This window comes from Streptomyces sp. NPDC020742 (genome assembly GCF_040641675.1).
In the GTDB taxonomy this organism is placed as follows: domain Bacteria; phylum Actinomycetota; class Actinomycetes; order Streptomycetales; family Streptomycetaceae; genus Streptomyces.
Genome location: NZ_JBFAEA010000022.1, coordinates 56,835 through 112,322, shown reverse-complemented (window position 1 = coordinate 112,322; position 55,488 = coordinate 56,835). Strand labels below are relative to the sequence as shown.

The 55,488-nt window shown below is 72.6% G+C and carries 41 protein-coding genes and 2 pseudogenes (1 of these 43 cut by a window edge); 23 read left to right on the top strand and 20 right to left on the bottom strand.

What is annotated here, in order from left to right; genetic code table 11:
• Positions 1 to 146 precede the first annotated feature (146 nt).
• The 3 genes from AB0G84_RS28830 (at position 147) to AB0G84_RS28820 (ending at position 2,432) form a co-directional block, all read left to right on the top strand.
• Complete coding sequence (locus AB0G84_RS28830; RefSeq protein ID WP_361326917.1) at positions 147 to 527, top strand: MmcQ/YjbR family DNA-binding protein; 381 nt, start codon at positions 147 to 149, stop codon at positions 525 to 527.
• Between the two features lie 62 nt (positions 528 to 589).
• The gene (locus AB0G84_RS28825) at positions 590 to 1,105 is read left to right on the top strand and encodes an NUDIX domain-containing protein (protein ID WP_361326914.1); all 516 of its coding nucleotides are present in this window, start codon (positions 590 to 592) and stop codon (positions 1,103 to 1,105) included.
• Positions 1,106 to 1,229: 124 nt separating this feature from the next.
• On the top strand, positions 1,230 to 2,432 hold the full coding sequence (locus tag AB0G84_RS28820; RefSeq protein WP_361326911.1) for a hypothetical protein: 1,203 nt from the start codon (positions 1,230 to 1,232) through the stop codon (positions 2,430 to 2,432).
• 131 nt (positions 2,433 to 2,563) lie between these two features.
• Here AB0G84_RS28820 and AB0G84_RS28815 read toward each other — a convergent pair whose 3' ends face one another.
• From AB0G84_RS28815 to AB0G84_RS28800, 4 genes are all read right to left on the bottom strand, one after another.
• On the bottom strand, positions 2,564 to 3,133 hold the full coding sequence (locus tag AB0G84_RS28815) for a DUF664 domain-containing protein (RefSeq protein ID WP_361326908.1): 570 nt from the start codon (positions 3,131 to 3,133) through the stop codon (positions 2,564 to 2,566).
• An 86-nt stretch (positions 3,134 to 3,219) separates the two neighbouring features.
• Positions 3,220 to 4,857 carry an AMP-binding protein gene (locus AB0G84_RS28810; RefSeq protein WP_361326905.1) on the bottom strand — a complete coding sequence of 546 codons (1,638 nt, stop codon included), beginning with the start codon at positions 4,855 to 4,857 and terminating at the stop codon, positions 3,220 to 3,222.
• Positions 4,854 to 6,557 carry an AMP-binding protein gene (locus AB0G84_RS28805; RefSeq protein ID WP_361326902.1) on the bottom strand — a complete coding sequence of 568 codons (1,704 nt, stop codon included), beginning with the start codon at positions 6,555 to 6,557 and terminating at the stop codon, positions 4,854 to 4,856. The genes AB0G84_RS28810 and AB0G84_RS28805 overlap by 4 nt, the downstream gene beginning before the upstream one ends.
• A 57-nt stretch (positions 6,558 to 6,614) precedes the next feature.
• On the bottom strand, positions 6,615 to 7,208 hold the full coding sequence (locus AB0G84_RS28800) for a zinc ribbon domain-containing protein (RefSeq protein WP_361326899.1): 594 nt from the start codon (positions 7,206 to 7,208) through the stop codon (positions 6,615 to 6,617).
• Positions 7,209 to 7,235: 27 nt separating this feature from the next.
• Between AB0G84_RS28800 and tnpA the strand changes: the two are divergent.
• Both tnpA and AB0G84_RS28790 read left to right on the top strand, forming a co-directional pair.
• A pseudogene (tnpA, locus tag AB0G84_RS28795) lies at positions 7,236 to 7,682 on the top strand (IS200/IS605 family transposase).
• 70 nt (positions 7,683 to 7,752) lie between these two features.
• Positions 7,753 to 8,373: pseudogene (locus tag AB0G84_RS28790) on the top strand (LuxR C-terminal-related transcriptional regulator); the annotation flags it as partial.
• A gap of 44 nt (positions 8,374 to 8,417) precedes the next feature.
• Here AB0G84_RS28790 and dmpI read toward each other — a convergent pair.
• Complete coding sequence (gene dmpI / locus AB0G84_RS28785; protein ID WP_361326896.1) at positions 8,418 to 8,600, bottom strand: 4-oxalocrotonate tautomerase DmpI; 183 nt, start codon at positions 8,598 to 8,600, stop codon at positions 8,418 to 8,420.
• Between the two features lie 425 nt (positions 8,601 to 9,025).
• Between dmpI and AB0G84_RS28780 the strand changes: the two genes are divergently transcribed.
• Together AB0G84_RS28780 and AB0G84_RS28775 are read left to right on the top strand one after the other, a co-directional pair.
• Positions 9,026 to 10,279, top strand: coding sequence for a GNAT family N-acetyltransferase (locus AB0G84_RS28780; protein ID WP_361326893.1), 1,254 nt, complete (start codon positions 9,026 to 9,028; stop codon positions 10,277 to 10,279).
• A gap of 268 nt (positions 10,280 to 10,547) precedes the next feature.
• Positions 10,548 to 11,318: a glycosyltransferase gene (locus AB0G84_RS28775; protein ID WP_361326890.1), complete on the top strand. Its 771-nt coding sequence runs from the start codon at positions 10,548 to 10,550 to the stop codon at positions 11,316 to 11,318.
• Between the two features lie 63 nt (positions 11,319 to 11,381).
• Here the strand turns inward: AB0G84_RS28775 and AB0G84_RS28770 are convergent, their stop codons facing one another.
• The gene (locus AB0G84_RS28770; RefSeq protein ID WP_361326887.1) at positions 11,382 to 12,380 is read right to left on the bottom strand and encodes a LysR family transcriptional regulator; all 999 of its coding nucleotides are present in this window, start codon (positions 12,378 to 12,380) and stop codon (positions 11,382 to 11,384) included.
• An 81-nt stretch (positions 12,381 to 12,461) separates the two neighbouring features.
• Here AB0G84_RS28770 and AB0G84_RS28765 point away from each other — a divergent pair, with 81 nt between their 5' ends.
• Complete coding sequence (locus tag AB0G84_RS28765; RefSeq protein WP_361326884.1) at positions 12,462 to 13,043, top strand: GNAT family protein; 582 nt, start codon at positions 12,462 to 12,464, stop codon at positions 13,041 to 13,043.
• Here AB0G84_RS28765 and AB0G84_RS28760 read toward each other — a convergent pair.
• From AB0G84_RS28760 to AB0G84_RS28735, 6 genes are all read right to left on the bottom strand, one after another.
• Entirely contained in the window at positions 13,037 to 14,296 is a 1,260-nt protein-coding gene (locus AB0G84_RS28760; RefSeq protein ID WP_361326881.1) for a GNAT family N-acetyltransferase, read from the bottom strand. The two genes, AB0G84_RS28765 and AB0G84_RS28760, sit on opposite strands and share 7 nt — an antisense overlap.
• Before the next feature lie 272 nt (positions 14,297 to 14,568).
• The gene (locus tag AB0G84_RS28755; protein WP_361326878.1) at positions 14,569 to 15,834 is read right to left on the bottom strand and encodes an XdhC/CoxI family protein; all 1,266 of its coding nucleotides are present in this window, start codon (positions 15,832 to 15,834) and stop codon (positions 14,569 to 14,571) included.
• Between the two features lie 37 nt (positions 15,835 to 15,871).
• Entirely contained in the window at positions 15,872 to 17,359 is a 1,488-nt protein-coding gene (locus AB0G84_RS28750) for an NCS2 family permease (RefSeq protein WP_361326875.1), read from the bottom strand.
• Positions 17,360 to 17,594: 235 nt separating this feature from the next.
• Entirely contained in the window at positions 17,595 to 20,003 is a 2,409-nt protein-coding gene (locus tag AB0G84_RS28745; protein ID WP_361326872.1) for a molybdopterin cofactor-binding domain-containing protein, read from the bottom strand.
• A 2-nt stretch (positions 20,004 to 20,005) separates the two neighbouring features.
• On the bottom strand, positions 20,006 to 20,620 hold the full coding sequence (locus tag AB0G84_RS28740; protein WP_361326869.1) for a (2Fe-2S)-binding protein: 615 nt from the start codon (positions 20,618 to 20,620) through the stop codon (positions 20,006 to 20,008).
• Positions 20,611 to 21,510 carry a xanthine dehydrogenase family protein subunit M gene (locus AB0G84_RS28735; protein ID WP_361326866.1) on the bottom strand — a complete coding sequence of 300 codons (900 nt, stop codon included), beginning with the start codon at positions 21,508 to 21,510 and terminating at the stop codon, positions 20,611 to 20,613. Before AB0G84_RS28735 ends, AB0G84_RS28740 begins: the two co-directional genes overlap by 10 nt.
• A gap of 260 nt (positions 21,511 to 21,770) precedes the next feature.
• Here AB0G84_RS28735 and AB0G84_RS28730 point away from each other — a divergent pair, with 260 nt between their 5' ends.
• The 3 genes from AB0G84_RS28730 (at position 21,771) to AB0G84_RS28720 (ending at position 25,984) form a co-directional block, all read left to right on the top strand.
• Entirely contained in the window at positions 21,771 to 23,432 is a 1,662-nt protein-coding gene (locus AB0G84_RS28730) for a PucR family transcriptional regulator ligand-binding domain-containing protein (protein ID WP_361326863.1), read from the top strand.
• Positions 23,433 to 23,693: 261 nt separating this feature from the next.
• Positions 23,694 to 24,602, top strand: a complete 909-nt coding sequence (locus AB0G84_RS28725) for a hypothetical protein (RefSeq protein WP_361326860.1) — start codon at positions 23,694 to 23,696, stop codon at positions 24,600 to 24,602.
• 506 nt (positions 24,603 to 25,108) lie between these two features.
• The gene (locus AB0G84_RS28720) at positions 25,109 to 25,984 is read left to right on the top strand and encodes a hypothetical protein (RefSeq protein ID WP_361326857.1); all 876 of its coding nucleotides are present in this window, start codon (positions 25,109 to 25,111) and stop codon (positions 25,982 to 25,984) included.
• Between the two features lie 109 nt (positions 25,985 to 26,093).
• On the opposite strand, the gene AB0G84_RS28715 is transcribed toward AB0G84_RS28720, so the two are convergent.
• Positions 26,094 to 26,792, bottom strand: a complete 699-nt coding sequence (locus AB0G84_RS28715; protein ID WP_361326854.1) for a GntR family transcriptional regulator — start codon at positions 26,790 to 26,792, stop codon at positions 26,094 to 26,096.
• Between the two features lie 171 nt (positions 26,793 to 26,963).
• On the opposite strand from AB0G84_RS28715, the gene AB0G84_RS28710 reads away from it, so the two are divergent.
• Complete coding sequence (locus AB0G84_RS28710) at positions 26,964 to 27,803, top strand: (2Fe-2S)-binding protein (RefSeq protein WP_361326851.1); 840 nt, start codon at positions 26,964 to 26,966, stop codon at positions 27,801 to 27,803.
• 193 nt (positions 27,804 to 27,996) lie between these two features.
• On the top strand, positions 27,997 to 29,088 hold the full coding sequence (locus AB0G84_RS28705) for a DUF2637 domain-containing protein (protein WP_361326848.1): 1,092 nt from the start codon (positions 27,997 to 27,999) through the stop codon (positions 29,086 to 29,088).
• A gap of 40 nt (positions 29,089 to 29,128) precedes the next feature.
• Here the strand turns inward: AB0G84_RS28705 and AB0G84_RS28700 are convergent, their stop codons facing one another.
• A complete protein-coding gene (locus AB0G84_RS28700; RefSeq protein ID WP_361326845.1) occupies positions 29,129 to 29,494 on the bottom strand; it encodes an ATP-binding protein in 366 nt (121 codons plus the stop codon).
• A gap of 391 nt (positions 29,495 to 29,885) precedes the next feature.
• On the opposite strand from AB0G84_RS28700, the gene AB0G84_RS28695 reads away from it, so the two are divergent.
• The 3 genes from AB0G84_RS28695 to AB0G84_RS28685 all read left to right on the top strand — a co-directional run bounded on the left by AB0G84_RS28695 (position 29,886) and on the right by AB0G84_RS28685 (position 34,999).
• Positions 29,886 to 33,083: a glycoside hydrolase family 38 C-terminal domain-containing protein gene (locus AB0G84_RS28695; RefSeq protein ID WP_361326842.1), complete on the top strand. Its 3,198-nt coding sequence runs from the start codon at positions 29,886 to 29,888 to the stop codon at positions 33,081 to 33,083.
• 180 nt (positions 33,084 to 33,263) lie between these two features.
• The gene (locus AB0G84_RS28690; RefSeq protein WP_361326839.1) at positions 33,264 to 33,842 is read left to right on the top strand and encodes a DUF4352 domain-containing protein; all 579 of its coding nucleotides are present in this window, start codon (positions 33,264 to 33,266) and stop codon (positions 33,840 to 33,842) included.
• A gap of 674 nt (positions 33,843 to 34,516) precedes the next feature.
• Positions 34,517 to 34,999 (top strand): DUF456 domain-containing protein, encoded by a 483-nt coding sequence (locus tag AB0G84_RS28685; RefSeq protein ID WP_361326836.1) that lies wholly within the window; start codon positions 34,517 to 34,519, stop codon positions 34,997 to 34,999.
• A 169-nt stretch (positions 35,000 to 35,168) separates the two neighbouring features.
• Here AB0G84_RS28685 and rsgA read toward each other — a convergent pair whose 3' ends face one another.
• Complete coding sequence (rsgA, locus tag AB0G84_RS28680) at positions 35,169 to 36,308, bottom strand: ribosome small subunit-dependent GTPase A (protein ID WP_361326833.1); 1,140 nt, start codon at positions 36,306 to 36,308, stop codon at positions 35,169 to 35,171.
• A 504-nt stretch (positions 36,309 to 36,812) separates the two neighbouring features.
• Here rsgA and AB0G84_RS28675 point away from each other — a divergent pair.
• From AB0G84_RS28675 to AB0G84_RS28665, 3 genes are all read left to right on the top strand, one after another.
• Positions 36,813 to 37,244: a helix-turn-helix domain-containing protein gene (locus AB0G84_RS28675; protein WP_361326830.1), complete on the top strand. Its 432-nt coding sequence runs from the start codon at positions 36,813 to 36,815 to the stop codon at positions 37,242 to 37,244.
• A complete protein-coding gene (locus AB0G84_RS28670; RefSeq protein ID WP_361326828.1) occupies positions 37,241 to 38,080 on the top strand; it encodes an alpha/beta hydrolase in 840 nt (279 codons plus the stop codon). Before AB0G84_RS28675 ends, AB0G84_RS28670 begins: the two co-directional genes overlap by 4 nt.
• Positions 38,081 to 38,258: 178 nt before the next feature.
• Positions 38,259 to 39,764, top strand: coding sequence for a glutamate synthase subunit beta (locus tag AB0G84_RS28665; RefSeq protein WP_361326826.1), 1,506 nt, complete (start codon positions 38,259 to 38,261; stop codon positions 39,762 to 39,764).
• Positions 39,765 to 39,989: 225 nt separating this feature from the next.
• Here the strand turns inward: AB0G84_RS28665 and AB0G84_RS28660 are convergent, their stop codons facing one another.
• From AB0G84_RS28660 to AB0G84_RS28645, 4 genes are all read right to left on the bottom strand, one after another.
• Positions 39,990 to 42,599: a SpoIIE family protein phosphatase gene (locus AB0G84_RS28660; protein ID WP_361326946.1), complete on the bottom strand. Its 2,610-nt coding sequence runs from the start codon at positions 42,597 to 42,599 to the stop codon at positions 39,990 to 39,992.
• A 756-nt stretch (positions 42,600 to 43,355) separates the two neighbouring features.
• Positions 43,356 to 44,141: a class I SAM-dependent methyltransferase gene (locus AB0G84_RS28655; protein ID WP_361326823.1), complete on the bottom strand. Its 786-nt coding sequence runs from the start codon at positions 44,139 to 44,141 to the stop codon at positions 43,356 to 43,358.
• A complete protein-coding gene (locus AB0G84_RS28650; RefSeq protein WP_361326820.1) occupies positions 44,138 to 45,406 on the bottom strand; it encodes an MFS transporter in 1,269 nt (422 codons plus the stop codon). Before AB0G84_RS28650 ends, AB0G84_RS28655 begins: the two co-directional genes overlap by 4 nt.
• Positions 45,407 to 45,415: 9 nt before the next feature.
• Complete coding sequence (locus AB0G84_RS28645) at positions 45,416 to 49,900, bottom strand: aminotransferase class I/II-fold pyridoxal phosphate-dependent enzyme (protein WP_361326817.1); 4,485 nt, start codon at positions 49,898 to 49,900, stop codon at positions 45,416 to 45,418.
• 400 nt (positions 49,901 to 50,300) lie between these two features.
• Between AB0G84_RS28645 and AB0G84_RS28640 the strand changes: the two genes are divergently transcribed.
• The 3 genes from AB0G84_RS28640 (at position 50,301) to AB0G84_RS28630 (ending at position 54,105) form a co-directional block, all read left to right on the top strand.
• Entirely contained in the window at positions 50,301 to 50,519 is a 219-nt protein-coding gene (locus AB0G84_RS28640) for a hypothetical protein (RefSeq protein ID WP_361326814.1), read from the top strand.
• Between the two features lie 260 nt (positions 50,520 to 50,779).
• The gene (locus AB0G84_RS28635; protein WP_361326943.1) at positions 50,780 to 53,545 is read left to right on the top strand and encodes a SpoIIE family protein phosphatase; all 2,766 of its coding nucleotides are present in this window, start codon (positions 50,780 to 50,782) and stop codon (positions 53,543 to 53,545) included.
• A gap of 98 nt (positions 53,546 to 53,643) precedes the next feature.
• Positions 53,644 to 54,105, top strand: a complete 462-nt coding sequence (locus AB0G84_RS28630; RefSeq protein WP_361326811.1) for a hypothetical protein — start codon at positions 53,644 to 53,646, stop codon at positions 54,103 to 54,105.
• 64 nt (positions 54,106 to 54,169) lie between these two features.
• On the opposite strand, the gene AB0G84_RS28625 is transcribed toward AB0G84_RS28630, so the two are convergent.
• Positions 54,170 to 54,631 (bottom strand): DUF4118 domain-containing protein, encoded by a 462-nt coding sequence (locus AB0G84_RS28625; RefSeq protein WP_361326808.1) that lies wholly within the window; start codon positions 54,629 to 54,631, stop codon positions 54,170 to 54,172.
• A 350-nt stretch (positions 54,632 to 54,981) separates the two neighbouring features.
• Between AB0G84_RS28625 and AB0G84_RS28620 the strand changes: the two genes are divergently transcribed.
• Positions 54,982 to 55,488, top strand: partial view of an amino acid transporter gene (locus AB0G84_RS28620; RefSeq protein WP_361326805.1) — the start only. Its footprint extends 1,464 nt past the window's final position; the window shows 507 of its 1,971 coding nt (coding positions 1-507); the start codon lies at positions 54,982 to 54,984; its stop codon lies off the right edge, out of view.

The following is a 55,488-nucleotide window of genomic DNA, read 5'->3' as shown; positions in this document are numbered from 1 at the left end:
CCTGCTCGTTCCCCGAACCCCAGCTCAGCCACCCTCCTGCCGAGAATTGGCGACCGCAGCCTGACCTCCTTGACAGCTATAGGAGCATCGGCAAGCCGACATGACGACCAGTCAGTTCGCCGCAGAGCACCGGACATAATGACGGCATGATCGACGCCAATGCCCTGCGGGCCGTCTGCCTGGACTTCAACGGTGCGACCGAGGAATTCCCCTTCCCACGGCACCCGGACGTAGCGACCTTCAAGGTCGGCGGCAAGATCTTCGCGCTCACCGCGCTGACGGACACCCCGCTCACCGTGAGCCTCAAGTGCGACCCCGAACTGGCCGAACGGCTGCGGGCGGCGCACCCCGAAGTGGTGCCGGGCTACCACCTCAACAAGCGGCACTGGAACACCATCTCGCTGGCGGGCGCGCTGCCCGACCGGCTGGTCCTCGACATGATCGAGGACTCCTACGACCTCGTGGTGGCGTCCTTGCCGCGCGCCGAGCGACTGCGGCTCGACTGGCCGGGAGAGCAGCAGCGCTGAGCCGGCAAGGGGGCGAACGACGGCGCAGGCCGGGGCCGGGCACCGCGGCATAAGGTTCGGCCATGCGAAGAACTCCCCGCCGTGCCACGCGCGTTGCCGTACTGGACCCCGCCGGATCGGTCTTCCTGTTCCGGTACGACAACGAAGAGGTCGGGGCCCACTGGGCGATGCCGGGCGGCGGGCTGGATCCGGACGAGACCCCGCGTGCGGGCGCGCTGCGTGAGGTGCGCGAGGAGACCGGCTGGACGGACCTGGAGCCCGGCCCGCTGCTGTGTACCTGGGAGCACGACTTCACCCGGGCCGGCGTCCCGGTACGCCAGCACGAGCACATCTACCTCGCCCACGGTCCGCGCCGGAAGCCCACCGACGGCGTGGCCGCGGCACACGCCGACGACAGGATCCTCGGCTGGAGGTGGTGGAGCCCCGCCGACCTGGCCGGGTCCCCGGACGCCCTCTGGCCGCCGTCGCTGGCCGCCCTGCTGAGGCCCTGGCACGGCTTGGACCGCAGCGCCACCCCGGTCCCCGCCCCCATAGCTCTGGGGTACCTGCCGAACTCCGCCCCCGGCCGCCCCCACTGACCCGGCCCCGGACCGGCCCACCGGACACCAGCCCGCACACACCACCCCACTCCGCGCTCCCCCGCACCCCAGCCATCTCACTCCACCCCAGCCATCTCACCCCCACCCGCCCCAGGAGTTCCCGATGACCGCCGCCGACGGCAGCCCCGGCCGCCCCACACTCCCGCCCTCCCCCGAGGTGCTGTGGTGGCACGCCGCCACCCTGGCCGCCTGGAGCGCCGAGCACCCGCTGCCCGTGCACAACTACCGGGTGGACGAGGCCGGGCTGCACTCCGAGGACATCGGCAACGGCTGGTGGGCGCTGGCCCTCGTCGAGGGCGGCCGGGCGGTGCTGTACGGCGTTGACCACGACTACAGCGACACCCTCTCCCACACTCCGCCGCTGGACCTGCTGGCCGGCGGGCCGCACTGGCTGCCGTGGGAGTGGCTGGCGACGGTGATCGACGGGGGCGAGGAGATCGGGTTCGTGTACTGGTGGGCCGACGGGGCGTGGGGCCGCGCCCCGTACCCGGCGGAGGCGGTCGACGACGGGGTGTCCGCCATGGTCCCCGCCGACGACGCCGAGGTGCGGGCGGTCCTCGCGGCCCTACGGGAGGACGGGGCCGCTCCGGAGGAGTTGCGCCGCAAGGAGACGGAGGAGGCGCGGGCCGCGGCGGTACGCGGCATCGGCCGGCCGGAACTTCCGGCCGGAAGCGGCGAGCCCGCAGGCCGTCGGGTGCCGTGCCCGCTGCCCGAGCAGTACGCGGGGGTGCTCGCGGTCGCGATGCGGGCCGCGGAGGAGCCGGAGCGCCCGGTGCCCGGCGGGAGCGGTGCCGAGGAGCGGCTGGCGACGTGGCTGCGCGCCCATCACCCCTGGGTGGAAGGGCGTTGCACGCTGGTCTCGGCGTTCGCGGACGGCGCCGACCCGGGGAACCGGTACCGCCGCGACGCCTTCCTCGACGAGCAGGGGCGATGGCTCGGCGAGGAGCTCTCCGGGCTGCTGGCCGACCTCCGGGAGGCGGACGCCGCGGACATGGGCGGTCCCGGTGGCGGCGCGGCGGGCGACGCGTACGGGCGCTGGCTGTACGTCCGGGTGGAGATCGGCGCCGACGGCGTCACCGTGGACCGCGCCCATGACCACCTCCCCCGGTGGTGGCAGGCCCGCTACGGCGGCAGCATGGCGTGGCCGGGCACCCTGGCACGGGAGATGGGACGCCGGGCACTGCAACGTCGTCCCGGCTGGGCCCGGCTGCTGGACGAGGACATCCCCCGCACCGGCGCCCCCGCGGAACTCTGCGCGGTCCTGCCCCAGGAGGCCGCTGTGCATTTCCCAACTAGACGGCCGTGACCTGGTTCTTCGGCTCTGGCGGAGCCACCACCGACCCCACACCGGAATCGGCGGCCACACCCAGCCAGCAGCGCCAGCAACCTCTCCGAACTACACACCCGGGCCCTGAGCCGCGCGTGCCCCGGCCCTCGTCACTGGCCCACCCTGCCGTCGATGCACTCGCGCAACAGGTCGGCGTGCCCGCAGTGGCGGGCGTACTCGTCGACCCTGTGCACCATCAGCGCCCGCACGGCGATCCCGTCCTTCCCCACCCGCTCACCCAGGTCCGGGTGCGCGGCCAGCGCGGCGTCGGTCGCGGCCTGCTCACGCGCCAGATCGACGTAGGCAGCGTCGACCACGGCCTGCTCGGCGACCGCTCCGTCGAAGTCCGCGTCACGCTCGCCGTACAGCTTGGGCAGCGGCTCACCGTCGCTGATCCAGTTGCGCCAGTCCCGTTCCACCTCGGCGAGGTGCCGAACCAGACCGAGCAGCGACATCGTCGACGGCGGAACCGACCGACGGGCCAGTTGCTCCGCGTCCAGGCCCTCGCACTTCATCCGCAAGGTCAGGCGGTAGTCCGTCAGGACGTCCTGCAGCGTCGCCAGCTCGCCCTCCGGACTGTCCCCCTCGTTGTTGCGGGGGTCGTCGTCCGGATCGACCCACATGTCGGGGTAGACCGTTGCAGGGCTCCATCGCGCGGGTTGGTCACTCATGCGGTGCATGGTCGTCCTTGAGGGCCCACGCCCGCCACTGAATTCTCGCCTCGGGGTGACGTCACGGTGGCCGCAGACGCTCCACCGGACCGGGCCTAAAGGGCACTCACCCCCAACTGCCCCGCCAGCCGCTCGCGCAGCTCGACCTTGCGGACCTTCCCGCTGACGGTCATCGGGAAGGCGTCCAGGACCTCCAGGTAGCGCGGCACCTTGTAGTGGGCCAGCCGGGTGCGGCAGTAGTCGGCCAACTCGTCCCGGGTGAGCGGGTCTTCGGGGTTGCGGAGGATGACGCAGGCGGCGATCTCCTCGCCGTACTTCTCGTCCGGGACCCCGACAACCTGCACGTCGGCGATCTTGGGGTGGGAGTAGAGGAGCTCCTCGATCTCCCGCGGGTAGACGTTCTCCCCGCCCCTGATGATCATGTCCTTGATGCGGCCGGCGATCCGGACGTAGCCGTCGTCGTTCATCACCGCGAGGTCGCCGGTGTGCATCCAGCGGGCGGGGTCGATGACCTCGGCGGTGCGCTCGGGCTCCTCCCAGTAGCCGAGCATCACGCTGTAGCCGCGGGTGCACAGTTCGCCCGGGGTGCCGCGGGGCACGGTCACCCCGCTCGCCGGGTCGACGACCTTGACCTCGATGTGCGGCAGCACCCGGCCGACGGTCGCCGTGCGGTGCTCCAGGTCGTCGTCGCGGCGGGTCTGGGTGGAGACCGGTGAGGTCTCGGTCATGCCGTAACAGATCGAGACCTCGGCCATGTGCATCTCGGCGACCACCCGCTTCATCACCTCCTCCGGGCAGGGCGAACCCGCCATGATCCCGGTGCGGAGGGAGGAGAGGTCGTAGCCGGCGAAGTCGGGGTGGTCGAGCTCGGCGATGAACATGGTGGGGACGCCGTAGAGGGAGGTGCAGCGCTCGTCCTGTACGGCCCGGAGGGTGGCGGCGGGGTCGAAGGCGGGGGCCGGGATGACGATGCAGGCGCCGTGCGAGGTGATGCCGAGGTTGCCCATGACCATGCCGAAGCAGTGGTAGAAGGGCACCGGCAGGCACACCCGGTCCTGCTCGGTGTAGGCGAGGGTCTCGCCGACCCCGTAGCCGTTGTTGAGGATGTTGTGGTGCGAGAGGGTGGCGCCCTTGGGGAAGCCGGTGGTGCCCGAGGTGTACTGGATGTTGACCGGGTCGTCGGCGGACACCGTGCCCGCGCACTCGGCGAGCCGGGTGTGCGGGACGGACGCCCCGGCGGTCAGCAGCGCGCCCCAGGTCGGGTCGTCGATGTAGACCACCTCGCGCAGCTCCGGGCACTCCGGCCGCACCTCCTCGACCATCCGGCGGTAGTCGCTGGTCCTGTGGTGGGTGGCGGAGACCAGGACGGTGATGCCGGCCTGCTGGAGGACGTACGCCAACTCGTGCACCCGGTAGGCGGGGTTGACGTTGACGAGGATGGCGCCGATCTCGGCGGTGGCGTACTGGACGAGCACCCACTCGGCACAGTTGGGCGCCCAGATGCCGACCCGGTCCCCCTTGCCGACCCCCTTCGCCAGCAGGCCCAGCGCCACCTCGTCGACGGCACGGCCCAGTTCGGCGTAGGTCCAGCGGCGGCCGGTGGCCGCCTCGACCAGCGCCTCGCGGTCGCCGAACCGCTCGATGGTGCGGGCCAGGTCGGTGCCGATGGTGTGCCCGAGCAGCGGCCGTTCGGCGGCTCCGCTGGCGTAGGAGAGCTCCTGGTGCTGGCTCATCGGTGGTTCTCCTCCTGGTACTCGGTGCCGACCTCGCCCCGTGCGGTGCGCTCGCGCAGCTCGATCCGGCGGATCTTGCCGGAGACGGTCTTGGGCAGATCGGCGAACTCCAGCCGCCGGATGCGCTTGTAGGGGGCCAGGACCTCGCGGGAGTGCGCGAAGATCAGCTCGGCCGTCTCCGGACCGGGCGTCCAGCCTGCGGCCGGCACCACGTACGCCTTGGGAACCGCCAGCCGCACCGGATCGGGGGCCGGCACCACGGCGGCCTCGGCGACCGCCTCGTGCTCCAGCAGGGCGCTCTCCAGCTCGAACGGCGAGATCTTGTAGTCGGAGGCCTTGAAGACGTCGTCGGCCCGCCCGACGTAGGTGATCCAGCCCTCGGCGTCGCGGGTGCCGATGTCGCCGGTGCGGTAGTAGCCGCCGGCCATCGCCTCGGCGGTGCGCTCCGGGTCGCCGTGGTAGCCGGTCATCAGGCCGACCGGTCGGGCGCGCAGGTCCAGGGCGATCTCGCCCTCGTCGGCCGGGGCGTCGGTGACCGGGTCGAGCAGGACGACGTCGAAGCCGGGCAGCGGTCGGCCCATGGAGCCCGGTTTGACGGTCTGGCCGGGGGTGTTGGCCACCTGGACCGCGGTCTCGGTCTGTCCGAAGCCGTCGCGGATGGTGACGCCCCAGGCCTGTCGCACCTGCTCGATGACCTCCGGGTTCAGCGGCTCGCCGGCCGCGACGATCTCCCGGGGCGGGTGCCGCAGCGCGGACAGGTCGGCTTGGATGAGCATCCGCCACACGGTGGGCGGCGCGCAGAAGCTGGTGACGCCGGCGCGGTCCATCTCGGCCATCAGCCGGGCCGCGTCGAACCGCTCGTAGTTGTGGAGGAAGACGGTGGCCTCGGCGTTCCAGGGCGCGAAGAGGTTGGACCAGGCGTGCTTGGCCCATCCGGGCGAGGAGATGTTCAGGTGGACGTCCCCGGGGCGCAGGCCGATCCAGTACATCGTCGCGAGGTGGCCGACCGGGTAGGACGTATGGGTGTGCTCGACGAGCTTGGGGCGTGCGGTGGTGCCCGAGGTGAAGTAGAGCATCAGCGGGTCGTCGGCCAGGGTGGGGCCGTCCGGTACGAACTCCTCGGGGCCGTCGTAGGCCTCCTCGTAGGCCAGCCAGCCGTCCGGCGCACCGCCGACCGCGATCCGGGTGTACTCGCCCGGTACGGCGTCGAACTTGGCGGTGTCGGCGGCGCGCACCACGACGTGCCGGGCCCGGCCGCGGGTGACCCGGTCGACCAGGTCGGCCGGGCCGAGCAGCGGCGTCGCCGGGATGACCACGGCGCGCAGCTTCATCGCGGCGAGCGCGGTCTCCCACAGCTCGACCTGATTGCCGAGCATCACCACGATCCGGTCGCCGGCCCGCACCCCCTGGGCAGACAGCCAGTTGGCGGCCCGGTCCGAGCGGCACCGCATCTCCTCGAAGGTCAGCCGCAGCTCGCTGCCGTCCTCCTCGACGAGGTGCAGCGCGGTGCGGTCGTTGCCGCGGGCGAGGGCGTCGAACCAGTCCAGCGCCCAGTTGAAGTACCGGGGGCGGGGCCAGCGGAAGGCCGCCCGGGCCGCCGCGTAGTCCTCCCGGTGCCGGAGCAGGAGGTCCCGCGCCGCCCGGAACTCCTCCGTGGCGGCGGGTGCACGCCCCGCCCCACCGGATTCCCTGTCCGTCATGTGTCCTCCTCATTGCCGCCGCACCACTGGCTGCCATCGTTTGACGTGCTTCCTGGCCTAAAGTCCAGGGATTCCGGCCTGGGTCGTCTGACCCTTCCGGGGGCTTCCTGCTTCACCGCGCTGTGCGGGCACGGGTGCCCGTCTTACCGGCGCTCCACAGGCGTTTAGCGTCTCCGCCCGTCCGGCGGCGACGATTCGGCGTCCTTCGAAGAGGACGTTGCGGGCTGCGTTGTGGTCGCGGTCGTGCACGGTGGCGCACTCGCCGCACGTCCACTCCCTCACGTGCAGGGGCTTGGGGCCGTTCCGGAGTCCGCAGGCCGAGCAGATCTGCGAGGACGGGAAAGCCCGGTCCACCTTGGTGAAGGTGCGGCCGTGCAGAGCCGCTTTGTGCTCCAGCATGCCGATGAACGCGGACCATCCCGCGTCGTGCACGGACTTGGCGAGCCGGGTGCGTTCCTCGGTGCGCTTGGCCTGGGTGAGGCGAAGCCGGGACAGCTCGGCCGACTTCACGTACGGCAGTCCTGCCGCGTGTGCTTCCTTCCGGTCGCGCAGGCAGTCGTTCCACACCACGCGGGCGCACCCGAACGCCTTCGCCAGCCCACGGCGCTGGGTGGCGTCCGGGGAGGCCCGGTAGGTGTAGCGGAGCTGCATAACCAAGACCCTACGACGATTGGTCGCATGGATCGGCAGAACGATTACAGGCGTGGCAGACATGTTGTTTCGGCGCTGCATGTGCACTTGGTCTTTGTGACGGAATTACCGGTGCGGGGTGTTCAACGACGAGATGCTGACACGCTGCGAAGAGATCATGCGCAAGGTCTGCGAGGACTTCGAAGCGGAGCTGAAGGAGTTCAACGGCGAACGCGATCACGTCCACCTCCTGGTGCACTACCCGCCCAAGGTCGCCGTCTCCAAGCTGGTCAACAGCCTCAAGGGCGTCTCCGCTCGCCGGATACGGCTGGGGGCGCCTCCCGGCCGAAGGCTGGGGGAGAGTTCACCGGCCGGATCAACCGCGCCATCATGCACGGACACCTGTGGTCGCCCTCGTATTTCTCCGCATCGTGCGGCGGAGCACCGTTGGCAATCGTCCGTCAGTACATCGAGCAGCAACAACGTCCGCTCTAACGTGCACGTCAGAGCAGTCTTGAGATGCATTCATCCCGGCGTAAACGCCGGGGCTTTCTGCAAGAGTCCCGGTAAGGCGGTGGCGCTGACCCGGCCGTTCGCGGTCACCGACTACCGCGTGACCTCGGTGATCAGCCACGAGCACGACGCGGCGGTGGCGGCCGAGGGCCTGCGGTCCGTCGTCGCGGTGCCGGTGATCGTGGGGCGGCGGGTGCGCGGGGTGCTCTACGGGGCGCTGCGCCGGCCGGTGCGGCTGGGTGACGGCCGCTGTCGGCGGCGATGGCGGCGGCGCGGGAGCTGGAGCAGACGCTGCTGGTGCAGGAGGAGGTGCAGCGGCTGCTGTCGGTGGCCCGCCGCCCCCCTGCGCCTTCGGGGAGCAGGGGCACTCGGGGGAATCCCCGTCGACCACCGCCGGTCCGGCGATGTACGAGGAGGTCCGGGAGGCCCACGGCGAGCTGCGGGCACTGGCGCAGCGGATCGGCGATCCGCGCCTGCGGCAGGAGGTGTTGGCGGTGTGCGACAGGCTGGCGGCGGCGTCCTCGGGTCGGCGCGGCGCAGGGAGCCCGCTGCTGTCGCCCGCGAGGTGGACGTGCTGGCCAGCGTGGCGTCGGGGGCCACGAACGCCGTGGTGGCGGAGCGGCTGGGGCTGCGCCCGGAGACGATGAAGAGCTATCTGCGGTCGGCCATGCGCCGGCCCTCCCCCGTGAAGGCCGGTCCGGACTCCGGGAGGGCCGCCTACTTGTCGGCGGTCAGCGTGCCGGCCGCGCCCCAGCTGTCGGCGGGCACCTCCTGGATCCACACCTGGACGGACTCCGCGGGGATCCGGTACGCGTCCACGAACGCATCGGTGATCTGCTTGACCAGCTCCCGCTTGAGCTCGACGCTGCGCGGGCCCTGCTGGACGGTGACGATCGGCATGGTGCAACTCCCTTGGTACGCAAGGCCGTCCGAAACCCCGGGATCGGTGGGATCCCGCTGCTCCGCGGCCAAGAGGCCCCGGGGCGTACCCCGGGTTTCCGGTGCTTCACCGGCGTGCATCCAGTCCACCGCCAACGGGCCGCGCGGCCAAGAAGCGGATCGCGCACACAGCGATCACCGATCGAGATCGGGCGTTCGGGGGTTCGGGGGTTCGGGGGGGGGCGATCACCGGTCGTCGGGATCCGACGGCACCCCGGTGTCGCGGCGGCCGCCCGCGGCGGCATCCCAGTGGCCGTCCCCCTGGGCCGCGCTGTGACCGGCCGCGGGCCCGACCGTAATTGGCTTGCCCGGCCATGGGGCAACGCTGCACTGTGGCCGGGCACCACGAGCCGTGGTGCCGATGTGTCGAGGAGGCAGCAGCGGCAATGGAGATTCGTTCCACGTCCGATGAGGACCTTGATGTCTTCGTCGACACGGTCCATGCCGCGTTCGGGCGCTTCCCGGAAACCCCGATCGAGGGCGGCGGGCTCTGGTGGTCGGCGCTCGCAATGGACCGCTGCCTGCTCGCCCTGACGGCGGACGGGCGGCCCGTCGGCACCGCCGCCGCGCACTCCTTCGAGCTCACCCTGCCCGGTGAGACCCTCGTCCCGGCCGCCGGGGTGACCGCCGTCGGCGTCCTGCCCTCGCACCGGCGCCAGGGCGTGCTCAGCGCGATGATGCGGCATCAGCTCGCCGAGTTACGGGCCCGCGGGGAGTTCCTCTCCGTGCTGCTGGCCTCTGAGGCCCCGATCTACGGCCGGTTCGGCTACGGACCGGCGACCTACACGGCGCGGCTGACGGTGCCGCGCCACAAGGCCGCCCTCGTCGTCCCCCGGGCGCGCGGAGCGGCCGACGCACCAGCGACCGGCCCGGACGAGGACTCGGTCGAGTCCTCGGTCAAGTCCTCGGTCGAGGTGCTGCGCCGTGCCGAGTGCGGAGACCTTCTGGAAGAGGTCTACGACCGGTACCGCCGCGCCCAGCCCGGCGCGCTGTCCCGGCCGCACCGCTGGTGGGCCCTGCGCGCCGGGCGGCCCCCGATCTCGCCGGCGCCGCGCTACGTCGCCGTTCACCGTGGCACCGACGGCGTCCCGGACGGCTACGCCAGCTACTCGATCGAGTCCGGCACCTTGACGGTCGACGAGACCATCGCCGCCAACGACGCCGTCTTCACGGCACTGGCCCGGTTCGCACTCGGACACGATCTGGTCTCCCGGGTCGTGTTCCAGCACGTGCCGCCCGAGCACCCGCTGCGCTGGCAGTTCGCGGACTTCCGCGCCGGCGAGGTGAGCGAGGACACCGACTGGCTCTGGGTGCGGCTCTTGGACGTCCCGCGCGCGCTGACCGCGCGCGGCTGGTTCATGGACGGCGAGCTCGTCCTCGACGTCGAGGACCCCTTCCTCGGCGAGCACGGCCGCTACCTGCTGACCGTCCGGGACGGCAAGGCCGACTGCGTCCCGACGGATCGGGAGCCCGACCTGTCCCTGGACGTGCGCGACCTGGGCTCAGTCTACCTCGGCGGCACCGCACCGAGCACGCTCGTGCGCGCCGGACACATCCGGGCCCACCGCCCGGGCGCGGCCACCCTCGCGGACGCCCTCTTCCGCGCCGAGCGCTCCCCACACTGCCTGCACTGGTTCTGACCGCGCGCTCGCCGACCCTGCACACCGGCCGACCCTGCACACCTCGCGTGAGCCGGGCCGACGGGTTACCGAAGGTCCCGGGGATCACTCTGATCCTCGCGGTCATACCGCCCTATAGTGGCTCTATGCCTCTCATCAGCATCGTGACCCCCGTTCAGAAAGGGGGCCAGGAGCAACTCCTGGACGAAGTCCATTTGCCCGGGTGGGAGGCTCTGCGCAGGCCAGGCTGGCGTTGGAGTTCGTCGCAGGGCTTTACCGGACGGCTCTCATGAACGCGCTCCTCTCGATCGTCACCCCGGTGCATGGCGAGGGGGTGCGCTTTCTCCCGGATGCGTACGCGTCTCTCCGCGCGCAAGAACTTCCTGACGGCTGGTCATGGGAGTGGTGTGTGCAGGAAGACGGAGCCGATGTCCGTGCTGCGGCCCAGCTCCCGACGGACGATCCGCGCATCCGCATCGCGGCGTCTCGCCGTGGCGGCCCGCATGTGGCACGGACCATGGCATTCGCCCGGTCAACTGGTGTGTACGTAAAGACCCTGGACGCTGACGACCAACTCACTCCCGGAACTCTCGCACGCGACATCGCCGTGTTGGAGAAGCATCCAGCGGTGGGGTGGACCACATCCCGAGCGATTGATCTCCTTGAGGACGGCAGTACCGTTTCCTTCGAACTCGGTGACCCGGAGCCCGGTCAGCTGCCACGGGGGAGTGCGTACGGGTTCTGGGCCGAACACCGTCGCCCCCAGATCCACCCCGCCACGCTGTGTGTCCGGCGCCCCCTCCTCGCGCTCCTCGGCGGTTGGATGGCCCTGCCGGCCTCCGGTGACACGGGTCTGTTGCTCGGGCTCGATGCTCTGGCAAACGGATGGTTCATCGACGAGGCCGGCCTCCTCTACCGGAAACACGGAGGTCAGATCACCACGCATCCTGACCACAAGGCCGGGCCGGAATGGGAAGCCCGGATGTCGTTGATCCAGGAACACGCCGATGCTCTGCGCGCGTGGTCCGCCGTCACACCCGGCGCGGTTTCCGCCTTTTGACCCGCCTCGTCGCGGAAGGCCACGTGGCGGCGGGAGAGGGCGGCGGTCACCGCTCGGGATCGGTCACCGCTCAGGATCGGACGGCGATCCTCGCTCGGGTTCGGACGGCATCGCGGCGTTCCAGTGGCCGTCCGGGGCGGCGTCCCGGTGGCCGTCGGGGGCGCTGGTGCAGGCCGCGAGCAGCGGTGCCAGTCCGGTGGGCGGATCGGTCCGGCGTACCGCCAGGGACGTGGTGAGTTCCATCCCCGGGTCCCGGAAGGGCAGGAAGGCGACCCTCGGGGTGCTCAGCCGGGCGGCGTGTGCGGCGTAGACCACGGTCCACAGCCCCTCGGTGGCGCCACCGGGGGCGCCGATCGCGGTGAGGGTGTCGTCCAGCGAGCCGTACCGCGGGCCCGGTACGGGGGTGAAGCCGGCGTCATGGCAGGCGCCCACGACCAGGTCGACCAGGGCACGGTTGGTACGCCGCCCGGTCAGCACCAACGGCACCTTCGCCAGGTCGGCCAGGGCGACGGTGTCCGCTGCCGCGCTGGCGAGCGGGTGCCGGGCCGGGACGACCGCCACCAGCGGGTCCTGCCACAGCGGGACGAAGCGGAGCCCGTCGTGCCCGCCGCCGTCCGGATCGCCGCGCAGGAACGCCGCATCCAGGTCGCCGGTCACCACCCGGGCCAGCCGCTCCCTGGCCCGCGCGGCCACCAGCTCCACCGCGGTCTCCGGGGCGAGTTGGGCCAGTGCGTCCAGCACCCGGTCCAGATGGGCGCCCAGGCCGGTGCTGGTGCCCAGCCGCAGGGTGCGGGTGCGGCCGGCGGTCAGCTCGGCGACCACCGCCCGGGCCCGTTCCTCGGCGACCAGCAGCGCCCGGGCCTCCGGCAGGAACCGCGTTCCGGCCGCGGTCAGCCGCACCTGTCGGGCCGACCGGTCGAACAGCTCGGTGCCCAGCTCCCGCTCCAGCCGTCTGATCTGCTGGCTCACCGCCGACTGGACGATGTGCAGCCGCTCGGCCGCCCGCCCGAAGTGCAGTTCCTGCGCCACCATGACGAAGTACCGCACCTGCCGCAGCTCCACGCCGCCCCCCTTTTCCCGGCCACCGCCGACGGCCGGCTAATCCCCTTGCTGCACCGGTCGTGACCCCGCCATCATCCCGTCATGATCGATACCACCGCACTCTCCGAGAAGCCGGAACTCGTGGGCGACCGGATCCGGCTCGTCCAGCTGTCGTCACGGCATGCGGAGGCCTTCCACGCCACCTTCCTGGATCCCGAGGTCCGCCGACTGACCGGCACCCACCACGACTGGACGCGGGCGGAGCTGGCGGACTGGTGCGCCAAGGCGCCCGGTCGCACCGACCGCCTCGACCTCGCCATCGAGGACCGGGAGTCCGGCGCGTACCTGGGCGAGCTGGCGCTGAGCCAGATCGACGAGGACAACGCGCACGGCAGCTTCCGGATCTCGCTCGCCCAGGAGGCCACCGGCCGCGGCCTGGGCAGCGAGGCGACCCGGCTGCTGCTCGACCACGCCTTCGACCGAGTACGCCTGCACCGCGTCCAGCTGGAGGTCTTCACCTTCAACGAGCGTGCCCGGCGGGCGTACGAGAAGTGCGGCTTCGAGGTGGAGGGCCGGATGCGGGAGGCGCTCTTCTGGGACGGTGCCTGGCACGATGTGCTGGTGATGGCGGCGCTGGCATCACGGCGGGGCGACGGGTCCGGCCGGCCGGCGGCCGGTCAGTAGTTGTCCCCGGTGAAGGGCAGCCACGCGGTCTCCAGCGCGGCGTCCAGGCTGCGGACCGCCGCCGGGGTGTGTGCGGTGGCCAGACCGGCCTGGACGTACCGGCGCAGCGGGCTGCCGCCCAGGTAGCAGGCCGACAACTCCCGTACGTCCAGGGCGAGATCGGGCGCGTCGTCGGTGGGCTCCCAGGTGGTGTCCCGGCCGGGGCCGGCGGTCAGCCGGAAGCGGCCGGCGTTGCCGGGCAGCGTGGTGTCCGTGAGGTCGAGGACGAGGTCGACGGGGGCCGCCCAGGCACGGGCGACCAGCGCGGCGCGGACGTCCACCAGCCGCACCCAGAGGCCGGGTTCCTGGCGGGTGACCCGCACCTGGTCGCGGTCGGCGGCGAGCAGCAGCAGCGGTTCGTCGGCGGGCCGGGCCTCGGCGCGGACCGTGGCGGTGAGGTCGATCGAGCACAGGTAGGACCACAGGGCGGCGGCGGCCGGTGCGCTCTCCGCCTCCAGTTCCTCCACCGAGACCGTGCCGGGGCCCTGGTCGCCCGCCCCGCGGGTGCGGTAGAGGGCATAGCCGCCGGGCTCCTCGCCGGGCGCGCCCAGCACCACCACCCGCAGCGCGCCGAAGCCGTGCAGGTCGCCGGGGTCGACGCAACCATCGAGGTCCAGGACCTCCCGGCGCCACCATGTCTCGTCACGGGTGAACCGGCCCGCCCGCTGGGCGAGGGTGGCGTCGTAGCGGGGTGCGAGCACCGCGGGCGCGTCGGCCGGGTCGAGCAGCCGCAGCGGGCGGCGGTCGGGGGCAACCCGCAGGGCGAGCGGTCGGGAGGCGTCGATCTCGAAGCGGTAGGCCTCGGTGGCGGAGCCGAAGCCGAAACGGCCGTAGATGGCGCTCTCGGACGCCCAGAGGCAGGCCAGGGGCCGCCCTTCGGCGGCACAGCACTGCCAGAGCGCCGTCATCATCCCGGTCAGCGTCCCGCGCCGCCGGTGGGTGGGCGCCACGGAGACGAAGTCAACTGCTGCGCAGGGGATTTCACCGCCCGGTACGGCGAGGGTCAGGCGGTGTGCGGCGGCCACGCCGGCCAACTGCCCGTGGTCGTAGGCGCCGACCCGGGCGCAGGCCCGCAACAGCTCCCGGTGGCGGGTGCGGGTCTGCTCGGCCGGCTTCAGGTGGAAGGCGAGGTAGGCAAGGTCCAGGGCCTGGTCGAGGTCGGCCTCGGGGATCTCCCGGACCTCGGTGGTCGCATGCGCATCGTGGCTGGTCACCCGGGTGACGCTAACCCGGGCCGCGGGGAGCGTCATCCCGTTTTCCGGCGTGCCGCGCGCCACTGCCGGTGCGCCGCACCGCTGTCCCGCACCACGGTGCGGCGCGCCCCGGACACCGTGCCGCACCGCTGCCCCGCTTCGAGCCGGGCTGTAGTCACACCTGTCCGGTCTGTGGTTACGTCCGTCCAGGCTCGGGTCACCCCTGTGGTGACCCGTTCGCTTCCGTCCCTCCGGTGCGGTGCCGCGCCTCCGGCCGTCGGGCCGTCGGGGCGTCAGGCCACCGAGCCGATCCGCCCCACCGGGCGGGGCTGGTCGTGGTGGATGGGGGTGTGGGCGCCGGTCAGCGGGGTGCCGGTGCCGCCGCGGCGGTTGGCGACGATCTCGGCGGCGATGGACAGCGCGGTCTCCTCAGGGGTGCGGGCGCCGAGGTCGAGGCCGATGGGCGAGCGCAGCCGGTTGAGTTCGAGCTCGGTCAGGCCGACGTCGCGCAGCCGCTGCTGGCGGTCGAGGTGGGTGCGACGGGAGCCCATGGCGCCGACGTAGGCGACCGGGAGCTTCAGGGCCCGCTCCAGCAGGGGGACGTCGAACTTGGCGTCGTGGGTGAGGACGCAGAGCACCGTCCGCCCGTCGAGCTCCTGGGAGTCGAGGTAGCGGTGCGGCCAGTCGACGACGATCTCGTCGGCCTCCGGGAAGCGGGTGCGGGTGGCGAAGACCGGGCGGGCGTCGCAGACCGTGACGTGGTAGTTGAGGAACTTGCCGACCCGGACCAGTGCCGAGGCGAAGTCGATGGCGCCGAAGACGAGCATCCGCGGGGCGGGGACGGACGATTCGACCAGGAGGACGACCGGACGGCCACACCGCGAGCCGCCCCACCGCGCACCGCCGTCGTCCCCGGACCTGTCCCCGGACGCTTCCTCGGACGCTTCCTCGGACGCCTGGCCCTCCCCGATCTGCACGGTCGCGGTGCGCCCCGCGTCGAGCAGGGCACGGGTCTCCTGGACCGCGGTGCGGTCCAGGGCGGGGTGGCCGCCCAGAGTGCCGGTGTAGCTGCCGTCGGGGCGCACCAGCAGGGCGCGGCCGAGGAGTTCGACCGGGCCCTCGATGACCCGGGCGACCGCCGCCGCCTCCCCGGAGGCGGCGGCGGCCAGCCCGGCGACGAGCGTGTCGGCAGTGCTGTCCACCCACTCCCCCGTGGCTCCGCCGTCGTCGGCGGGGCCCGGGGCGCCCGTCCGTACCGGTGTCACGAGGATGTCGATGATGCCGCCGCAGGTCAGGCCGACGGCGAAGGCGTCCTCGTCGCTGTACCCGAAGCGCTCCAGGACCGGCCGGCCGGTCTCCAGGGCCTCCTGGCACAGCGCATAGACCGCCCCCTCCACGCACCCTCCGGAGACCGACCCGATCGCCGTGCCGTCCCGGTCGACGGCGAGGGCGGCGCCGGGCTGGCGGGGCGCGCTGCCGTGGGTGGCCACCACGGTGGCCACCGCGAACGCACGGCCCTGCTCGACCCACCGGTGCAACTCGTCGGCGATGTCCAGCATGTCGGTCTCCTTCGGGGATTGCGGATCGGGGAACGGGTCAGTGCGGCATTCCCAGCCAGCTCTCGATCGGGTGGAGCGAGAAGTAGGCCAGGAACACCGCGGAGAGCACCCACATCAGCCAGCCGGGCTCGCGCCACTTGCCCTGTACGGCCTTGATCGCGACGTGCACGATCACACCGGCCGCGATGCCCGCGGTGATGGAGTAGGTGAACGGCATCAGAACGGTCGTCAGGAAGACCGGGATGGCGGTCGCCGGGTCGTCCCAGTCGATGTGCTTGGCGTTGGTCAGCATCATCGAGCCGATCACCACCAGGGCGGCCGCCGCGACCTGGGTGGGGATGACCTGCGCCAGCGGGGTGAAGAACAGACAGAGCGCGAAGCCGAGGCCGGTGACCACGCTGGCCAGGCCGGTGCGCGCACCGTCGCCCACGCCCGCGGTGGACTCCACGAACACGGTCTGGCCGGAGGCGCCGGTCAGACCGCCGATGACGCCGCCGGCGCCGTCGATGGCCAGGGCCTTGTTCAGCCCGGGCATCTTGCCGTCCTTGTCGGCGAGGTTCGCCTGCTGGCCGATGCCGATGATGGTGCCCATGGCGTCGAAGAAGCCGGCCAGAACGAGGGTGAAGACGATGACGCCGACGGTGATCCCGCCGACGCCGCCCAGCCCGCTGAAGGAGACATGGCCCAGCAGTCCGAAGTCGGGGGTGGAGACCACGGAACCGGAGATCACCGGGGCGTTGCGACCGCCCCAGTCCTTGACGGACAGCCCGGCGAGCTGGTGCACGACCGCGGCGAAGAGCGTCCCGCCGACGATGCCGATGAGGATCGCGCCGGGCACCTTGCGGACCTGCAGCAGGAAGATCAGCAGGACGGTGAAGGCGAAGCACAGCACCGGCCAGCCGGTGAGCATGTCCGCGGTGCCGAGCTGGATGGGCTTGGCGCCGGCCAGGCCGCCGGGGCCGGGCATGGAGGTGACGAACCCCGCCTGGACCAGGCCGATCAGGCAGACGAACAGGCCGATGCCCATGGTGATGGCGTGCTTGAGCGGCAGCGGGATCGCGTTCATGATCAGTTCCCGCAGGCCGGTGACCACCAGCAGGACGATCACCGCGCCGTAGATGACGCACATCGCCCAGGCGTTGTCCCAGGTCATCTGCGGGGCGACCTGGAAGGACAGCACCGCGGAGACGCTCAGGCCGGCCGCCAGGGCCAGCGGCACATTGCCCAGGAAGCCCATCACGAGGGTGGTGACCGCGGCGGCCAGGGCGGTCGCGGTGGTCACCTGAGCGGCGTTGAGCGTGGCACCGGTGATGTCCTTGGTGGTGGTGAGGATGACCGGGTTGAGCAGGACGATGTACGCCATCGCCATGAAGGTGGTGACTCCGCCGCGGAGTTCGCGACCGACCGTCGACCCTCTGTCGGATATGTGGAAGTACCGGTCGAGCCAGGACCGGCCGGCGGGCTGACGCGAGCCGGCGCCCGCGTCTTCCGCCGTGGTCCTCGGCTCGGTGGACTGCTGGGTCATGGTGCCTGACTCCCAAGGTTCATAGGGGCACTCGCCTCAGTGGCGAGATTTGGGATGGTGCTTCGGCTGCACGACCCGGGGGACGGCCCGAGACGAACGGGGGACTGACTGTGTGGGGCAGCAGTCGACTGTGGGGGGACGGTGCTCCGGGCGGTACGCGGAGGAGGACGGACAGGGACCCCTGACACATACCGCCCGGAGGGTTTCGGTCCGGGGCAACGCCCCGGACGGCTCACTATGTGCCGGTGAGGTGCTCGGGGCGGACCGGCGTCTTGTTGAGCTCCAGCCCGGTCGCGTTCCGGATCGCCGCGAGGACGGCCGGGGTGGACGACAGGGTCGGGGCCTCGCCGATGCCGCGCAGCCCGTACGGGGCGTGCTCATCGGCGAGTTCGAGCACATCGACCGGGATGGTCGGGGTGTCGAGGATGGTGGGGATGAGGTAGTCGGTGAAGGACGGGTTCTTCACCTTCGCGGTCTTCGGATCGACGATGATCTCCTCCATCACCGCCACGCCCAGGCCCTGGGTGGTGCCGCCCTGGATCTGACCGACGACGGAGAGCGGGTTGAGGGCCTTGCCGACGTCCTGGGCGACGGCCAGTTCGATGACCTTGACCAGGCCCAGCTCGGTGTCCACCTCCACCACCGCGCGGTGTGCGGCGAAGGAGTACTGGACGTGGCCGTTGCCCTGCCCGGTGGTCAGGTCGAAGGGCTCGGTCGGGCGGTGCCGCCACTGAAGCTCCAGCTCGACCGCCTCCTCCTCCAGCACGTCCACCAGGTCGGCCAGCACCTCACCGCCGTCGGTGACGACCTTGCCGCCCTCCAGCAGGAGTTCGGCGGTGGCCCACGCCGGGTGGTAGCTGCCGAACTTGCGGCGGCCGATGTCCAGGACCTTCTCCCGGACGGCCTCGCAGGAGTTCTTCACCGCCCCGCCGGTGACGTACGTCTGACGGGAGGCCGAGGTCGAACCGGCGGAGCCGACCTGGGTGTCGGCCGGGTGGATGGTGACCTGGTTGACGCCCAGTTCGGTGCGGGCGATCTGGGCGTGGACGGTGACGCCGCCCTGGCCCACCTCGGCCATCGCGGTGTGCACGGTGGCCACCGGCTCCCCGCCGATGACCTCCATCCGCACCTTGGCGGTGGAGTAGTCGTCGAAGCCCTCGGAGAAGCCGACGTTCTTGATGCCGACCGCGTAGCCGACCCCGCGCACCACACCCTCGCCGTGAGTGGTGTTGGACAACCCGCCGGGCAGTTGCCGTACGTCGGCGCCCTCGCTGGACTCCCACTGGCGCTCGGGCGGCATGGGCATCGCCTTGACGCGGCGCAGCAGTTCGGCGACCGGGGCGGGCGAGTCGACCACCTGGCCGGTCGGCAGCAGGCTGCCCTGCTCCATCGCGTTGAGCTGCCGGAACGCGACCCGGTCCATGCCCAGCCGGTCGGCGACCTTGTCCATCTGCGCCTCGTAGGCGAAGCACGCCTGGACCGCGCCGAAGCCGCGCATCGCGCCGCAGGGCGGGTTGTTGGAGTACAGCGCGATGGCCTCGATGTCCACGTTGTCGACGACGTACGGGCCCACCGAGAGGGACGAGGCGTTGCCGACGACGGCCGGGGAGGCGGAGGCGTAGGCGCCGCCGTCCAGCACGATGCGGCACGTCATGTGGGTGAGCTTGCCGTCCTTGGTGGCGCCGTGCTCGTAGTGGAGCTTCGCCGGGTGCCGGTGGACATGGCCGAAGAAGGACTCGAACCGGTTGTAGACGATCTTGACCGGCTTGCCGGTGCGCAGCGCCAGCAGGCAGGCGTGGATCTGCATCGACAGGTCCTCGCGGCCGCCGAAGGCCCCGCCGACGCCGGAGAGCGTCATCCGGACCTTCTCCGCGGGCAACCCGAGGACCGGGGCGATCTGCCGGAGGTCGGAGTGCAGCCACTGGGTGGCGACGTAGAGGTCGACCCCGCCGTCCTCGGCGGGCACCGCCAGCCCGGACTCAGGGCCGAGGAAGGCCTGGTCCTGCATGCCGAAGGTGTAGTCGCCCTCGACGATGACATCGGCGCGCTTGCGGGCGGCGGCGACGTCGCCGCGGACGATCGGCTGGCGGTGGACGATGTTGGGGTGCGGGACGTGGCCGGCGTGGTGGTCGTCGCGGTGCTCGTGCACCAGCGGCGCGCCCTCGGCGACGGCCGAGGCCTCGTCGGTGACGACCGGCAGCGGGGCGTACTCGATCCTGATCTTGGCGGCGGCGCGGCGCGCGGTCTCCGGGTGGTCGGCGGCGACCAGCGCGACCGGCTCGCCGTGGTGCCGCACCTTGCCGTGGGCCAGCACCGGGGTGTCCTGGATCTCCAGGCCGTAGTTCTTCACCTCGGTGGGCAGGTCGTCGTAGGTGAGGACGGCGTACACACCGGGGGTCGCCAGCGCCTCGGCGGTGTCGAGGGAGACGATCTCGGCGTGCGCCTCGGTGGAGCGCAGCGTGAAGCCCCACAGCATGTCCTCGTGCCACATGTCCGAGGAGTAGGCGAACTCGCCGGTCACCTTCAGGGTGCCGTCGGGGCGCAGCGTGGACTCGCCGATGCCGGCCTTGGTCCTGCCGCCCTGGGTGAGGTTGGTGGGGGTGCGGCCCGGAGCGGTGACGACGCGGGTTTCCTTTCCGGCCATGGTCACGCCCCCTGTCCGGCGTGCGCCGAGTGGTCCGACCCGCCGCGGGCGGCCGCCAGCCGGACCGCGTCGAGGATCTTCTCGTAGCCCGTGCAGCGGCACAGGTTGCCCGACAGCGCCTCGCGGATGTCGGCGTCCGACGGGGAGTCGTTGCGCTCCAGCAGCTCATCGGCGGCGACCAGCAGCCCCGGGGTGCAGAAGCCGCACTGGACGGCGCCGGCGTCGATGAACGCCTGCTGGATCGGGGAGAGTTCGGCCTGCTCGCCGGCGCTGCCGTCGGCCGCGGTCGGCTTGGCCTGCCACCGCTGGGCCGCGTCGAGGCCGGTGCCACAGGCCCCGGAGGCGCAACCGCCGTGCTCGGCCCGCTGCTTGGCGAAGTCGGCCAGGCCCTCGACGGTCACCACCTCGCGGCCCTCGACCTGGCCGGCGGCGACCAGACAGGAGCACACCGGCACCCCGTCCAGCCGGACCGTACAGGAGCCGCACTCGCCCTGCTCACAGGCGTTCTTCGAGCCCGGCAGGCCCATCCGCTCGCGGAGGACGTACAGCAGGCTCTCGCCTTCCCAGACGTCGTCGGCCTCCTGCTGGCGGCCGTTGACGGTGAATGTCACGCGCACTGTGCGCCTCCCTTGGTGCCGTGGGGGTTGCCGCGGTAGGACTCCCAGGTCCAGCCGAGGGTGCGGCGCGCCATGATGCCGACCGCGTGCCGGCGGTAGGCGGCGCTGCCGCGCACATCGTCGATCGGGTTGCAGGCCCCGGAGGCGAGCTGGGCGAACTGCTTGGCGACGGACGGCGGGAGGGGCGCGCCCGACTCCCAGAAGCCGCCCTCGTCCAGCGCGGCGGCGAGGAAGTCCTCGGCCTCCTTGGCGCGTACCGGGGTGGGCGCGGCGGAGCCGATGCCGGTGCGGACCGTACGGTTCTCCGGATGCAGGGCGATGCCGAACGCGCAGACCGCGATGACCATGGCGTTGCGGGTGCCGACCTTGGAGAACTGCTGCGGACCGTCGGCCTTGGGCAGGTGCACCGAGCGGATCAGCTCGTCGGGCTCCAGCGCATTGCGCTTGACGCCGACGTAGAAGTCGTCGATCGGGATCATCCGGCTGCCGCGGACCGACTCGGCCTCCACCGCACCGCCGGAGGCGAGCAGCGCGGGGTGCGCGTCCCCGGCCGGGGAGGCGGTGCCGAGGTTGCCGCCGACGCCGCCGCGGTTGCGGATCTGCGGCGAGGCCACGGTGTGCGAGGCCAGGGCCAGGCCCGGGAGTTCGGCGCGCAGGTTCTCCATGATCATGGTGTAGGGGACGGAGGCACCCAGCCGTACGGTCTTCTCTCCGACCTCCCACTCGCTCAGGTCACCGATGCGGTTCAGGTCGAGCAGGTACTCGGGGCGGCGATGGTCGAAGTTGATCTCGACCATCACATCCGTGCCGCCCGCGATGGGCACAGCGGTGGGGTGCTCGGCCTTGGCTGCGAGCGCCTCCTCCCAGCTGGCGGGGCGAAGGAAGTCCATGGTTGGCCTCTTCTGCGAAGGGGGTCATTCGTTACTCATGGTGAGGACGCGGGGGCCGCATCGCCAGGGAGCCGTTCATGCCCCGTTCATGCGGTCAGGTTCAGTCAACGCTTCGGGGCCCGCCCGGTGCAGTCACCGAAAACATGAAGCGGTTGGCTGGCCACGGCACCCGTCTTGTAGATTCGAACGAAAGACGAGGCTCCAAAACCTCGCGGCATTCCACCGGTAACACCAGACAGCAAAGAACGGCGGGCGAGGTCATGCGGCTCCGCGCACTCCTGGACACCCGATCCCTGGGCCTACGGCTGCTCGGCGGCGAGGACGAACTGGACCGCACTGTACGCGGCGTGATGACCACCGACCTGCGCGACCCCAGCCGCTACCTCTCCGGGGGCGAGCTGGTGCTGACCGGGCTGGCCTGGCGCCGCGAGCCGGACGACTCCGAGCGGTTCGTACGCATCCTGGCCGGGGCCCATGTCGCCGGGCTCGCGGCGGGCGAGGCCGAGCTGGGCGCGATCCCGGACGACCTGGTGCAGGCCTGCCAGCAGCACCGGCTGCCGCTGTTCGCGGTGGAGGAGGCGGTCTCCTTCGCCTCGATCACCGAGCACGTCGTACGCCAGGTCTCCAGCGAGCGGGCCGGGGACCTGGCCGCCGTGGTGGACCGCCACCGCCGGCTGATGACGTCGGGCCCGGCCGGCGGCGGCCCGGAGGTGGTGCTGGACCTGCTCGGCTCGGACCTGGACCTGCGGGCCTGGGTGCTCTCCCCCACCGGCCGGCAGATCGCCGGTTCCACCCTGGCGGACGCCGGTCCGGAGCTGTCCGGCGAGCTGGCCGCCCGGCTGGCCGGCGAGCACCTGGCCGCGGCCCGCACCGGCCGCCGCGGCCCGCACCGGGTCACCCTCGGGGGCGCCACCTACTCGCTCTTCCCGATCCGCAACGACGGCCGTGACCTGCGGCAGACGGTGCTGAGCGACTGGCTGCTGGCCGTCGAGGCGGACGCCGGCGACTGGCCCGAGGAGCGCCTGGACCTGCTGCACGGCGTCACCCAGCTGATCGCCGTGGAACGCGACCGGCGGGACGCCGCCCGCACGGTCCGGCGCCGGCTCGCCCAGGAGGTGCTGGAACTCGTCCAGACCGGTGCGCCGCCGGCCGAGATCGCGGCCCGGCTGCGGGTGGCGGCGCCGGTGCTGCTGCCCGGCCTGGGCACCGCCCCGCACTGGCAGATCGTGGTGGCCCGGGTCGAGTGGGCGGACGGCGAGGTGCCCGGCGGGCCGGTGGCGCAGGCCCTGCTGGAGGAGATGCTGGTGGATCCGGGCAGCTCCGGCCCCGAGCCCTCCGACCGGATCGCGGTGGCGCACACCGGCGACGAGGCGGTGGCGCTAGTGCCGCTGCCCGTCCCGGACGAGTCCGGCGACTCCTCGGCCGCCGGACTGCACGCCAGTGAGCTGCTCTCCGCCGTTCAGGAGCCGCTCGCCCGGGGCCTGGCGGACGATGGTCGGCTGACGGTCGGGGTGAGCGCCTCGGTGCACTCCGCCGAGGGGCTGCGGGGCGCGCTGGAGGAGGCCCGGCACGCCCGCCGGGTCGCCGCGGCCCGCCCCGGGCGGGTCTGCGCCGCCGGGCACGAGGAGTTGGCCTCGCACGTCCTGCTGCTGCCCTTCGTCCCGGACGACGTCCGCCGCGCGTTCACCGCCCGGCTGCTGGACCCGCTGCGCGACTACGACCGGCGGCACCGCGCCGAGCTGATCCCCACCCTGGAGGCGTTCTTGGACTGCGACGGCTCCTGGACGCGCTGCGCCTCCCGGCTCCATCTGCACGTCAACACGCTCCGCTACCGGGTGGGCCGGATCGAGCAGCTCACCGGGCGTGACCTGTCCCGCCTGGAGGACAAGCTCGACTTCTTCCTCGCACTGCGGATGAGCTGACCGCGGGCCGCCGCACATTCCGTGGCGGACTACGCCGTCCGGGGTAACTCGATCGGGCGGCATCACCTCCGCTCCGGTGCGACGGCCTCCCGGGTGCCGCACCGGAGCATGGCCGTTCAGGGGCGCGCCAACGCCCCGGACGGCGCACCGGCGCGTTTGTGAATTGATTCACCCGCCCCCTTGGCCCGGTGCCGGAATCCGTGCTGAGATTCGCCCACGACGTCCAACTTCCAGCTCGATGGCGCGCTTGGGGAGGGCAATGTGGCGGATACCGCCATGCCAGGATCCGCGGATGCCGCGGATTCCGTCAGTTCTGTGGATCCCGTCGACCTCACGGACCGGATCAGGTCCGTACGCCCGGTACCGGTACCGGGTCCGGCATCCGCACCGAAACCACCGGACGTACGGGCCGCCGCCGCGGCCGAGGGGGACGACCCCCTCGACCGTGCCGTGTGGCGGCTGCGGTCCCGCGGCTGCTGGGACGACGCGGCGGCACTCCTGGAACCACACGCGGTGGGGCACGCCCCCGCCGCACTGCGCCGTGCGGCCCTCCTGGTGGAGCGCTGTATGTTCACCGCCGCCGGCTGGGCCGGGGCGGAGGACGCCCTGCGCGCGGCCGAGGCGCTGGCCGGCGACGACGACGAACGCGGCGCCGCCGCCTGCGAGCGCGGCCATCTCGCCTACGCCGCAACGGTGTTGGGCGTACGGGACCGGGCCGACGAGGCGCGCTCGGCGCTCGGCCGGGCCGCCGCACTGCTGGCGCCGACGGCGGCCGGCCGCCCGCTGCTGGACTTCCGCCGCGGGCTGATGGCCGAGCACGTCGCCGACAGCCCGGACGCCGCCCGCGCCGCCTACCGCCGCGCGCACGCCGGGGCCACCGCGCAGGGCGACTCCCTGCTGCTCTCCTTCACCTGGCGCCACCTGGCCGGACTCGCCCTGCGCGACGGCGAGTTGGCGGAGGCTCGGCACGGATTCGCCGAATCGCTGCGGATCCGCGAGGACCTGGGCTTCCTCGTGGGGACGGCACCGGCCCTCGCGGCGTTGGCGGACGCGGCGCCGGAGGGCGATGCGGACCGGCTGCGCGCCGAGGCCGCCCGGCTCTTCCGCCTCATGGGCGGGGTTCCGACCTGGCTCGCCGACCACCTCTCCACGGCCACAGCGGCGACGTAAGGCCCACGCCCGGCCCGGACCGGCGCACCGGCTCCGCATCGGACGGTGCCGAGCGGCCGAGCGGTGCGGGCCGGCAACCGTTGCTCCGCTACGGGCACGCCGGGGCAACGGCCGGTCCGCCGCGGGACCTCGGCGGACCGGCACCACCACAGACCGGCACATCCCCGGAGCGGCGCCGCCACGGACCGTCGCCGTGACCCGTTTCCCCGTGCCGTCAACCCCGCATCCTCGGCCATGCCATGCGGTACGACGATTGGCCGGATATCGACGGTCCCCGTGGCGGATCGGCCGGGGCACGATGGTTGCGACGCCGCCCCTGCTTCGACGCGCCGAGCGAACCGGGAGGTGGGACCATGGGCGGAGGCCCCGGGGCAGCGGCGCCCCAGAACACCCCACAGGCCCCGAGAATGGCCGCAAGTCGCACTGTGACGCGGCGGTGGGGACAGGATGCTGGTCCACAACCAGCTGGGCCCCTCTCCCTCGCAAAGCCTGTCAGGAGGCGATCCATGGCAGCAGCAGTGACCAATACAACCGCCGGAACCGACTGGGGCAAGGCGGATTTCGAGGCGATCTACAACTGCCCTGATCCCCGTCGGTACTTCACCACCCTGCAACCGCTGGAGTACCAGATTCCGCACCACGGCCAGGCGGTGTTCCGCGCCGTGGCCGAGACCCTGCAACGGCGGCGCGGTGACCGCCCGCCACTGAACGTCGTCGACCTGTGCTGTTCATACGGGGTGAACGCGGCGCTACTCAACCACCGGCTGTCCCTCGCCGATCTCTACGGCCGCTACACCGCGGCCCGCCCCGAGACTCCGACGCCCCATCAACTCGCCGAAGACGACCGTACGTTCTTCGCCACCCGGCGGCACGCCGAAGCCTTCCGGGTGACCGGCGTCGACGCGGCCGGGCACGCGGTCGACTACGCCCGGTCGGTCGGCCTACTCGACCACGGCTTCGCGGAGAACCTGGAGCTCGGCGAGCCGAGCCCGGCGCTGCGCGGCGCACTGGCCGGCACCGACCTGATCACCGTCACCGGCGGCGTCGGCTACATCACCGCGCGTACCTTCGGCAGGCTCCTGGACTGTGTGTCCTCGCCGCCCTGGGTCGCCGCGTTCGTGCTGCGCGAGGTGTCCTACCGTCCGGTCTCCGCGCTGCTGGCCCGGGCCGGCCTGGTGACGGAGAAGCTCACCACCCGTACGTTCCGCCAGCGGCGGTTCGCGGACGGCGACGAGCGGCGGTCGGCCCTGGAGGCGCTGGCCGGCCGTGGGCTGTCCATCACCGGCAAGGAGTCCGACGGCTTCTACCACGCGGACCTCTACCTTTCGCGGCCCGCCGCCGATGTCGCGGCGTGCCCCATGGCCGAGCTGCTGCCGGACTGAGCGGCCCCGCGCAGCCACGCCGTCCCCACGGCGCCGTGCGGCGGCCGGTCCGCACCCCTGCGGACCGCGCCGTACCGGGGCCGCCGGACGGGTGCGGGCCCGGGGCGGGTCAGTGCGGGTGACGGGCCACCGAGATGTGGTCGCGGGCGATCCGCTCGACGACCGCGTACTCCTGAGCGATCAGGGCGTCGAGCAGCGCCGTGTGCTCGGAGGCGTCGGCCAGCAGCTCGGCCGTGCGCAGCCGGGTGCCGCCGGCCACCGACCAGTGGGCCCGGCGCAGCAGATCCCCGGTGACCTCGGTGAGCCGGCGGTTTCCGGTGAACGCGATCATCGCCCGGTGGAAGCCGTGGTCGGCCTCGGCGTAGCCGGCCCGGTCCCCGCGGGCGGCGGCCGCGACGCCCTCGGCGGCGAGCGGGCGCAGCTCCTCCCAGCGCTCGGGCGGCAGCGCCCGGGCCAGCCGGACGATCGCGGGCACCTCCAGCATGGCGCGGACCTCGGCCAGCTCGGCGAGGTCGCGGGAGCTGCGCTCGGCAACCCGGAAGCCGCGGTTGGGCACCACCTCGACGGCACCCTCGCACGCCAGCTGCTGCATGGCCTCGCGGACCGGGGTCGCCGAGACGCCGTAGCGCTCGGCGAGCACCGGCGCGGAGTAGACCTCGCCGGGGACCAGCTCGCCGCCGACCAGCGCGTGCCGCAGCGCGGCCAGCACCTGGCCACGGACGGAGTGCCGCTGCGGCACGGCGGGGCCGGCCTGCGCGGGCACCCGGTCCCGTGCGCGCGGCTGTGGCTCCGCGGTGCCCTGCTCCATGACGGTCCCTTCTGACGTTCCCAGCACCATAGGCCGCGTCGGCCCCAGCGCAAATCCAGCAGCGGGTCCCGGACAACCTGCGGGCTGAGGACTGGCTCCCAGCGGGCACGGGTAGAGGTTTCCGATAAGGTAAGCCTTACCTATAGACGATCGCGATTCGGTGGTCTCCGCATGTCCGCTGCCCCCGCCGCCCCGCTCGCCCCCCACCCCGTCACCGACGCCTATGTACGGCTCTGTGAGGTGTTTCCCGGACTGCGGGTGACCGCCTGGGACGCGGCGGCCCCCCTCGGCGACGGCTGGGTCCGCGCCGACCGGCTCGCGTGCGGTGGCCCGGCGCTGGACTCCTTCCTCGCCTGGGACGAGGCCCAGATCCTCCGGGACCACGGCCGGACGGCCCGGCCCGACGTCACCGCGAGCTTCGCGCTGCACCGGTACGCCTGGCCGGCCTGCCTGCTGTTCACCGTCCCCTGGTTCCTGCACCGGCGGGTGCCGCGCCTGCCGGTGCAACACGTCGCCTTCCAGCGGGAGCTGGGCAGGATGGCGGTGCGCATCGACACGTTCGGGTGCCTGCCGGACGACCCCGCGGCGGGCCTGCCGGGGGCTCAGGTGGTGGCGGACGAGGAGGCGCTGCGCGCGGAGGTGCGGGCGGCGGTCGCCGAGCACCTCGGGCCCGTACTGGAGGGGTTCCGCGGCCGGATGCGGCGGGGGCCACGGGCGCTGTGGGGCATGGCGTCCGACGAGGTCGTAGAGGGGCTCTGGTACCTGGGGCACCTGCTGGGCGAGGAGCCGCGCGCGGTGGCCGAACTGGAGCTGCTGCTGCCCGGGGCCACCGCGCCGTACGTCGGCGGCGCCGCGTTCCGCACGCTGACCGGCCCGAACGGCGAGGCGCTGCCGACCCGGGACCGCGCCAGCTGCTGCATGTACTACACGCTGCGCCCCGAGGCCACCTGCGTCACCTGCCCACGCACCTGCGATGCGCAGCGCATCAAACGCCTCACCGCAACCACCTGACCCGCACACCACCCGTACGCGTCGCCGATTTCGAACTCAACTCGCGTCACACGCTAAGGAGTTCGAAAATCCGGGCGCCATCTTCCGGCCCCTGGGCCCCCTTGGCGTGCTCTTGCCCCGAAACCCCCTGGGGAAGGGACGGATTCCGCCAGGATGTCGCGCGCAATCGCGTATCCGAGGCAAGGAATCCCTGATGAGAACGACGGACATACCGCTGGGCTGGCTCATTCCGGGCGTCCTGGCGCTCGGCGCCGTACTGGCCGCCGTGGCGCTGGTCGTGCGCGGGCGGCGGGCCGCCGCCCGGGCCGGCACCGAGGACTCCTGGGAGCGCAGCGAGGAGCGCCGGCGCCGCAAGGAGGCCGTCTTCGCCTCCGCCTCCTATCTGCTGCTGTTCTGCTGCGCCGCGGTCGCCGCCGCGCTGTCCTTCCACGGGCTGGTCGGCTTCGGCGTACAGAACCTCGGCCTCACCGGCGGCTGGGAGTACCTGGTTCCCTTCGGCCTCGACGGCGCGGCGATGTTCTGCTCCGTGCTGGCCGTACGGGAGGCCAGCCACGGCGACGCCGCGCTCGGCTCCCGGATGCTGGTGTGGACCTTCGCCGGCGCCGCGGCCTGGTTCAACTGGGTGCATGCACCGCGCGGCCTGGACCACGCGGGTGCACCGCAGTTCTTCGCCGGGATGTCGCTGTCCGCCGCGGTCCTCTTCGACCGGGCGCTGAAGCAGACCCGCCGGGCGGCGCTGCGCGAGCAGGGCCTGGTGCCCCGTCCGCTGCCGCAGATCCGGATCGTGCGCTGGCTGCGGGCGCCCCGTGAGACCTTCGCGGCCTGGTCGCTGATGCTGCTGGAGGGCGTCCGGACGCTGGACGAGGCGGTCGAGGAGGTCCGCGAGGACCGGCGTGAGCGCGAACAGACCCGGCTGCGGCGGCGCGAGCAGGACAAGCTGGACCGGGCCCGTCTGAAGGCCTTCAACCGGCAGCACCGCTCCTGGGGCATCGGGCGAGCCGGCGGCCGCCAGCTGGCCGTGACGCCGGCCGGGCCGGCGCCCGGGGACGTGGCCGGCCCGGACCCCGCCATAGCCGGCGAGGCCCTGCCCCTGCCCACCGGAGACCTGCCCGTGCGCTCCCGCCCGGCCCTCAAGGCCGTGGCGGGCACTGACGCCGAGGCCGGCGGCACCGCGGCCGGCCCCCGGCAGACCGTGGACCTCACCGCCGAGGACGACACCCAGACGCTGCCCCGGCTGGACTCCCTGGAGGAGAAACTCGCCGCGATCGAGCGGCAGTTCGGCTGACCGGTGGCGGACCGCGCCGGCCCGCACCCCCCGACTCCGGTCAGGCCGGTCCGCCGCCCAGCTCGAACCACACACACTTGCCGAGCCCCTCGGTGCGGATGCCCCAGGCATCGGCGAGGGCCCGCACCAGCATCAGCCCCCGGCCGGAGGTGTCCTCCGTCGTGGGCGTGGGTATCTCGGGGCGTCCGGGCGTACCGTCCCGCACCTCCACCCGCAGCCGGTCCCCGACCCGGGCCGTCACCACCGCGCCGCCCTCCGCGTGCACCAGGGCGTTGGTGACCAGTTCGCTGGTCAGCAGCGTGGCAACCTCGGTGAGTTCACCGCCGCCCGGCGCCGTCCAGCGGCTCAATAACTGCCGCAGCTCCCGGCGTACCTCACCGACCGCCCGCAGGTCCGCAGGGCGCACCCGCCGCTCCAGCACTCCCGCCGCGCGTGCGGCCGTCGTCCCCCCGTTCCGGCCCCGCTCGGTCGCGCCGCGCCGTCTCTCGCGCGGTTCTCGCAGTGGGCGCTCCTCCCGCGCTTCCCGCCTCTCCCGGTGGTCCCTCTCCTCGCAGCGCACAGGCTGACGCATGCTCTTCCCCCGCCCCCCAACGGTCGTCGGCGTCCGGTCTCGAACAGCCTCACGCTCAGCATTCCCATCCGATCAGTCGCCATGCTTCCGCCCACCGCCCGATCGCCCGGGCACCCGCGCGCCGGAGGGGCCGGACCGGGCCGCAGTGGGTATGCCTGAGCCGAGCCCCGTCGTGGAGCCCGGCCGCGGGTTCCGGATGCGTCCCGTACGACCGTGAGGAGCCGCTGTGCACGACGACCGACTGCTGGTGGAGGGGCGTCTGGAGCGGGCGCTGGGGCAGTTCATCAGGCCCGCGCAGTACGCGGCACGAGTTCCGCTGCGGCTCGCGGTCTGGCACCCGCCGCGCAGGGGGGCATCCCCGGCTCAAACAGGGGTGAGAGCGTGCGGAACGGCGTCGGTCGAGGCCGCGCTGCGGGCCGCCTACGAGCCCTTCGCGGCCGGGGAGACGTGGGGGCCGCCGTGGTCGACGAGCTGGTTCCGGCTGACCGGTGAGGTGCCCGGCGACTGGGCGGGGCGCCGGGTGGAGGCCGTCATCGACCCCGGGTTCAGCGGCGACGGTCCGGGATTCCAGGCGGAGGGCCTGGTCCACGACGCCGACGGCGTCCCCCTCAAGGGCATCCACCCCCGCAACCGCCACGTCCCGATCGGCTCCCCGGCCCGCGGCGGCGAGGAGGTACGGCTGCTGCTGGAGGCCGCCGCGAACCCCGCGGTGCTACGGGACTTCCGCCCCACCGACCTCGGTGACATCCGCACCGCCCCGGACCGTCCGCTGTACCGCTTCGCCTCGGCCGACCTGGCCGTCCTGGACGAGACCGTCTGGCACCTCGTCCTCGACATCGAGGTGCTCTCGGAGCTGATGTACGAGCTGCCCGCCGACCGCCCGCGGCGGCACGAGATCCTGCGGGCCCTCGAGGACATGCTGGACGCGCTGGACCTGCACGACGTGGGCGGCACCGCGGACGCCGGCCGGGCCGCGCTGGCCGGCGCCCTGAGCCGTCCGGCCGCCGCCAGCGCCCACCGCGTCTCGGCCACCGGGCACGCCCACATCGACTCCGCCTGGCTGTGGCCGCTGCGGGAGACCGTACGCAAGGCCTCCCGTACGTTCGCCAACGTCACCCAGCTCGCCGGGGAGTACCCGGAGCTGGTGTTCGCCTGCTCCCAGGCGCAGCAGTACGCCTGGGTCAAGGAGCACCAGCCGCACATCTGGAACCGCATCAAGGAGGCCGTACGCGCCGGCAATTGGGCGCCGGTCGGCTCGATGTGGGTGGAGTCCGACGCCAATATGCCCGGCGGTGAGGCGCTGGCCCGGCAGCTCGTGCACGGCAAGCGCTTCTTCCTGGAGGAGCTGGGGGTGGAGACCGAGGAGATCTGGCTGCCGGACTCCTTCGGCTACACCGCCGCCTTTCCGCAGCTGGCCCGGCTGGCCGGCGCCAAGTGGTTCCTGACCCAGAAGCTCTCGTGGAACCAGACCGACAAGATGCCGCACCACACGTTCTGGTGGGAGGGCATCGACGGCACCCGCGTCTTCACCCACTTCCCGCCGGTCGACACCTACAACGCTCAGTTCCACGCCGCCGAACTCGCCCATGCCGAACGGAACTTCGCCGACAAGGGCCGGGCCACCCGCTCCCTGGTGCCGTTCGGCTGGGGCGACGGCGGCGGCGGTCCCACCCGCGAGATGCTGGAGCGGGCCCGCCGGCTGCGCTCCCTGGAGGGCTCACCGCGGGTCGACATCGAGCCGCCGGCCCGCTTCTTCGAGGCCGCGCACGCGGAGTACGGCGCGGGCGCGCCCGTCTGGTCGGGCGAGCTGTACCTGGAGTTCCACCGCGGCACCTACACCTCGCAGGCGAAGACCAAGCAGGGCAACCGGCGCAGCGAACACCTCCTGCGCGAGGCGGAGTTGTGGGCCGCGACGGCGGCGGTGCGGGCGGGTCACCCCTACCCGTACGAGGCGCTGGACCGGCTCTGGAAGACCGTTCTGCTGCACCAGTTCCACGACATCCTGCCGGGCTCGTCCATCGCCTGGGTGCACCGGGAGGCGCGGGCGACCTACGCGGAGGTGGCGGCGGAGCTGACCGAGCTCACCGAGAGCGCGCTCGGAGCGCTGGGCGGGCCGGGCGACGGCGCGGTGGCGGACGGACCGGGCGACGGGGGCGACGCCGGGGTGGGCACGGTGTTCAACGCCTCGCCCTACGACCGGGACGAGATCGTCGAACTGCCCGGCCACGACCCGCTCCCCGTCCACGTCCCGGCACTGGGCTCGGCGGTGCTCCGCCCGCCCGGCCCCGACACCCCCGCCCCGCCCCCGCCGGTACGGGCGGAACACGACGCCGACACGGGCACCGTCACCCTCGACAACGGGCTGCTGCGCGTCCGGGTCGACGCCGACGGGCTGCTCGCCTCCGTACGCGATCTGCCCGCCGGGCGGGAGGTACTGGCACCGGGCGCCCGCGGCAATCTGCTGCAACTGCACCCCGACCACCCCACCCGGTACGACGCCTGGGACCTCGACCGGCACTACCGCCACCGGCACACCGATCTGACCGAGGCCGAGTCCATCGGGCTGACCGCGTCCGGCCCGGCGGTCGCGACCGTACGGGTGGCCAGGACATGGGGCACCGCGTCCCGGGTCACCCAGGAGCTGACCCTGCGCGCGGGGGCGCGCCGGCTCGACATCACCACCGACATCGACTGGCAGGAGTCGGAGAAGGTCCTCAAGGCCGCCTTCCCGCTGGACGTACACGCCGAACGGTCCACCGCGGAGATCCAGTTCGGGCACGTCCACCGGCCCACCCACACCAACACCAGCTGGGACGCCGCCCGTTTCGAGATCTGCGCACACCGCTGGCTGCACCTCGCCGAACCGGGCTACGGCGTCGCCGTCCTCAACGACTCGACCTACGGCCACGACGTGACCCGCACCCCGCACCCCGAGGGCCTGGGCACCACCGTCCGGCTGACCCTGCTGCGCGCACCGCACAGCCCCGACCCGCACACCGACCAGGGCCACCACCGCTTCACCTACGCCCTGCTGCCGGGCGCCGGGGTCGGTGACGCGGTCGCCGAGGGCCTGGCGCTGAACCTGCCCCTGCGCACCGCCGCCCCCGCGGCGCCGGTGCCGCCGCTGATCCGGGTCGACCACCCGGCGATCACCGTCGAGTCGGTGAAGCTCGCCGAGGACCGCAGCGGTGATGTGGTGGTCCGGCTCTACGAGTCCCGCGGCGGGCGCGCCGCCGGCACCCTCTCCCCCGGCTTCCCCGTAGAACGGGTCACCGTCACCGACCTGCTGGAGCGCCCACTGCACGACGAGGAGCAGGGGCCGACCTCCGACATCGCGCTCACCCTGCGCCCGTTCCAGATCCTGACGCTACGGCTGCGCCCGCAGCAGCGACGACAGCAGGACGGCCGGTCCGCAACCCCGTGAGGGCGTGGCGGCGGGCCGAAGGGAACGGGCGGGTCTCGGCCGGGCGTCGGGCCCGTGAGGGCGTGACGGCGAGCCCGGCACTTCCCTCCCGCCGCACGTCGCCTCCCGTCCTGTCGGGCTTGTCGTACAGTCCACTCGTGCGCGGGCAAGGTGCCCGCCTTGAAATCTCGGGGGACCGCAATGCGCCCACCCATCCGCTTCGCTACGTTGGCCATAGGCGCGCTGATAACCGCCGCCCTGACAACGGGGTGTTCGCCCTCCAGCAAGGCCTCTGAGAAGGCGTCGGCGGAGAAGACTCAGGATGCTGCTGCAGCAGCGCCGTCAAAGAGGGACGCGACAACCCCCCTCGCCATCGGGGAGACCGGGACGTACTCGGCCGTCGACAGAGCTTCGGGAGCGCGAACGAAGATGTCGATCACGTTCAAAAACGTGAAGACGGTGAGCCCGTCGGAGATCAAAACGACCCACAAGCCGAAGGGCCAGTACATCGTCCTCACGCTCACCGTGAAGAACGTCGGTGACAAGGACGGAGGCTTTCATCCCCGCGGCCTGATGAAGTGGCAGGACACCCAGACGGCGGAGCAGAGCGCCTCCACGCGGGAGACGACCGGCACCGGTCACAACGTCGATGCGACGTACCGGCCTGGTCAGAGCGTCACAGGCGATGTCGTCCTGGACGTCCCGCGGACGGGCGGGAAGGTCATCTTCTACGACTCGGCGGGGACGGCGTCACTGACGTTCGAGTTGCCGGCCGACTAGGGCGGTCCGCCTCTTGCCTGATCCCTTACGGGCAGGAAGGGGACCAGACCCGCCCGGACCAGACCCGCCCGGGTCCGGGCGGAGCGGGCCCGGGCGGACCAGCGAGCCAGGCGGACCGTGGGGGCCGTCAGCCGGTCGGCGCAGGCGGGGCTCCTGCCGGAGGGTTCCGCCGACCCGACCCGGCCCGGCCCCCGCGCCACGGCAGCGGGGTGTCCCCCCCGTGCCCGGCTCGGCCCGGCGCTGCGCGGCAGCAGGGCAGCACGGCATCCCCCGGCCGGACGAACGCCGAAGCCGACCTGAGTTCGGCAGTCCGGGCCGGCCGGCAGCAGCAGGCACCGCCCGTCGGCGGCTTACCGCTCGATGCGGAGGCCCTCCGCCAGTCGGGTGCAACCGCGGTGCCGGGCCCCAGCGCATCGGGCGCGTCCGGGGCGGCGCCGGGCAGCGCGGACTGCTCGGGTTCGTACGAGGGGGAGCAGCCGGTCACTGGTGGTACCGGGAGGAGGTGGGCGGCGACGGGCGCCGGAGCCGCCGCGGACGCCGGGGCACGGCACCGGGCCGGTGCCTTGGCGCCGCGGTCGGGCGCTTGGGGGCCGCTTCCGGCAGTCTTGGGCCATGAGAGAGCGCAGCCCACGCGGCCTCACGGGGCGCGCACCCGCCGGGAGTGAGGCCGGCGCATGAGTTCCTGGCAGCTGGTCGCGGTGGGCCTGGTCATGCTGCTGGGACTGCTCGGCGTGCTGGTGCCCGGTATCCCCGGTCCGCTGCTGGTGTGGGCCGGACTGCTCTGGTGGACGGTTGCCGACACCTCCCCGCTGGCCTGGGCGGTGCTGATCGGCGCCACCGCACTGCTGCTCCTCAACCAGGTTCTGAAGTGGCTGCTGCCGACCCGCGATCTGCGTGCCGTCGGAGCGCCCTACCGCTCGCTGTTCCTGGCGGGTACCGCCGGCATCGTGGGCTTCTTCGTGGTTCCGGTGCTCGGGGCCCCGCTCGGTGCGATCGGCGGCCTCTACGTCCTGGAGCGGGTCCGGCTGGGCAGCCATGGCGCTGCCTGGGCATCGACCCGTACGGTCATGCGCGCCATCGGGACCAGCGTACTGATCGAGCTGTGCGCCTGCCTGCTGGTCGTCGGAGCCTGGATGGGAGCCTTGCTGGGCCGCTGACGCCCCGGCACCGAGGTGCACCCGGCGGCCCGGGCGGCGACGGCTGGCGGAAATCGGAGCTGGCCGGGGGCGGGTCCGGAGCACGCCCCGGCCCATTCCGCCCCCGACTCACCCCGATCACCCGGACTCCCCGGACTCACCAGGACTCACCCGGAAGGCGCACAGCCCGCTACCGCCTCCCCGTCCCCCGCTCGCCCCGCTTCCGCTCCATCATGTGCCGGCCCAGCGCCTGCTTCTGCTTCCAGTCCCGCCGCAGCTCGGCCCGCAGCCGGGCGTCGGTCTTCGCCACGATCCGCTGGTTCTCCCGCAGCAGCTTGCGGTAGCTCTCCAGCCTCCGTTCGGGCAACTCCCCGCCCGCTACGGCCTCTTGCACCGCGCAGCCGGGCTCCGACTCATGCGCACAGTCGTGGAAGCGGCACCCCTCGGCCAGCCCCTCGACGTCCGAGAACGTCCGGGCCAGCCCGCTCTCGGCGTCCCACATCCCCACACCGCGCAGCCCGGGCGTATCGATCAACACCCCGCCGCCGGGCAGCGGATGCAGATCCCGGGTGGTCGTGGTGTGCCGGCCCTTGCCGTCCCGGTCCCGGACCTCCTGCACCACCTGGACGCACTCGCCGACCAGGGCGTTGGCCAGCGTCGACTTACCGGCGCCGGACCGCCCCAGCAGTACGGACGTCCCACCGGCCAGCACGGCACCCAGCGCATCGATCCCCGCACCGGTCGCCGAGCTGACGGCCAGCACCTCGACTCCCGGGGCCGCCGCCGCGGCATCCGCCACCAGGTGCTCCCACACGCCCGGTTCGCCGGCCAGATCCGCCTTGGTCAGCGTCACCAGCGGCTGCGCCCCGCTCTCCCAGGCCAGTGAGACGAACCGCTCGATGCGCCCGAGGTCCAACGGCTCGGCCAGGGAGACCGCGATCACCGCGTGGTCGACGTTCGCGGCGAGGACCTGCCCCTCCGACCGCTTCGACGACGCCGACCGCACGAACGACGTACGCCGCGGCAGCAACGCCCTTACGACACCGTCGACATGGTCGCCCACCCGGCCGTTCGCCAGGTCCAGCACGGCCCAGTCCCCGGTGCACGGCACCCGCATCGGGTCACCGGTCGCCACCAGCGCGGTATCGGCCAACACCGTCCGGACACCGTCGCCGTCGGGCACCACGGCATCCACCCGCCCACGGTCCACGCGGACGATACGGCCGGGCACGAACCCCTGCCCGGCAAAGGGGGTGAAACTCTCCGCGAACCCGTCGTCCCAGCCAAGGGCGGACAGCGGATGCGCAGCAGAAGAGGTGAGGTCGAACAACGGGATGACCCTTCAGGAAGGAGTGATCCCGGCTGCGCGCACGAGGCGCGAGAGAAGAAGCGGAGAAGTCGGGTCAGCCGGAGATCACGGGGGTGAGGTTGATGATCTTCTGGATGCGGGCAACGCCCAGCGCAGTCACAGTCATCGGTCTTCACCTCCCACATTCCTCAACAGCCGACAACGGCAGCCCCGGGCCACCGTCAATGACATCGACGACAGTAGGGCAGCGCCGGGCGACAGCGCCAACCCTTTTCCTGCACCGCCTTGCTCAGCCTCGGCTCTCCGGCGTCATGGCTTCCCCGGGTGAGGAGCTCTCAGCCGACGTCGACCGCGCGAACAACGTGCCCCGCGGCAGCAACGCCCGTACGGCACCGTCGAGATGGTCGTCGCCCGGCCGTTTGCCAGCTCTCGCTCCAGCTTCACCACGACCTCTCACCCATCACTCCCCACCTTCCGTCAAACTTCCCTATTGCGCCGCATGTTAGGGAAGTTTAGAGTCCTTTCATGAATGATCGTTACTACTCGGTGGAGCAGGTCGCCGAGCAGCTGGGGCTTCATGTGCGCACCATCCGGAGCTACGTCCGCGATGGGCGGCTGGCTGCGGTCCGTATCGGCAAGCAGTACCGGATCACGCAGGAGGATCTGGAAGCGTTCACCGGTCGTCCGGTGCCCGCTCCCCCGCGCGAGTCGGCGGGGCGCAAGCGCCATACCGAGGTGTCGAGCATCGTGCAGATCGATGCGGTGAGCCGTGCGACGGCGGACCGCCTGACGACCCTGCTGATGAGTTCGGCCACCCACCATCGCCCGGGCGAGGAGCGCCTCCGCATCGAGACGGCGTACGACGAGGAGCGGGCCCGGATGAAGGTCATCGTCCTGGGCGGGCTGGGCGAGACGGCCCGGCTGTTCGACTACATGGAGGGGGTTCTCGCGTCATGAGCGCGATCTACACGTCCGAGGCCGGCGCGAGCGAGATACAGCGGCGCTACCAGGAGGCACTACGTGCCTGGCCGGTACCCGCCGAGCAGCTCCGGATACCCACCGGTGAGGGCGAGACCTTCGTCCTCGCCTCCGGCCCGAGGGACGCACCACCGGTGCTGCTGCTGCACGGATCGGGCGCGAACACCACCATGTGGCAGGACGATGTCGCCTCCTGGGCGCAGCACTTCCGTACCTATGCCCTCGACGTCATCGGCGAGCCGGGCCTCAGCGCGCCGTCCCGCCCGCCGCTCGCCTCCGACGCCTACGCGCGGTGGCTGGACGAGGTGCTGGAGGGTCTGGGGATCGGGAGCGCCGCGGTCGTCGGGACCTCCCTCGGCGGCTGGCTTGCGCTGGATTACGCCACGCGACGGCCGGAGCGGGTGACGCACCTGGCCCTGCTGTGCCCCGGCGGCCTGGGGCGGCAGAAGTGGGGCTGGATCGCCCGGGCCCTGCTCCTCCGGCTGCTCGGGCGCCGGGGCGTCCACCGCTCGGTGCGGGCCGCCACCGGGCTGGACAGCCCGCAGGCCCGGCCGGTGCTCGACCAGGTGGCGCTGATCTTCACGCACTTCAAGCCGCGCACGGAGCGACTGCCGATCTTTCCCGACGGTGCCTTGCGCCGCCTGACCGTGCCCGTACTGGTGGTGGTCGGTGGGCGCGACGTCCTGTTCGACTCCGCGGACACCGCCCGGCGCGTACGCCGCTGCGTCCCGCACGCGACGGTGAACGTCCTGCCCGAGGTCGGGCACGCGATCCTCGGGCAGACCGATACCGTCACGCGGTTCCTTCGCGACTGAAGAGGGGCGGTGGCCCGGCACCGGGCCGCCGCCCCCGCTCCCCGTCTTCCGCTCCCCGTCCCCCGTCCCCCTCTCCCCCAGCCCCGGCTCCGGCCCCCGCGGGTGATGAAACCCGGACAGAGCGGGCGTAGGCTGTTGTGGACGCCGTATCGCCGCAGGTGAGCGAGGGAGGCGGCGGATGACGGATCCCTATGGCTTCCTCAAGGTTCCCCGGCGGCCCGTTCCGGCGCGCCCCGTCGAGGAGCGGCTGAGCGACTGGACCGAGGTCTACGCGGGGCAGGCGCTGCTGCCGCTGGTGTCCGAGCAGGCCGGCCGGTGCATGGACTGCGGGATTCCGTTCTGCCACAGCGGGTGTCCGCTGGGGAATCTGATCCCCGAGTGGAACGCCTATGCGTCGCGGGGCAGCTGGTTGGCCGCGTCAGAACGGCTGCACGCCACCAACAACTTCCCCGAGTTCACCGGCCGGTTGTGCCCGGCGCCGTGTGAGGACGCCTGCGTGCTGGCCCTCAACGCCGATCCGGTGACGATCAAGAACGTCGAGCAGGCGATCGCCGATGAGAGCTGGGAGCGCGGGTACACCTCGCCGCGTCCGCCGGACCGGCTGAGCGGGAAGAGCGTCGCCGTGATCGGCTCCGGGCCGGCCGGCCTGGCCGCGGCCCAGCAGCTCACCCGGATCGGCCACACCGTCGCCGTCTACGAGCGCGCCGACCGCATCGGCGGGCTGCTGCGCTACGGCATCCCCGCGTTCAAGCTGGAGAAGCACTGCCTGGACCGGCGGCTGGCCCAGATGCGGGCGGAGGGCACCAAGTTCCGCACCGGGGTGGACATCGGTAGCGATCTCGACGCCACCGAGCTCCGACGGCGGCACGACGCGGTGATCGTCGCCGTGGGGGCGATGGAGCAGCGGGAGCTGCCCGTCCCCGGTCGGGAGCTGTACGGCATCCACCAGGCGATGGGCTATCTGACCCTCGCGAACCGGGTCGGGGAGGGCGACTACGCGGTGTCCCCGGTCAGCGCCGCGGGCAAGCACGTGGTGATCGTCGGCGGTGGGGACACCGGCTCGGACTGTCTGGGCACCGCCCTGCGGCAGGGCGCGGCGTCCGTGGTGCAACTGGACATCAACCCGGAGCCGGGCGACACCCGGCCGGACGCCCAGCCCTGGCCCACCTATCCGAAGGTGTACCGGATCTCGCACGCCCACGAGGAGGCCCGGGGCCGGGAGGGGCGGGACCCCCGGCTGTTCTCGTCGGCGACGCTGCACTTCGAGGGGGACGCGGACGGCCAGGTCAGCGCGCTCTGCCTGACGGAGGTGGAACCGACGGCCCGCCAGCCCCGGCCGGGCACCGAGCGGGTGCTCCCGGCCGAACTGGTGCTGCTGGCGCTCGGGTTCTCCGGGCCGCAGCGCGGCGGGGGCCTGACCGGGCAGCTCGGGCTGGTGCGGGACGACCGGGGCGCCTTCGCCCGGGACGCCGGCTTCGCGGCCGTCGTACGGGAGCGAGGCGGGTCCGCGGCCCCCACGGCGGACGGGGTGTTCATCGCCGGCGACGCGGGACGCGGCCAGTCGCTGGTGGTCTGGGCCATAGCGGAGGGACGGGCCGCCGCGGCGGCCACCGACCGCTACCTCAGCGGCTCCACCGCGCTCCCCTCCCCGGTCGCCGCGACGGACCGGCCGCTGACGACCTGACGGCGCGGGCCGGGCACCGGTCGCGGGGGCGCGGCCAGGAGGGACCGGCGGCGCCCTGGAGGGTCGCCCCGCCCGGCCGGACGGTCCGGTCCTGCCGTCAGCGGCCGGGAATGCTGCCGCCGCCGTCCACACACAGGGTCTGTCACACGAAACCTACTCACTGTGAGTGGGCGACGTGCCCGAGGGGACGGCGGTGTGCACCCCGGAGTCGGACGCCGGTGTGCGTCACAGCGCCGGGCGGCCGAGGCCCTGTTCGGCCCAGATGATCTTTCCCTCGGGGGTGTAGCGGGTGCCCCAGCGCTGGGCGAGCTGGGAGACCAGGAACAGGCCGCGGCCGCCCTCATCCTCATCGGCGGCGTAGCGCAGGTGCGGGGAGGTGCTGCTGGTGTCGGAGACCTCGCAGATCAGGGTGCGGTCGTACAGCAGGCGGGCGCGGATCGGACCGGTCGCGTAACGGATGGCGTTGGTGATCAGTTCGCTGAGGACGAGCTCGGTGGTGAACACCATCTCCTCCAGGCCCCACTGCGTCAGCTGCCGGGAGATGTTGGCCCGGGCCTCGGCCACCGCCGCCGGGTCGGAGGGGAGCTCCCAGGCGGCGATCCGGCCCGGGTCCAGCCTGCGGGTGCGGGCGACGAGCAGGGCGATGTCGTCGCGCTGGCGGTCGGGGAGCATCGCGTCGAGCACGGCCTCGCAGGTCTCGTGCGGGGTCCGGGAGGGGTGCGCCAGGGCCGTCGCCAGGGCCCGCAGCCCGGCGTCGACGTCCCGGTCGCGGTCCTCGATGAGGCCGTCGGTGTACAGCACGAGGCTGGAGCCCTCGGGCAGGTGGAGCTCGATGGCCTCGAAGGGCAGGCCGCCGAGGCCGAGCGGCGGCCCGGCGGGGAGGGCGGGGAACTCCACGGTGCCGTCGGGGCGGATCACCGCAGGCGGCGGATGGCCGGCTCGGGACAGGGTGCAGACGCCGGAGGACGGATCGTAGATCGCATACAGGCAGGTGGCGCCCGTGATCCCCACGTCCTCGCTGGACGCGGCCGCCTCCTGGTCGATGCGGTTGACCAACTCGTCGAGATAGCTGAGGAGTTCGTCGGGCGGCAGGTCGAGGGTGGAGAAGTTCTGCACGGCGGTGCGCAGCCGGCCCATGGTGGCGGCGGCGTGTAGTCCGTGGCCGACGACGTCGCCGATGACCAGGGCGACGCGGGTGCCCGGCAGCGCGATGACGTCGAACCAGTCGCCGCCGACGCCGGTCTGTGCGGGAAGGTAGCGGTGCGCCATATCGAGCGCGTTCTGCTCGGGCAGGCCCCGGGGGAGCAGGCTGTGCTGGAGGGTGACGGCCATGGCGTGCTCGCGGGTGTAGCGGCGTGCGTTGTCGATGCACACGGCGGCCCGGGCCGCCATCTCCTCGGCCAGCGACAGATCGCCCTCCTCGAAGGGCGGACGCTCCTCGGTGCGCCAGAAGTTGGCGACGCCCATCAGGACGCCCCGCGCCTGGAGCGGCACGGTGATCAGCGACCGGCACCCGTGGTTGACGATCAGCTGGAAGCGCTCGGGGTCCTGGGCGCGCCACTGGTCGGCCTCCCGCATGTCGGACACCAGGACCGGCCGGCCGGTGACGAAGACGGTGGCCATCGGGGTGATCGGCGGGAACCGGTGGACCTCGCCGGCCTGGTAGAGCGGGTGGTCGTCGGTGAAGCCGGCGAGCGCCACCCGGAGGAGTTCGGGCGCCTCATGGTGCGAGCCGGCCGGCGGCTCCTCACCGTGCAGCACCGGCTCGGCCAGGTCGACGGTGGCGTACTCCGCGAACCAGGTCACCCCGACCCGGGTGAGCTCCTCGGCGGTGCGGCGCACGTCGAGGGTGGTGCCGATGGACACACTGGCGTCGTACAGCAGCCGCAGCCGGCTCTGGGCGGACTCCGCCTTTCCCGCGAGGGCGAGCAGTTCGGTGGAGTCCCGCAGGGTGGCCACGCTGCCGAACGGGCCGCCGTCGTCGTCGGTGGGTCGGATGTTCACCGCCAGCAGCCGCTCCCTGACCGGGAGGACCTCGTCAGTGACCGGGTGCCCGGACGCCAGCAGTTCGGTCGCCCGGGCATCGAGTCCCAGGGCGGTGACCTGGCGTCCCTCGGCGTCCGGGGGCAGGCCGAGGAGCCGGCGGGCCTCGTCGTTGACCAGCACCACCCGTCCGTCCGCGTCGACGATGAGCACGCCCTCGCGCACGGCGTGCAGCACCGCGTCGTGGTGCTCGTACATGCGGGTCATCTCGGCGGGTCCGAGCCCCCGGGTCTGGCGGCGCAGCCGGCGGTTGGCGAGCGCCGAGCCGGCGGTGGCCAGGGCGAGTCCGGCGGCCCCGGCGCCGAGGACGAGCGGCAGCTGCCGGTCGATGGCGCTGCTGACCCGGCGGACCCGCAGTCCGGACGAGACCAGGCCGACGACCCTGCCCTTGGCGTCCATGACCGGGACGACCGCCTGCACCTCGTGTCCGAGCGGGCCGTAGACGCTCTCGATGGTGACGCGCCCGGAGAGCGAGGGCTTGATGGTGCCGACGAAGCGCTTGCCGATCTCGCCGGGCTTGGGGTGGGTGTAGCGGATGCCCTGGCGGTTCATGACGACGATGAAGTCCACGCCGCCGCGTTTGCGGGCGCCCTCGGTCAGTGGCTGGAGCACCGCGCTGGGGTCGGCCCCCTTCAGCACGTCCACCAGGCCGGGGCTGTGGGCGAAGGCCTCGGCCGCGGCGAGCGAACGGTCGCGTGCGCTCTGGAAGCGGTCGCTGCGGGACTGGACCAGCAGGGTGGTCACCGCCGCCACGACGAGCAGCAGCACGATCAGGATCTGTAGGACGAACATCTGGCCCGCGACGCTGCGGTTGCCCGCCAGGGAGCGCAGACGCCGCACCGAGCCCTTCGGCGCGCCGCCCTGCCGCTCACGCCGTTCGCGGCGGCCCGGGCGCCGATCGGGCACCCCACGCCTCGAAGGTGGCCACGAAAAGCGGCGGAGGATTCGGGCCATGACTCATTTGTACCGTGCCGCCAATGGGTCCGAGGGGCACCACGCCGGGGTATCGCGGGGGCGGCAAGGTCAATGCGGGGTCCGGTCACTAATCGATGCTGCCTGTATTCACCATTCAGCGACTTCTTCCGGGACGCGTAGCGGTGCTTCGTGTGTGGTCCGCCGCCGGTCTTCGGTAAGCGGTGGAAGGGCTGCGGCGGGAGGGAGCGGACACGGGCGCCGGGGCGGCTACCGGGCCGGTGGCGGCCCTTTCCGGGGCCGGTCCGGCGGTCCTCGAAGGCGGGTTTCCCGCGAGTCGTACGGGCTGCGGATACGCGGCGGATGTGCGGTGGAGGTGGGACGGATGCGTGGCGGATGAAGATCAGGAAGAAATCCGGGAGATAGCCGACGATATTGCGTGGGGTGCCTGATTCATCGCTCTTCGTAGCTATTTACCGCCGCGTTCTCACCGGGCCGGAGAAGGGCGGGCAGATCGACATTATGGAGAGTTTCTGTGCCGCCCGGATCGGGAATTGCGCCGACTTCGCCCCGATGCGGTGTGCGGTGAATTCCCGGTGTGCGCGGTACGCGGTCGGGGTGGGTGCCTTCCGGCGCTCACCACAGCCGCGGCCGGAGCGTCTGCCCGTCGCGCCGGACCGCCCGCAGCAGCACCATGCCGGTGTCCCCGTAGTCGGGGCAGGTGGGGTCGGCGGGTACGTGGGTGATGCGGAGCCGCTCGGTGTGCGGGGCGAACACCTCGCGGACCACGGCGCCGTCGACCGGGCAGCCCGGCCACCGGGGGGCGGTGCCGATCCGGTACGTCGGCATGTTCTCCATGAAGGCGGCGACCAGGGGGCCGCCGGGCCGTACCGCGGCGACGAAGGTGCGGCAGAGCCCGGCGAACTCCTCGAAGTCCTCGGTGACGCTCTCGGCGACGAAGTTCATCGAGGCCAGGTCGTAGCCGGCGGGGGGCAGGGACCGGACGTCGCCGTGCGTCACCCGGACGCGGGAAAGCGCCTCGGTGAGGGTCGGGGGCAGCGCGGGGTCGAGGTCGCGGCAGAACGCGTAGAAGGCCTGCCAGCTGGTGTCGGGGCCCTGGTCCAGCTGGTCGGTCAGATAGGCGACATTGGCCCGGCTCAGCTCGACCGCGTCCACCCGCCGGCTGACGGCACCGGCCAGCATCAGCGGATAGAGGTTGGGGCCGGCGCCGAATTCCAGCGAGCGGGCAACGCTGCCGGGCGCGAACTGCCGGTAGAAGGCCGAGTGGTGCCGGATGACGGCGGCGTCGCAGGGGTGGATCTCGCGGTAGTTCTCGGCGAGGTAGTCCAGGACCGGCCAGCGGTCCCAGTCGGCGTCGTCATTGCGCACGGGGGCCGGCGAGGTGCCGGTGGGCTCGTTCATGTGCCCTCTTTCGCGGGACGGGGGTCACTGTCCCGGTCCACCGAGCGTACGCCGGGCACGTAGAGGAAGACCAAGGTGACCACGGCGCCCAGCACTCCGGCACCGATCAGGGTGGTACGCACGCCCACCGCGGCGGCGACCGGGGCGGCCAGGGCGTAGGACAGCGGCAGCAGGGAGATCGAGACGAACCACTCGACGCTGGAGACCCGGCCGAGCAGGGCGGCGGGCACCAGCCGCTGTTTGGCGGTGGCCCAGGCGATGAGGCCGGCCGTCTCGAAGCCGTTGACGGCCGCGCAGGCCGCGGCCAATTGCCAGGAGTTGGTGGACAGGCCGTACCCGGCGACCGCGAGGGTGGCCAGCGTCCACGACCCGTACACGAAGGTCATGAACCGTCGGGGCACCCCGATCTGCCCCACGGCCAGGGCCACCAGGACCGCGCTCAGCCCGCCGCTGGTCAGCACCAGGCCGAGGTCCCCGGCGGAGCCCTCCAGCACGTTCTTGACCAGGTAGGGCAGCAGCACCTCGGCCGGGCCGAGGAAGAGCAGATAGGCGAAGGTGGCCGAGATATAGGTCGCCCACAGCCAGCTGTTGGCGCGGACGTACCCCAGGCCCCGCAGGAAGTCCGCCCACACCGAGCCGACCGGTTCGGACGGCGGCGGCATCGGCCGGATGCACAGCAGGCAGAAGACGGAGACCCCGAAGGTGAGCGCGTCGAACGCGAACGCCCCGCCGGTGCCGATCCCCGCGACCAGCACCCCGCCCAGCGCGGTCCCGCCGATCTGCACCGCCGCCGGGCGGACGAACTGGTCGAGCGCGTTGGCCTCGACCAGTTCGGACTTCAGCACCAGGGTCGGCACGATGGCGTCGTACGCCGGCGGGTAGAAGCCCGCCGCGCCGCCGTACACCATCACCACGACGATCAGCTGCCACAGCGCCAGCGCACCGCCGAGGGTGAGCGCGGCGAGCGTCACCAGGCTCACCGCGCGGACCAGGTCGCTGATCAGCATGATCCGCCGGCGGTCGAAGCGGTCGCTGACGACCCCGCCGAGCAGCACCAGGGCGACCTGGGGCACCGCACGGGCCACCCCGACCGCGGACATCGCGGCGGGCGAGCCGGACAGCGTGTAGACCTGCCAGGCCAGGGCGACCAGCATCACGCCGTCGCCCATCAGCGACACACTCATCCCGATCCACAGGATGCGGAAGTCGCGATGGGCCAGCGGGGTGAGCAGGCGTACCCGGCGGGCACGGCCCGCGTCGTCCATGACGCGCATTCAGATCCTTGGGCGCAGTGCGAACCGCTCAGCCAGCGCCGAGATGGCCTCGTTGAGCCGGCTGATGTCGTCGTCGGTGTTCGCGGCGGTGATCTGGAGGCGGATGCCCACCCGGTCGCGGGGGACCAGCGGGTAGGCCGCCAGGGTCACATAGATCCCCTGGTTCCACATGAACTGGCCGACCTCGTCCAGGTCCGCGGCGTTGGCGAGCGGCAGCTCGATGATGGGCAGCCCGCTGGTGTTGGGGGTGTGCACGTCGAGGTGCTGCAGATGGTCCAGGACGCGGGCGGTCCGGTGGTGCAGCCCGGCGCGGATGGCGTCGCCCCGCCGGTCGTTGACGTCGAGTCCGGCGAGCGCGGTGGCCAGGGACGCGGTCGGCGAGGGGCCGGAGTACAGGTAGGGCGCGGCGGTCACCTTCAGGTGGTTCTTCATCCAGGTCGGCAGGGCCAGGAACGCCAGCAGCGAGGAGTACGCCTTGGAGAACCCGGCGACCAGGACGATGCCGTCGTAGCTCTCGCCGAGGTGCTGGACGATGCAGTTGCCGCGCGAGCCGTACGGGGAGGACTCGTCGCCGGTGCGCTCCCCGATGACCCCAAAGCCGTGCGCGTCGTCGATGTAGAGCAGGGCGTCCTGCGTCCGGCAGATGTCCACCAGGTGCGGCAGGTCGGGCAGGTTCCCGGTCATGCTGTCGACCCCGTCCAGGCAGACCAGACGGGTCGCGCCGGGCGGCGCCTCGCGCAGCAGGGCCTCCAGTTCGTCCGGCCGGTCGGCGTGGAAGCGGTGTACCGTCGCGCCCTGCCCCCGGGCCACCAGGCATCCGTCGTAGACGGTGCGGTGCGCCCGCGCCTCGACGAAGATGTGGCCCTCGCCGCCGAGCACGGGGATGACCGACGCATGGATCAGGGTGATGGTCGGGAGCAGCAGGGTGTCCGGCGCGCCGAGCAGCTCGGTGAGCCGGTCCTCGATCTGCGGATAGAGCCGGGGGTTGCCGATCAGCCGGGACCAGCTCGGATGGGTGCCCCAGCGCCGGACCTGGGGATCGATCGCGGCCATGATCTCCGGATCGAGGTCGAAGCCCAGGTAGTTGCACGATGCGAAGTCGATGAGCCAGCGCTCGCCACTGCGCAGATGCCGGCCCTCCACTTCGTCGATGACCGCATCGCACATCGGGTTGGTCTGCCGTAGGCGCTCCAGCTCGCCCCATCGGGGGTCGTGCCGTACACCGCCGTGGGTGCCCAGTTGTCGCACGTGATCCTCCTCCGCCCCGTGCCGGCTCGTGCCCATCGGTTGTGGGTCCGAAGGTGCGGTCCGTGGGCGGGAGCGGGCGGTTCGGTGCTCCGCGACGCTGCCGGCCAGGCACGGTACGCGGTTCGCGTCTGTGCGTTGCAGCAGCTGCTCCGCCTGGTCCGCTGTCATCGGGCGCGCGAACAAGTAGCCTTGCCCGAACCGACATCCCATGGCAGCCAGCCGGTCTCGTTGCTCGACCTCTTCTATTCCTTCGGCGATGACCTGCAGACCGAGGGTGTCGGCGATGCGCACGATCCCCTCGACCAGGGCCACCTGTTGTTTGTCGACACCGATGTCGTCGATGAAGGACTTGTCGACCTTCAGCAGGTCGATGGGGAATTCCCGGAGATAGCTGAGCGATGAGAATCCGGTGCCGAAGTCATCGATCGCGATCCCCACCCCGAGGTCCTTCAGCGCACTCATCACGTCACGGATCTGCTCGTCGGAGTGCATCAGGACGGTCTCCGTCAGCTCCAGCACCAGCGAACCCGGCGCCAGTCCGGACGACCGGAGCACGGCCCGCACTTCGTCCAGGAATCCCGGATCCCGGAACTGCCGGGCGGAGACGTTCACATTGATGCGCAGGGCGTACGGCCGGGGCGCGGCCCGCTGCCACCGGGCAACATGGCTGGCGGCCTGTTCGAGCACCCAGGCGCCGAGCGGCATGATGTGCCCGGTCTCCTCGGCGAGGGCGATGAACTGGTCCGGCGCCACCAGACCGTGCCGGGCGTGCGGCCAGCGGGCCAGCGCCTCGAAACCGGCGAGCTCTCCGCTGGCGATCTCCACGATGGGCTGGTAGCGGACGTCGAACGCCTCGGCGTCGATGGCGCCCTCCAGATGCGCCCGCAGCTCGTGCCGTTCGAGCATCCCGTTGTGCAGATCCGGCTGGTAGCGGCGCCACTGCCGCTTCCCCGCCGCCTTGGCGGCGTAGAGGGCGAGGTCGGCGTGGCCGAGGAGTTCCTCCGCATCGGCGCTGTCCTGGGCGCTGGCGATGCCGACGCTGGCGGAGGTGCTGACCATCTCGTCGGAGAGCCGGAAGGGCTGGTTGAGGTTCTGCACGATCTGCTCGCCGAGCACCTCCGCCTCCGCCGGCCCGCGCGCGCCCTCCATCAGCACCCCGAACTCATCGCCTCCCAGGCGCGCCGCGGTGTCACTGGCGCGCAGCGACCCGGACAGCCGCCGGGCCACCGCGATCAGGAGCTGGTCCCCCACCGAGTGGCCGCTGCTGTCGTTGACGACCTTGAAGTCGTCGAGGTCGATGAAGAGCACACAGGGCACCGTGTCGTTCCGGCGGCCGCGTACCAGGGCGCGTTCGATCCGCTCCAGGAGCAGGACGCGGTTGGGGAGGCCGGTGAGCGAGTCGTGGAAGGCGCGGTGGGTCAGTTCGCGCTCCAGCTTGCGCTGGGCGGTCACGTCCCGCAGGGTCACGACCAGCCCGTGCACGGTCTGGTCGTGCCGCAGATTGCTGCACCGGGCCTCCACGTCGATGAGGGCGCCGCCCCGTTGCAGCACCTGCCAGTCGTCGCGGCTGTCCTGGCCGTCGTCCGCCTCGCGCATCAGCGCCAGTGCGCGCACCGCGCGGTCGGCGTCCTCCTCGGCCATCAGGTCGGTCAGGCGCACCCCGCCGAGCGGGACGCGGCCGAACATCCCCTCGGCGGACGGGCTCGCGTAGCGGATGGTGTTGTCGTCGTCGAGGATCAGGATCACGTCGGAGGCGTTGTGCACCAGGGTGCGGAAGTAGGCCTCGCTGTTGCGCCGGTTGATCTCCTGGCCGAGTGCGACGCGTTCCATCGCCAGGGCCGCCTGCGCGGCCAGGGTCTCGAAGGAGGCCCACCGCTCCGCCAGGCTCTTCTCGATCCCGGCGACGACGAGGGCGCCGGTCAACGAGTCCCCGCCCGGGCCGTTCTTGAGGGCCAGCGGGCACAGCAGGACGCTGGGCAGACCCCCCAGCGCGGCGGCCGCGTCCGCTCCGAGGGTGTCGGCGGGGAGGATCTGCGTCTGCTGGTCCACGAGTGCCGGGCGCCAGGCGCCGGCCGTGTCGTCGGCCCAGTTGAGGGACCAGTCCTGGCGGGACGCGGCGGTGCGCACCGCGGCCAGCCGGCCCCCGCCCGGGGCGAGCGTCAGCAGCGCGACCTCGAAGGGCTCTCCGGTACCGAAGAGCGGGCGGGTCGCGCTCCGGATGGACACCGCGATGTCCTCCACACCGGCCGCGGCCACCAGGGACGCCGCGGCCTCCCGTAGTCCCCGTTCCCGGGTCAGCGCCATCAGGTTCACCGCCACCAGGCCCGACAGGCGGGCGAGGACGAGCAGGAAGAGCACCGCCGAGAACACCGCGATCACCGCCGCGTCGTGCACATCGCCGCGCAATGCCTCGACCAGCAGCGTGGCGGGCGCCATCAGCGAAGCCAGGGCGAGCACGGCGAGCCGCCGCTGGTGGATACCGGGCTGCCGTACGGGAGTCCGCTGGGTCAGTTCCACCATGGACGGATGGAGCGCGGCCAGGCCCCAGGCGGTGAAGAAGATCACCCAGCCGAGGTCCATCGGGGTGCCGACCTGCCAGGTGCCGTTGAGCTGGAGCAGGCCGTAGAGGACGTCGGAGACGAGGATGCCGACGGTGCCGAGGGTGAGGAACTGGACGGCGCGGGTGTGCACCGAACCGGGCGTCAGCAGGCGGGCGAGCATCGCCAACATCAGCACGTCGCCGAGCGGATAGGCGATGGAGATGGTCCGCTGCACCCACGTCATGTCGGCGGCCGTGGCGTACGGCGTGATCAGGTAGTTCCAGGAGAGCAGCGCCAGGCCGGAGGTGAGGATCATCGCGTCCAGCAGGCTGGCCAGGTCGCGGCCGGTCCTGCGGTAGCGGATGAAGCCCAGCAGGCCGGCGGCGAACAGGGGGTAGGTCGCCAGGTAGAAGACGTCGGCCAGGGAGGGGAAGGGATTCTGCTCGTGGAAGAAGGTGTTGAGGACGTTGTACGTGGTGTCACCGGCGGTGAAGGCCAGGTTCGCGGCGGCGAGCAGCAGCCAGGGCCAGGCGTGGGCCGGCCGGTGGAGGCGGATGCCGAGGAGGATGGCACAGACCCCGCCGAGTCCGATCACGGCCCAGGTGAGGGTGTGGGCGGCGGGCACCGTCAGGTAGACGACGGTGGGAGGGATGACCGCAATGACGTAGACGGTCATCAGCTGGTGCGTGCGGGTCAAGTAGGACCGCCTCCTCCCGTTGCCGGACGGACGACGGGGGCGTCTGACGTCCGCAACGCGGGACCCGCCCAGCGGTCTGCCCGGCCACACCTCCTCTGCCATCCCTGCGGGGCTGCAACCCGGCGATTTCTTGATACTATGTCCGTTTTGCCGCATGCGCATGGCAGAACGCTCGGCATATGCATTCCGCATACGCACACGGCCGTACGGACCGACCGCGGCAACCAACGCCACACCACACCCCGTCGTCAGCCATGTCCGGTGCGTGGTCGAGGAGTTCGAGCGGGCGGGCGGCCGGGGCAGGGTCTCGCGGCGCGGACGCACGGGGCCGGGCCAGGCCGCACAACCCCTTCGGGGCTCCCGCACTTCCCGAACGCGCCGCACACCAGGGGGAATTGACGTGCCGCACACCTGCACCGCCACCACCGGCGCACTGGGCGACGGAGGCGGGGCCGGCCATCCGGGCCACCGTCGACGCGAACGCCCCCTTCCCGGGTCGGAGTTCACCACGCGGTCCGCCAACGACTGGGAATGCGCGGCACACCGGACCGTCGGCGCCCCGATGACGGGTCACGCACACCGGGTCGACGACCGGGTCGGCTGCCAGCTCGACGACTGACGTGACGGTCCGGGTCCGGGGCCGCACCCCGACCCCGGACCGACCGACCACCACACCGGTCACGGCCACCCCCTCCGGGCCGTACCGCCCGCCCGGAGGCGCCGGACCCACAGCGCCTATCACCCCACAATGGAGCACAATGCTAAATATGGGCCATGAGGGAAAATTTCCGGCGAGAGGGTGACGATCCTCGGAGTTCGTCGCCCTCCCCCCGGCAACGCCTTCGCTCGCTGCTGAACGTGCAGACCGTCGCGGGCCAGATGTTCGTGGTGCAGCTCGCGCTGGTGGTGCTGCTGGTCGTGGTGACCGTACTGGCCCTGATCCTCCAGGCCCAGAGCGCGGTGATGCAGGACGCCCGGCAGCGGTCGATCGTCGGGGCTGAGGCCTTCGCACACGCTCCGGCCACCCTCGCGGCCATGACGTCCGCCCACCCCAGCGCCCTTCTGCAACCGCAGGTGGAGGCCGCCCGCAAGGGCTCCGGCGTGGACTACATCGTCGCGTTCCGCCCCGACGGCGTCCGTTGGACGCACCCCGACCCGCGCCTGATCGGCAAGCAGGCCGTCGGCGGCCGCTACCCGCCGGCCCTGCACGGCGAGCCGTACACCGACACCCGCAACTCGGCCGTCGGCCCCGCGGTGGACACCGTGGCCCCGGTGACCGACACCAACGGCAAGGTCGTCGGGCTGGTCTCCGTCGGGATCCGGGTCCAGAAGGCCAACGAGCGCATGATCGGCCGGCTGCCGCTGCTGCTCGGGTCGGCCACCGCGGCGCTGGTGCTGGTCGCCGGCGGGGCAGTGCTGATCAACCGCCGGCTGCGACGGCAGACACACGGCCTGGAACCGGCCGAGATGCGCCGGATGTACGACCACCACGAGGCGGTGCTGCACGCGGTACGCGAGGGTGTGCTGATCATCGGCCACGACGGGCGGCTCATCCTGGCCAACGACGAGGCGCGGCGGCTGCTCGACCTGCCCGAGGACGCGGACACCGCCCGACGCCCGATCGCCGAACTGGGCCTGGAACCACGGCTGACCGCGCTGCTGACCTCCGGGCGGGAGGCGACCGACGAGGTGTACCTGGCCGGTGACCGGCTGCTCGCGGTGAACGTCCGGCCGACCGCCCCGCACGGTGGGCCGGCCGGCTCCGCGGTGACTCTGCGCGACAGCACCGAACTGCGCGCGCTCTCGGGCCGGGCCGAGGTCGCCCAGGAGCGGCTGAAGCTGATCTACGACGCGGGCCTGCGGATCGGCACCACGCTGGACGTGGGGCGTACCGCCGCGGAGCTAGCCGATGTTGCGGTCCCCCGGTTCGCCGACGTGGTCAGCGTCGAACTGCTGGAGCCGGTGCTGCGGGGCGAGGAGCCGGAGTCCGCGGTGGGCATCGATCTGCGGCGCATGGTGGTCCGGGGCGTGGCCCCGGAACGGGCGATCTACCAGGTCGGCGATGCGCTCCGGTTCGTTCCCGGTACGCCGATGGCCGCGAGCCTGGCCACCGGCCGCCCGCTCCTCGTCGACGACCTGCTCAGGTCCGACGAGTGGCGGCGGCCGGACCTGGAGGCCACCCGGCGGCTCCTGGACGCCCGTATCCGGTCGCTGATCACCGTGCCGCTGCAGGCGCGGGGCGTGGTGCTGGGACTGGTCAGCTTCTGGCGGTCCGACCAAGCCGACGACTTCCAGGAGGAGGACCTCGCCTTCGCCGAGGAGCTGACCGCACGGGCCGCGGTCGCCATCGACAACGCCCGCCGCTACACCCGCGAGCACACCACCGCCGTCACCCTCCAGCGCAGCCTGCTGCCGCAGACCCTGCCCGAGCAGTCGGCCCTGGAGGTGGCGCACCGCTACCTGCCGGCCCACGCCGGGGTCGGCGGCGACTGGTTCGACGTCATCCCGCTGCCCGGCGCACGGGTGGCCCTGGTCGTCGGGGACGTCGTCGGCCACGGGCTGCACGCCGCCGCCACCATGGGCCGGCTGCGTACCGCCGTGCACAACTTCTCCGCCCTGGACCTGCCGCCCGACGAGCTGCTGAACCACCTGGACGAGCTGGTCAGCCACATCGACATGGACGAGGCCCGGGCGGCCGGCAGCGACCGGCAGGAACCGGGCGACCCCGCCGACGAGATGCCCTGGCCGGGCATCGGCAGCGACACCGACGGCGGCCTCCCCAACGGCGGCCGAGCCGGCATCACGGGCGCGACGTGTCTGTACGCGATCTACGACCCGGTGGCTGGCCTGGTCACCCTGGCCCGGGCGGGCCACGTCGGGCCGGCCGTGGTCCGCCCGGACGGGTCCGTCACCTTCCCCGAGGTGCCGGTCTCCCCGCCCCTGGGGCTGGGCGGCAGCATGCCCGTGGAGACCGCGCAGCTGACCCTGACGGAGGGTTCCCGGCTGGTGCTCTACACCGACGGGCTCGTCGAGGACCGCGACCGAGACATCGGCACCGGCCTGGAGCTGCTGCGCACCGCCCTGGCCTCCGGCACGGACCGCACCCCGGACCAGACCTGCGCGACCGTCCTGGAGGCGCTGCTGCCCGAGCACCCCAGCGACGACATCGCCCTCCTGGTGGCCCGTACCCGGCTGCTGGACCCCGGCCGGGTCGCCGAGTGGGACGTCGACTCCGACCCGGCCGCGGTCGCCCCCGTCCGGGCCGCCTGCCTGCGGATGCTGGAGTCCTGGGGGCTCACGTCAATCGAGTTCACCACCGAGCTGATCCTCAGCGAGCTGATCACCAACGCCATCCGCTACGGCGCCCAGCCCATCCGGGTCCGGCTGCTCTACGACCGGGCCCTGATCTGTGAGGTCTCCGACGGCACCAGCGCCTCCCCGCATCTGCGCCGGGCCGCCACGACCGATGAGGGCGGCCGGGGGCTGTTCCTCGTCGCCCAGTTCGCCCAACGCTGGGGCACCCGCTACACCCCGGGCGGCAAGGTCATCTGGACCGAGCAGTCCCTCGACGAGGGCGGTCGGCCGGCGGGCCCGCACTCGGCCGACGACGTCCTCGACCAGTGGGACCACGTGCCCGCGCTCTGACGAGCCGGGGCGGCCCCGGCACCCCGGGCGCCGAGCAGATCCGGCGCAGTGGCCCTAGGCTCGGTCAAAGGGGCCAACGACCCGATCCGGAGGCTCCGATGGTGCTGCCCGAAGCGCATGAGGTCGCCCCGCGCCTGACCGCGGGCGCTTTCATCCTGAACGCCGGGCTGTCGATGCTGCGCGCGGACCAGGCGACCGCCGAGGGCCTGCACGGCATGGCCAGTACGGCGTACCCCTTCCTGCGGAACGTCCCGGCCGAGCGGTTCACCCGGCTGCTGGCCTGCTCGGAGATCGCGGTCGGCGGTGCGCTGCTCGCCCCCTTCGTGCCGACGCGGCTGGCGGGGCTGGCGCTGACCGGGTTCTCCGGTGGGCTGGTGGGCCTGTATCTGCGGCTTCCGGGGATGCGGGAGTCCGGCAGCCTGCGGCCGACCCAGGACGGGATCGTGCTGGCCAAGGACTCCTGGCTGCTGGGCATCGGGCTGGGCCTCCTCAGCGCGTCGGCCCGCCGGCGGAGCAGGGCGCACCGGCACCACGGCCACTGTCACTGCCGCTGTCGTTAGAGGGTGCCGCTGTCGCCAGAAGGCCGTTGTCCCCAGAAGGCGGGGCGCGGCCGCGGCGGCCGGCTCAGCCCCCGCTCGTCCCGTACCGCCGGACGGCCCGGGCAACGGCCGCATAGCCCGCGCCGACCGAGCCCACGAGCAGCAGCACCAGCAGCGCGGTGCGGTCCGACGGCCCGAAGGTCAGGTCCGCACTCCGGTTGACCACGAAGCCGTCGTAGAACATCCAGGACACCAGCGCCACCGCGGGCACCACCAGGGGCCTGGCCAGCGCGGAGACCAACAGCGTCAACAGGGCGAAGGCCCCGAGCGTGATCGGGGCGGGCGCGGCCCGGCCGGTCAGCAGCAGCGCGGTCGCCAGCAGCGCCGAGGCCACCGCACCGAGCGGCAGCGCGAGGTCGCCGGCGAGCGCCCGGCCCGGGGCCGGCCGGCGGGCCGGGCGCGGGCGCGGGCCGGACAGCGCGCGGGGGCGCGGGGTGCGGGGAAGGTGCGGGCGGTGGAACGGCAACGGGGGGTGGAAGACGGTCATCCGGAACACCTCCTGTCGTGCCCTGGAGTCTCACCGTCAGGCTGCGCGCTCCGGCCGCCGACGGGGTGCCGCCGTTGGCGCCTTGACGCCCCTCATACGGACCGGCGGCATTTTTTGACGATTCCCTGACGCCCCTCTGACGCCGTTCTTGCGCGATCCTGACGGGTGCCTCCCGCACCGCCCGTCCGCGCGTACGCAGGCCCGGTCCGGCGGTGACAGCCAGGAAAGGGAGCCAGAACCACGCCGGATGCCGTTGTCCGCGGGGTGGGAGGGGGCAGCGGGCGGCAGGTGATGCATACTCGCTCCTCGTTGCTCGAACCCATGACCGACGAACGGCAGGACGCACCACCATGACCACCCCCACGCAGGCGGATCCCGCGCCTGCCGCGGCCCGCGCCCAGCGGTGGCGCGGCTGGCTGCTGGACGGACTGAGCAGCCAGTCGGCCCGGCACCCCGGGCCGCACGGCACCCCGCCGGCCGAGCACAAGGGGCACTCCTGGTGGCGCGTCATGTGCCTCACGGGTGTCGACTACTTCTCGACCCTGGGGTACCAGCCGGGCATCGCCGCGCTGGCCGCCGGGCTGATCTCGCCGTTCGCCACGCTCGTGCTGATCGCCCTGACGCTGCTGGGCGCGCTGCCCGTCTACCGCCGGGTCGCCAAGGAGAGCCCGAACGGCGAGGGCTCGATCGCCATGCTGGAGCGGCTGCTGCCCTGGTGGGCGGGGAAATTGCTGGTCCTGGTCCTGCTGGGGTTCGCGGCCACGGACTTCGTGATCACCATGACGCTGTCGGCGGCCGACGCCTCGGCGCACGTGGTGGAGAACCCGTTCGCCCCGGCGGCGCTGCACGGCGCCAAC

Bases quoted from the DNA above. Each gene is read 5' to 3' on its own strand.
- AB0G84_RS28830 (WP_361326917.1), top strand. From the start codon at position 147: ATGATCGACGCCAATGCCCTGCGGGCCGTCTGCCTGGACTTCAACGGT.
- AB0G84_RS28825 (WP_361326914.1), top strand. From the start codon at position 590: ATGCGAAGAACTCCCCGCCGTGCCACGCGCGTTGCCGTACTGGACCCC.
- AB0G84_RS28820 (WP_361326911.1), top strand. From the start codon at position 1,230: ATGACCGCCGCCGACGGCAGCCCCGGCCGCCCCACACTCCCGCCCTCC.
- AB0G84_RS28815 (WP_361326908.1), bottom strand. From the start codon at position 3,133: ATGCACCGCATGAGTGACCAACCCGCGCGATGGAGCCCTGCAACGGTC.
- AB0G84_RS28810 (WP_361326905.1), bottom strand. From the start codon at position 4,857: ATGAGCCAGCACCAGGAGCTCTCCTACGCCAGCGGAGCCGCCGAACGG.
- AB0G84_RS28805 (WP_361326902.1), bottom strand. From the start codon at position 6,557: ATGACGGACAGGGAATCCGGTGGGGCGGGGCGTGCACCCGCCGCCACG.
- AB0G84_RS28800 (WP_361326899.1), bottom strand. From the start codon at position 7,208: ATGCAGCTCCGCTACACCTACCGGGCCTCCCCGGACGCCACCCAGCGC.
- dmpI (WP_361326896.1), bottom strand. From the start codon at position 8,600: ATGCCGATCGTCACCGTCCAGCAGGGCCCGCGCAGCGTCGAGCTCAAG.
- AB0G84_RS28780 (WP_361326893.1), top strand. From the start codon at position 9,026: ATGGAGATTCGTTCCACGTCCGATGAGGACCTTGATGTCTTCGTCGAC.
- AB0G84_RS28775 (WP_361326890.1), top strand. From the start codon at position 10,548: ATGAACGCGCTCCTCTCGATCGTCACCCCGGTGCATGGCGAGGGGGTG.
- AB0G84_RS28765 (WP_361326884.1), top strand. From the start codon at position 12,462: ATGATCGATACCACCGCACTCTCCGAGAAGCCGGAACTCGTGGGCGAC.
- AB0G84_RS28755 (WP_361326878.1), bottom strand. From the start codon at position 15,834: ATGCTGGACATCGCCGACGAGTTGCACCGGTGGGTCGAGCAGGGCCGT.
- AB0G84_RS28750 (WP_361326875.1), bottom strand. From the start codon at position 17,359: ATGACCCAGCAGTCCACCGAGCCGAGGACCACGGCGGAAGACGCGGGC.
- AB0G84_RS28745 (WP_361326872.1), bottom strand. From the start codon at position 20,003: ATGGCCGGAAAGGAAACCCGCGTCGTCACCGCTCCGGGCCGCACCCCC.
- AB0G84_RS28735 (WP_361326866.1), bottom strand. From the start codon at position 21,510: ATGGACTTCCTTCGCCCCGCCAGCTGGGAGGAGGCGCTCGCAGCCAAG.
- AB0G84_RS28730 (WP_361326863.1), top strand. From the start codon at position 21,771: ATGCGGCTCCGCGCACTCCTGGACACCCGATCCCTGGGCCTACGGCTG.
- AB0G84_RS28720 (WP_361326857.1), top strand. From the start codon at position 25,109: ATGGCAGCAGCAGTGACCAATACAACCGCCGGAACCGACTGGGGCAAG.
- AB0G84_RS28715 (WP_361326854.1), bottom strand. From the start codon at position 26,792: ATGGAGCAGGGCACCGCGGAGCCACAGCCGCGCGCACGGGACCGGGTG.
- AB0G84_RS28710 (WP_361326851.1), top strand. From the start codon at position 26,964: ATGTCCGCTGCCCCCGCCGCCCCGCTCGCCCCCCACCCCGTCACCGAC.
- AB0G84_RS28705 (WP_361326848.1), top strand. From the start codon at position 27,997: ATGAGAACGACGGACATACCGCTGGGCTGGCTCATTCCGGGCGTCCTG.
- AB0G84_RS28690 (WP_361326839.1), top strand. From the start codon at position 33,264: ATGCGCCCACCCATCCGCTTCGCTACGTTGGCCATAGGCGCGCTGATA.
- AB0G84_RS28685 (WP_361326836.1), top strand. From the start codon at position 34,517: ATGAGTTCCTGGCAGCTGGTCGCGGTGGGCCTGGTCATGCTGCTGGGA.
- AB0G84_RS28675 (WP_361326830.1), top strand. From the start codon at position 36,813: ATGAATGATCGTTACTACTCGGTGGAGCAGGTCGCCGAGCAGCTGGGG.
- AB0G84_RS28670 (WP_361326828.1), top strand. From the start codon at position 37,241: ATGAGCGCGATCTACACGTCCGAGGCCGGCGCGAGCGAGATACAGCGG.
- AB0G84_RS28665 (WP_361326826.1), top strand. From the start codon at position 38,259: ATGACGGATCCCTATGGCTTCCTCAAGGTTCCCCGGCGGCCCGTTCCG.
- AB0G84_RS28660 (WP_361326946.1), bottom strand. From the start codon at position 42,599: ATGTTCGTCCTACAGATCCTGATCGTGCTGCTGCTCGTCGTGGCGGCG.
- AB0G84_RS28655 (WP_361326823.1), bottom strand. From the start codon at position 44,141: ATGAACGAGCCCACCGGCACCTCGCCGGCCCCCGTGCGCAATGACGAC.
- AB0G84_RS28650 (WP_361326820.1), bottom strand. From the start codon at position 45,406: ATGGACGACGCGGGCCGTGCCCGCCGGGTACGCCTGCTCACCCCGCTG.
- AB0G84_RS28635 (WP_361326943.1), top strand. From the start codon at position 50,780: ATGTTCGTGGTGCAGCTCGCGCTGGTGGTGCTGCTGGTCGTGGTGACC.
- AB0G84_RS28630 (WP_361326811.1), top strand. From the start codon at position 53,644: ATGGTGCTGCCCGAAGCGCATGAGGTCGCCCCGCGCCTGACCGCGGGC.
- AB0G84_RS28625 (WP_361326808.1), bottom strand. From the start codon at position 54,631: ATGACCGTCTTCCACCCCCCGTTGCCGTTCCACCGCCCGCACCTTCCC.